This window comes from Citrifermentans bremense R1 (assembly GCF_000426865.1).
Classification (GTDB): domain Bacteria; phylum Desulfobacterota; class Desulfuromonadia; order Geobacterales; family Geobacteraceae; genus Geomonas; species Geomonas bremensis.
On the sequence record NZ_AUGE01000005.1, the window covers coordinates 113,745 to 169,337 of the forward strand.

Annotated in this window: 58 protein-coding genes and 1 pseudogene (2 of these 59 running past the window's edge); 13 read left to right on the forward strand and 46 right to left on the reverse strand. The window is 61.7% G+C overall.

Annotation, left to right across the window (positions count from 1 at the left end):
• Together K419_RS0105095 and sppA are read right to left on the reverse strand one after the other, a co-directional pair.
• Positions 1-398: the 5' portion of a YceD family protein gene (locus tag K419_RS0105095; RefSeq protein ID WP_026840635.1), read on the reverse strand. Its footprint begins 139 nt before the window's first position; the window shows 398 of its 537 coding nt (coding positions 1-398); the start codon lies at positions 396-398; the stop codon falls past the left edge of the window.
• A gap of 105 nt (positions 399-503) precedes the next feature.
• The gene (gene sppA, locus K419_RS0105100) at positions 504-1,385 is read right to left on the reverse strand and encodes a signal peptide peptidase SppA (protein WP_026840636.1); all 882 of its coding nucleotides are present in this window, start codon (positions 1,383-1,385) and stop codon (positions 504-506) included.
• 228 nt (positions 1,386-1,613) lie between these two features.
• On the opposite strand from sppA, the gene K419_RS0105105 reads away from it, so the two are divergent.
• Positions 1,614-2,078 carry a metallophosphoesterase family protein gene (locus K419_RS0105105; RefSeq protein ID WP_026840637.1) on the forward strand — a complete coding sequence of 155 codons (465 nt, stop codon included), beginning with the start codon at positions 1,614-1,616 and terminating at the stop codon, positions 2,076-2,078.
• Here the strand turns inward: K419_RS0105105 and K419_RS0105110 are convergent.
• The 11 genes from K419_RS0105110 to K419_RS0105165 form a co-directional block, all read right to left on the reverse strand.
• Entirely contained in the window at positions 2,075-2,464 is a 390-nt protein-coding gene (locus K419_RS0105110) for a hypothetical protein (RefSeq protein ID WP_026840638.1), read from the reverse strand. The genes K419_RS0105105 and K419_RS0105110 overlap by 4 nt on opposite strands.
• A gap of 32 nt (positions 2,465-2,496) precedes the next feature.
• Positions 2,497-2,886, reverse strand: coding sequence for a response regulator (locus tag K419_RS0105115; protein WP_026840639.1), 390 nt, complete (start codon positions 2,884-2,886; stop codon positions 2,497-2,499).
• 16 nt (positions 2,887-2,902) lie between these two features.
• The gene (locus K419_RS0105120) at positions 2,903-3,832 is read right to left on the reverse strand and encodes an ABC transporter substrate-binding protein (protein WP_051292878.1); all 930 of its coding nucleotides are present in this window, start codon (positions 3,830-3,832) and stop codon (positions 2,903-2,905) included.
• A 55-nt stretch (positions 3,833-3,887) separates the two neighbouring features.
• Positions 3,888-6,044: a porin family protein gene (locus tag K419_RS0105125; RefSeq protein ID WP_026840641.1), complete on the reverse strand. Its 2,157-nt coding sequence runs from the start codon at positions 6,042-6,044 to the stop codon at positions 3,888-3,890.
• A 15-nt stretch (positions 6,045-6,059) separates the two neighbouring features.
• Complete coding sequence (locus tag K419_RS0105130; RefSeq protein WP_026840642.1) at positions 6,060-7,064, reverse strand: DmsE family decaheme c-type cytochrome; 1,005 nt, start codon at positions 7,062-7,064, stop codon at positions 6,060-6,062.
• The gene (locus K419_RS0105135; RefSeq protein ID WP_026840643.1) at positions 7,065-7,895 is read right to left on the reverse strand and encodes an ABC transporter ATP-binding protein; all 831 of its coding nucleotides are present in this window, start codon (positions 7,893-7,895) and stop codon (positions 7,065-7,067) included.
• 183 nt (positions 7,896-8,078) lie between these two features.
• Positions 8,079-8,507, reverse strand: coding sequence for a hypothetical protein (locus K419_RS0105140; protein ID WP_026840644.1), 429 nt, complete (start codon positions 8,505-8,507; stop codon positions 8,079-8,081).
• Between the two features lie 54 nt (positions 8,508-8,561).
• Positions 8,562-8,966, reverse strand: a complete 405-nt coding sequence (locus K419_RS0105145) for a CoA-binding protein (protein ID WP_026840645.1) — start codon at positions 8,964-8,966, stop codon at positions 8,562-8,564.
• Positions 8,967-9,098: 132 nt separating this feature from the next.
• The gene (locus tag K419_RS0105155; protein ID WP_026840646.1) at positions 9,099-10,040 is read right to left on the reverse strand and encodes a tetratricopeptide repeat protein; all 942 of its coding nucleotides are present in this window, start codon (positions 10,038-10,040) and stop codon (positions 9,099-9,101) included.
• A 13-nt stretch (positions 10,041-10,053) separates the two neighbouring features.
• The gene (locus K419_RS0105160; protein WP_051292880.1) at positions 10,054-10,869 is read right to left on the reverse strand and encodes a hypothetical protein; all 816 of its coding nucleotides are present in this window, start codon (positions 10,867-10,869) and stop codon (positions 10,054-10,056) included.
• The gene (locus tag K419_RS0105165) at positions 10,847-12,004 is read right to left on the reverse strand and encodes an acetoin utilization protein AcuC (protein ID WP_026840648.1); all 1,158 of its coding nucleotides are present in this window, start codon (positions 12,002-12,004) and stop codon (positions 10,847-10,849) included. Before K419_RS0105165 ends, K419_RS0105160 begins: the two co-directional genes overlap by 23 nt.
• 236 nt (positions 12,005-12,240) lie before the next feature.
• On the opposite strand from K419_RS0105165, the gene K419_RS0105170 reads away from it, so the two are divergent.
• The 3 genes from K419_RS0105170 (at position 12,241) to K419_RS0105180 (ending at position 15,121) form a co-directional block, all read left to right on the forward strand.
• Entirely contained in the window at positions 12,241-13,461 is a 1,221-nt protein-coding gene (locus K419_RS0105170) for an ammonium transporter (RefSeq protein ID WP_026840649.1), read from the forward strand.
• Between the two features lie 133 nt (positions 13,462-13,594).
• Positions 13,595-14,446: a response regulator gene (locus K419_RS0105175; RefSeq protein WP_026840650.1), complete on the forward strand. Its 852-nt coding sequence runs from the start codon at positions 13,595-13,597 to the stop codon at positions 14,444-14,446.
• Positions 14,447-14,848: 402 nt separating this feature from the next.
• Positions 14,849-15,121 carry a PilZ domain-containing protein gene (locus K419_RS0105180; protein WP_026840651.1) on the forward strand — a complete coding sequence of 91 codons (273 nt, stop codon included), beginning with the start codon at positions 14,849-14,851 and terminating at the stop codon, positions 15,119-15,121.
• Between the two features lie 57 nt (positions 15,122-15,178).
• On the opposite strand, the gene hypE is transcribed toward K419_RS0105180, so the two are convergent.
• The 15 genes from hypE to K419_RS0105255 form a co-directional block, all read right to left on the reverse strand.
• Positions 15,179-16,189 (reverse strand): hydrogenase expression/formation protein HypE, encoded by a 1,011-nt coding sequence (hypE, locus tag K419_RS0105185; RefSeq protein WP_026840652.1) that lies wholly within the window; start codon positions 16,187-16,189, stop codon positions 15,179-15,181.
• A gap of 61 nt (positions 16,190-16,250) precedes the next feature.
• On the reverse strand, positions 16,251-17,342 hold the full coding sequence (gene hypD, locus K419_RS0105190) for a hydrogenase formation protein HypD (protein ID WP_026840653.1): 1,092 nt from the start codon (positions 17,340-17,342) through the stop codon (positions 16,251-16,253).
• Entirely contained in the window at positions 17,339-17,569 is a 231-nt protein-coding gene (locus tag K419_RS0105195; protein ID WP_026840654.1) for a HypC/HybG/HupF family hydrogenase formation chaperone, read from the reverse strand. The genes hypD and K419_RS0105195 overlap by 4 nt, the downstream gene beginning before the upstream one ends.
• Positions 17,570-17,666: 97 nt before the next feature.
• The gene (gene hypF, locus K419_RS0105200; RefSeq protein WP_026840655.1) at positions 17,667-19,943 is read right to left on the reverse strand and encodes a carbamoyltransferase HypF; all 2,277 of its coding nucleotides are present in this window, start codon (positions 19,941-19,943) and stop codon (positions 17,667-17,669) included.
• 7 nt (positions 19,944-19,950) lie between these two features.
• On the reverse strand, positions 19,951-20,802 hold the full coding sequence (hypB, locus tag K419_RS21625) for a hydrogenase nickel incorporation protein HypB (protein WP_035496909.1): 852 nt from the start codon (positions 20,800-20,802) through the stop codon (positions 19,951-19,953).
• 103 nt (positions 20,803-20,905) lie between these two features.
• Positions 20,906-21,073 (reverse strand): twin-arginine translocase TatA/TatE family subunit, encoded by a 168-nt coding sequence (locus K419_RS0105210; protein ID WP_012531569.1) that lies wholly within the window; start codon positions 21,071-21,073, stop codon positions 20,906-20,908.
• A gap of 17 nt (positions 21,074-21,090) precedes the next feature.
• Positions 21,091-21,570 (reverse strand): HyaD/HybD family hydrogenase maturation endopeptidase, encoded by a 480-nt coding sequence (locus K419_RS0105215; protein WP_012531570.1) that lies wholly within the window; start codon positions 21,568-21,570, stop codon positions 21,091-21,093.
• A 77-nt stretch (positions 21,571-21,647) separates the two neighbouring features.
• Positions 21,648-23,327, reverse strand: a complete 1,680-nt coding sequence (locus tag K419_RS0105220) for a nickel-dependent hydrogenase large subunit (protein WP_026840656.1) — start codon at positions 23,325-23,327, stop codon at positions 21,648-21,650.
• Positions 23,328-23,363: 36 nt separating this feature from the next.
• Positions 23,364-24,704, reverse strand: a complete 1,341-nt coding sequence (gene hybB, locus K419_RS0105225; protein WP_026840657.1) for a Ni/Fe-hydrogenase cytochrome b subunit — start codon at positions 24,702-24,704, stop codon at positions 23,364-23,366.
• Positions 24,704-25,633 carry a hydrogenase 2 operon protein HybA gene (gene hybA / locus K419_RS0105230; RefSeq protein WP_026840658.1) on the reverse strand — a complete coding sequence of 310 codons (930 nt, stop codon included), beginning with the start codon at positions 25,631-25,633 and terminating at the stop codon, positions 24,704-24,706. Before hybA ends, hybB begins: the two co-directional genes overlap by 1 nt.
• Entirely contained in the window at positions 25,617-26,723 is a 1,107-nt protein-coding gene (locus K419_RS0105235; protein WP_026840659.1) for a hydrogenase small subunit, read from the reverse strand. Before K419_RS0105235 ends, hybA begins: the two co-directional genes overlap by 17 nt.
• 227 nt (positions 26,724-26,950) lie before the next feature.
• Complete coding sequence (gene hypA / locus K419_RS0105240; protein WP_026840660.1) at positions 26,951-27,283, reverse strand: hydrogenase maturation nickel metallochaperone HypA; 333 nt, start codon at positions 27,281-27,283, stop codon at positions 26,951-26,953.
• A gap of 65 nt (positions 27,284-27,348) precedes the next feature.
• The gene (locus K419_RS0105245; RefSeq protein WP_226377626.1) at positions 27,349-28,224 is read right to left on the reverse strand and encodes a sensor histidine kinase; all 876 of its coding nucleotides are present in this window, start codon (positions 28,222-28,224) and stop codon (positions 27,349-27,351) included.
• A 408-nt stretch (positions 28,225-28,632) separates the two neighbouring features.
• Positions 28,633-30,009: a sigma-54-dependent transcriptional regulator gene (locus K419_RS0105250; protein WP_026840662.1), complete on the reverse strand. Its 1,377-nt coding sequence runs from the start codon at positions 30,007-30,009 to the stop codon at positions 28,633-28,635.
• Between the two features lie 18 nt (positions 30,010-30,027).
• Positions 30,028-31,872 (reverse strand): MEDS domain-containing protein, encoded by a 1,845-nt coding sequence (locus K419_RS0105255; RefSeq protein WP_026840663.1) that lies wholly within the window; start codon positions 31,870-31,872, stop codon positions 30,028-30,030.
• 228 nt (positions 31,873-32,100) lie between these two features.
• Here K419_RS0105255 and K419_RS0105260 point away from each other — a divergent pair, with 228 nt between their 5' ends.
• Positions 32,101-32,403 (forward strand): hypothetical protein, encoded by a 303-nt coding sequence (locus K419_RS0105260; RefSeq protein ID WP_026840664.1) that lies wholly within the window; start codon positions 32,101-32,103, stop codon positions 32,401-32,403.
• Positions 32,404-32,493: 90 nt separating this feature from the next.
• On the opposite strand, the gene K419_RS0105265 is transcribed toward K419_RS0105260, so the two are convergent.
• Together K419_RS0105265 and rsgA are read right to left on the reverse strand one after the other, a co-directional pair.
• Positions 32,494-33,198 carry a spermidine synthase gene (locus K419_RS0105265; protein ID WP_026840665.1) on the reverse strand — a complete coding sequence of 235 codons (705 nt, stop codon included), beginning with the start codon at positions 33,196-33,198 and terminating at the stop codon, positions 32,494-32,496.
• Between the two features lie 15 nt (positions 33,199-33,213).
• Positions 33,214-34,137 (reverse strand): ribosome small subunit-dependent GTPase A, encoded by a 924-nt coding sequence (gene rsgA / locus K419_RS0105270; RefSeq protein ID WP_026840666.1) that lies wholly within the window; start codon positions 34,135-34,137, stop codon positions 33,214-33,216.
• Positions 34,138-34,447: 310 nt separating this feature from the next.
• Between rsgA and K419_RS0105275 the strand changes: the two genes are divergently transcribed.
• Positions 34,448-34,885 (forward strand): GSU0071 family protein, encoded by a 438-nt coding sequence (locus tag K419_RS0105275; protein WP_012531582.1) that lies wholly within the window; start codon positions 34,448-34,450, stop codon positions 34,883-34,885.
• A 9-nt stretch (positions 34,886-34,894) separates the two neighbouring features.
• On the opposite strand, the gene K419_RS0105280 is transcribed toward K419_RS0105275, so the two are convergent.
• The 5 genes and pseudogenes from K419_RS0105280 to buk form a co-directional block, all read right to left on the reverse strand.
• Complete coding sequence (locus tag K419_RS0105280; RefSeq protein WP_012531583.1) at positions 34,895-35,509, reverse strand: HAD family hydrolase; 615 nt, start codon at positions 35,507-35,509, stop codon at positions 34,895-34,897.
• 8 nt (positions 35,510-35,517) lie between these two features.
• A complete protein-coding gene (locus tag K419_RS0105285; RefSeq protein WP_026840668.1) occupies positions 35,518-37,728 on the reverse strand; it encodes an alpha/beta fold hydrolase in 2,211 nt (736 codons plus the stop codon).
• Positions 37,725-38,477 (reverse strand): glycerophosphodiester phosphodiesterase, encoded by a 753-nt coding sequence (locus K419_RS0105290; protein ID WP_226377627.1) that lies wholly within the window; start codon positions 38,475-38,477, stop codon positions 37,725-37,727. Before K419_RS0105290 ends, K419_RS0105285 begins: the two co-directional genes overlap by 4 nt.
• Positions 38,478-38,539: 62 nt before the next feature.
• A complete protein-coding gene (locus K419_RS0105295) occupies positions 38,540-40,051 on the reverse strand; it encodes a phosphate acyltransferase (RefSeq protein ID WP_026840670.1) in 1,512 nt (503 codons plus the stop codon).
• Positions 40,048-41,120, reverse strand: a pseudogene (gene buk, locus K419_RS21630) (butyrate kinase). The gene K419_RS0105295 and the pseudogene buk overlap by 4 nt, the downstream one beginning before the upstream one ends.
• 461 nt (positions 41,121-41,581) lie before the next feature.
• On the opposite strand from buk, the gene K419_RS23460 reads away from it, so the two are divergent.
• Positions 41,582-41,728: a hypothetical protein gene (locus K419_RS23460; RefSeq protein ID WP_156912176.1), complete on the forward strand. Its 147-nt coding sequence runs from the start codon at positions 41,582-41,584 to the stop codon at positions 41,726-41,728.
• Between the two features lie 165 nt (positions 41,729-41,893).
• Here K419_RS23460 and K419_RS0105310 read toward each other — a convergent pair whose 3' ends face one another.
• Positions 41,894-42,358, reverse strand: coding sequence for a pyridoxamine 5'-phosphate oxidase family protein (locus K419_RS0105310; protein ID WP_026840671.1), 465 nt, complete (start codon positions 42,356-42,358; stop codon positions 41,894-41,896).
• Positions 42,359-42,558: 200 nt separating this feature from the next.
• Here K419_RS0105310 and K419_RS0105315 point away from each other — a divergent pair, with 200 nt between their 5' ends.
• On the forward strand, positions 42,559-43,053 hold the full coding sequence (locus tag K419_RS0105315) for a chemotaxis protein CheW (protein WP_026840672.1): 495 nt from the start codon (positions 42,559-42,561) through the stop codon (positions 43,051-43,053).
• 94 nt (positions 43,054-43,147) lie between these two features.
• Here K419_RS0105315 and K419_RS0105320 read toward each other — a convergent pair whose 3' ends face one another.
• The 6 genes from K419_RS0105320 to K419_RS0105345 form a co-directional block, all read right to left on the reverse strand.
• On the reverse strand, positions 43,148-43,750 hold the full coding sequence (locus K419_RS0105320) for a LuxR C-terminal-related transcriptional regulator (RefSeq protein ID WP_226377642.1): 603 nt from the start codon (positions 43,748-43,750) through the stop codon (positions 43,148-43,150).
• 150 nt (positions 43,751-43,900) lie between these two features.
• Entirely contained in the window at positions 43,901-44,551 is a 651-nt protein-coding gene (locus K419_RS0105325) for a response regulator (protein WP_026840674.1), read from the reverse strand.
• Between the two features lie 70 nt (positions 44,552-44,621).
• Entirely contained in the window at positions 44,622-45,500 is an 879-nt protein-coding gene (locus K419_RS0105330) for a Rossmann-like and DUF2520 domain-containing protein (protein ID WP_026840675.1), read from the reverse strand.
• Between the two features lie 150 nt (positions 45,501-45,650).
• Positions 45,651-45,878, reverse strand: coding sequence for a hypothetical protein (locus K419_RS0105335; RefSeq protein ID WP_026840676.1), 228 nt, complete (start codon positions 45,876-45,878; stop codon positions 45,651-45,653).
• A gap of 162 nt (positions 45,879-46,040) precedes the next feature.
• Positions 46,041-46,295 carry a DUF3553 domain-containing protein gene (locus tag K419_RS0105340; protein ID WP_012531593.1) on the reverse strand — a complete coding sequence of 85 codons (255 nt, stop codon included), beginning with the start codon at positions 46,293-46,295 and terminating at the stop codon, positions 46,041-46,043.
• 250 nt (positions 46,296-46,545) lie between these two features.
• Complete coding sequence (locus K419_RS0105345; protein ID WP_026840677.1) at positions 46,546-47,406, reverse strand: L,D-transpeptidase; 861 nt, start codon at positions 47,404-47,406, stop codon at positions 46,546-46,548.
• A gap of 209 nt (positions 47,407-47,615) precedes the next feature.
• Between K419_RS0105345 and mobA the strand changes: the two genes are divergently transcribed.
• Entirely contained in the window at positions 47,616-48,233 is a 618-nt protein-coding gene (gene mobA, locus K419_RS0105350; RefSeq protein WP_026840678.1) for a molybdenum cofactor guanylyltransferase, read from the forward strand.
• A gap of 101 nt (positions 48,234-48,334) precedes the next feature.
• On the opposite strand, the gene K419_RS0105355 is transcribed toward mobA, so the two are convergent.
• Entirely contained in the window at positions 48,335-49,234 is a 900-nt protein-coding gene (locus K419_RS0105355; RefSeq protein WP_318842527.1) for a PLP-dependent cysteine synthase family protein, read from the reverse strand.
• A 228-nt stretch (positions 49,235-49,462) separates the two neighbouring features.
• Between K419_RS0105355 and K419_RS0105360 the strand changes: the two genes are divergently transcribed.
• The 3 genes from K419_RS0105360 to K419_RS0105370 all read left to right on the forward strand — a co-directional run bounded on the left by K419_RS0105360 (position 49,463) and on the right by K419_RS0105370 (position 51,840).
• Positions 49,463-49,960, forward strand: coding sequence for a nucleoside 2-deoxyribosyltransferase (locus K419_RS0105360; protein WP_026840680.1), 498 nt, complete (start codon positions 49,463-49,465; stop codon positions 49,958-49,960).
• Between the two features lie 105 nt (positions 49,961-50,065).
• A complete protein-coding gene (locus K419_RS0105365; protein ID WP_026840681.1) occupies positions 50,066-50,497 on the forward strand; it encodes a hypothetical protein in 432 nt (143 codons plus the stop codon).
• Between the two features lie 122 nt (positions 50,498-50,619).
• Positions 50,620-51,840 carry an MFS transporter gene (locus K419_RS0105370; protein WP_026840682.1) on the forward strand — a complete coding sequence of 407 codons (1,221 nt, stop codon included), beginning with the start codon at positions 50,620-50,622 and terminating at the stop codon, positions 51,838-51,840.
• A 146-nt stretch (positions 51,841-51,986) separates the two neighbouring features.
• Here the strand turns inward: K419_RS0105370 and K419_RS0105375 are convergent, their stop codons facing one another.
• Both K419_RS0105375 and K419_RS0105380 read right to left on the reverse strand, forming a co-directional pair.
• Positions 51,987-52,700 (reverse strand): class I SAM-dependent methyltransferase, encoded by a 714-nt coding sequence (locus K419_RS0105375; RefSeq protein ID WP_026840683.1) that lies wholly within the window; start codon positions 52,698-52,700, stop codon positions 51,987-51,989.
• A 34-nt stretch (positions 52,701-52,734) separates the two neighbouring features.
• Positions 52,735-53,241, reverse strand: a complete 507-nt coding sequence (locus K419_RS0105380) for a zinc ribbon domain-containing protein (RefSeq protein ID WP_026840684.1) — start codon at positions 53,239-53,241, stop codon at positions 52,735-52,737.
• 289 nt (positions 53,242-53,530) lie between these two features.
• Between K419_RS0105380 and K419_RS21635 the strand changes: the two genes are divergently transcribed.
• Entirely contained in the window at positions 53,531-54,073 is a 543-nt protein-coding gene (locus K419_RS21635; protein ID WP_226377628.1) for a hypothetical protein, read from the forward strand.
• Between the two features lie 56 nt (positions 54,074-54,129).
• On the opposite strand, the gene K419_RS0105390 is transcribed toward K419_RS21635, so the two are convergent.
• On the reverse strand, positions 54,130-55,593 hold the final stretch of the coding sequence (locus tag K419_RS0105390) for a translocation/assembly module TamB domain-containing protein (protein ID WP_026840685.1). It continues 3,003 nt past the right edge of the window; the window shows 1,464 of its 4,467 coding nt (coding positions 3,004-4,467); its start codon lies off the right edge, out of view; its stop codon occupies positions 54,130-54,132.

The window sequence follows — 55,593 nt, forward strand, 5'->3', positions numbered from 1 at the left end:
TATGGTATCTCCAGCATGACCTGTTCCGCGATCTCGGGTGCCAGGTCGATCTCGTCGCCGCTGTAGCTGGCGGAGATCAGTTCCTCGTCGGAGAGTTCAACTTCCTCGTCGAGTTCCTCACCTTTGGCTTCCGTATAGAAGATGGTGAACTCCGAGGAGACGGAGGACTCGTACTCGGCAAGGCAGCGCGAGCAGGTAAGCCTGACTGCCGTTTCCACCTTGCCGGCCGCCCTCACGTGGTCGTATTCCCAGACCGCCGAAACTTGGGCTGTAACCGGTGCGGTGAAGCTGCACTCGCCTGCTTTTTCCATCTCCATCAGGGCGGGAAAGTGGGAGGCTGGCTCCGCTTCGGAGAGGTCGACCTGCTTCTTCTTAACCTTCTCGATCTCTATCTTCAAGACGGTCTCCCCCTTTTTCAAAGTTTCTCAGTATATAGATGGCGACTTTTTTGTCAAGGCAAATCTGAGGAACGGCACGCCTATCACAGCCCCATTGTCAGGGCTTTACCAACCCAACCTGTAGTCGAGACTGACACCACTGTCTGAGCCGGAAAACTGTTCCAGTTGCTGCTCGGCCCGCTCACTCAGAGCGCCGAAAATCCTGCTCTTCTTCTTGGGAGGACGTATCAACTCGGGCTCCCCCTTGATACCCCCCAGCCGCCCGGCTTCCTCGACTGCGTCCTGCAGGGTGCCGATCCGGTCCACGAGCTTTGCAGCCAGCGCCTGCTCTCCGGAAAAGATCCTGCCGTCGGCGATGGCGCGCACCTGTTCGACCGGAAGCTTTCTTCCCTCGGCGACCGCCTTTATGAACTGCTGGTGCGTGCTGTCGATCACCCCCTGCAGCATCCCCCTCTCCTCGTCGCTCATGGTGCGGACCGGGGAGCCTACGTCCTTGAACTTGCCGGTCTTGATGGTGAAGGCCTTCAGCCCCACCTTGTCCATCAGCCCCTCGATGTTGGAGAACTTCATCAGGACGCCGATGCTCCCGGTGATGGTGCCTGGGTTGGCGTAGATGAGGGTAGCAGGCGCAGCCGCGTAGTACCCACCCGAAGCGGCGACGCTCCCCATGGAGACCACCACCTTCTTCACCTTCGCCACCCCCTTCACTGCGGCGTAGATCTCCTGGGAGGGGCCGACGACTCCGCCCGGCGAGTCGATGCGCAAGACCACCGCCTTCACCCGCTCGTCCTTTTTCAGCTCGCGCAGCTGCCGCACCGTCTCCTGCCCGTCGACGATCAGCCCCTTCAGTTCGACCAGGCCGACCCCGTCGCCCTTCAAGCTATCCCCGTCGTTCAATAACGCTTTGACGACGCCGACACAGAAAAGGAAAAGAAGCAACACCCCTGCTATGAACAAGGAGCCATAGAGCATGCATCCCTTTTTCATTCTTCCTCCTAAAGCTTTACCTGCAGCTGGCGAACACAATAAGGCAGCTGCTTTGCTGTAAACTCAATCCCGCAGTTTTTTCCTTGTCATAGGCGCGGCCGTTATCCTATATCTGTAATGGGCGCATGACAAAGGCAGACGGCACGGCGCCAACAACTCTACACTATGAGCGGTCACGCGCAAAAACAAAATAAGCGGCGCGCATCCGCAGCAACGAGAAGAGGAGCTATGAGACTACTTGTCATCTCAGACAGCCACGGCAATTACGCACATGCCTTCAGGGCGCATCAGATGGCCGGCGATGTCGACGGGATAATCCATTTGGGAGACGGCTCCGAGGACGCACGCATGCTGGAAGAAGTACTGGGAGTGACGGTACACAAGGTGGCGGGGAACTGCGACTTCGACCGCGGCCTCCCGGCGGAGCTCACCTTGGAACTGGGCGAGTGCCGCATCCTGGCGACGCACGGCAACAGGGAGCGGGTGAAAAGCGGGTTGAAGGAGCTGATCGGCAAGGGGATCGAAGCGAAAGCTTCCGTGGTGCTCTACGGCCACACGCACCTACCCGCGGTCGAGGCGGCGCACGGCATGCTGCTCGTCAACCCGGGACCTTTGAAGGAAGGTTTAGCCGGAAGCTTCGCCATCGTCACCATTCACGGCGCGACGGCGAGCGCCAAGCTGTACCCTATCTAGCAGCCGCAGCCGCAGTTATGGCAGACCTTGCGGTTCTCGCTGTCGGGGGCGACCGTTTCCGGCGCGAACGCGATGCGGTTCACGGCGCGCCTTATGTCTTCGAGCGGGTCGAGGTGGGGGCTCTGGCCGATGACGTGTCCCACGCAGACGTTGCTGATCCCGTCCGAAGGGGAAGCGATCCTCACCGAATTCAAAAGGTCGCCGTAGCTCTTCACCTCGATGACCTCGCCGCAGGCGATTCCCCGCTCCAGCGTGATGCCGAAGCGCTCCAGCTCCTGCGCCAGTTCCGCGAAAAACAGATCGAACGTCACCCCGCCGAAGGGGCTTTCCCACTCCGGCCTGCTTTGCGCCCGCCCGTAGCAGGTGAGCCTCATTTGTTTTGCCATTCTCTATAACCTCTTAAAAACAGGGAGGGGCTCTACCCCCCAGCCCCTGCTTTTCGATGCATGGAGCTGAAGATCATGTCCAGCACCGCCTTTTGCTTGGCCTCATACTTGTTCAATACAGCGAGACAGGTCCCCATCGGGAACTGCTCGTGCAGGTAGTCCGAATCACGCCCCGACAATATCACGATCCTGTTCTTGTCCATCCCTAACGAGACGGCGTAGTTGAGAATCTTGGTCCCATCCAGCATCGGCATTTCCAGGTCGACCAGCAGCAGGTCGATATCCTGCTCCTTGAGTGCGGTGAGCGCCTCCAAGGGGTCGGTACACCCCACCACATCCAAAAGTGGATAGAGGGCCCGTATCTTGTCAGTCAATGCCCCGATGAAAGGTGCATCGTCATCCACAATAAGAATCTTTCCCATCGATACCTCAACCTATCTATTTAAGAACCCGGGTCGCCGCGGTCAGCACCGGGAAGGGGACGTTCAAGTCCAGGGACTTGGCTGCTTTCATGTTGACGATCAGGTCAACGCGTTTGGGGGTCACTACCGGAAGCTGCGCTGGCCTCTTTCCAGCCAGTATGCGAGCTACGTACTCGGCGGCCACTTGCCCCTGCTCAACCGGGTCTGCCTCAAGCGAGATAGTCGCGCCCTTGTGCGCCGCCCCGGGCATCTGCGAGATCACCGGGATTCTCAGGTCGGTGGCGCGGTGCACGATCTTCTCGAAATTGCGGCTGCCCACGGTGCACTCGGTGACGTAAATGCAGTCTACACGGGAAGCGAAAAGCGACGCAAGCGCGGCATCGAACCCTGCCGAGGAAGCGAGGTTCGCCTCGACCACGACCAGTCCTGCTTGCGCGGCTATCCTGCGGGCCTCTTTCAATTGGACCTGGGACCCTTCCTCCCTGCTGGCGCAGACAACGCCCAGCGACCGGATCGGCTTGAGATCCATGGCGGTCTTGACCAGGGTGACCAGGGGGACCTTGGAACTGACCCCGGCGATGTTGCGCCCGCTCGATACCATGCTCTTCGCCACCCCGGTCTCGACCGGCCCGTAGACATCGGCATAGACTATCGGGATATCGTGCGACTCGCGCAGCGCAGCCAAAGCGGCGGAGGTACCGTAGGCGACGATGACGTCGGCGCCGATGGCGTTGAACTTACGGACGCTGTTGGACCAGGAGATGAGATCGGGGTTGGGGGTCTGGGTGATGACTTCGACGTTGCTTTGGTCATACCCCTTGAGCACAAGCGCCTTCACGAAGGCCTTGTGGGCCTCGCGATAGCGCGGGAGATCGCAGGTCAGAAGCGCGGCGACCAGTTTTCCGGCCGCGCGGGAGTCCGACGCCGGTACCAGGGCGCATATCATAATCAGCAGGAATATGAAGCGGATCGATTTCAGGGTACCTGCTCCTTGTCCTTAATCACCACTTGGCCGCGACCACGGCTACTATCGCATGAGCCGATCCGTTGAAGGCGCTGTTTTCTGCTTTCTTGTCTTCGTAATCCCTGAAGGTGTACTCAAGCGAGGTCGACAGCACCTGATTGAAGCGGTACTCCCCCCGCGCCGAAACGGTGCGCTGGACGGTACGGAAGGTGCTTAACTCGCCGATCCCCGCGGTGCTCCCCGGTATGACCACGGTGAAGACAGCAGGGTCGGGGCTGAAGTTCGAGGTCGACTCGCTTTGCTGCAGCGAAAGCGAGAGGTCGAGCTTTTCGGTCGCAGCGTACGCAGCATTGAGGGAATAGACATGGGCCCGATTCATGTACTTGGCCCCTGACTGGCTAGGGACAAAGACCCCGGTAAAGAGCACCGGCTGATCGATCTTGTTGCGCAGGTAGGAATAGTTCGCCCCCAGGGTCAGCCTGTGCACCGGAACTACCCATGCCCCTATGTTAGAGTTTTCGCTGTGCTTGTCCCTGTAGGTGAGGGGAGAGGCGGTGTAGCTGACCGGGTCTGGGTTCGCCGGGTTCAACAGCACCAGGTAGTGCGACACCTCGTCGTTTTTGTCATGCCTGAAAAGGGCGTGGCCCGTCAACCCCCATACGTTGCTGCGCGTGTAGTTCGCCAGGAGCTTAGCTTCCTGCCTTTTCCCGAACGAGGCCCCGTAGGAGGGGTGGTCGGTCTCCGCATAGCTGTAATGGGCGCTGGTGCGCAGCCCCTTGATCGGGCGGTAGTACGCCGAGAGGGATCCGGTGTTGGTGTTGGAATTCTCCGGCAAGGCCCAGGTCGAATCGGAAGGAAAGTCGGATACGTGCTTTCGCTGCAGGAACTCTCCGCGGTACTCACCCAGCAGCGAGAGGTTTAGCCGCGGCTTGTAGGAGACAGAGGCGATGACGACATCCTTCACCGTGTCGACGGGGGGGCGCGACAGCGCTGCGGGAAGAAGCAGGTTTGAGCTTAATACCGCGCCGCGGTTGCCGTGCTCCACCTCCTGGCGCCGGTATCTGATGGAAAAGGTGTACTCGCGGTCGGGCGTATAGACGAAGTCGCCGGCGGCGTTTTGCAGATAGGTCCTGGCGTGCTGTACCCCGACGGTATCGGTCAGTTTGGAAAGATTCTCGCGCTGCTCCACCGAGTAGGAGGCGCCGGTTACGAGTCCGCCGGACATGGAACTGTGCAGCTTTATCGTGTGCGAGTAGAAACGGCTGTCGGGATTTTCGTTGTGCTGCTGCGCCCCTGCCAGGGTGAGAGGATTTCCGGCCAGGTCGGGACGCGCCACGTAGTCGGCGATTGGGGTGGAGAGCTTGTCCTCGAAGCTGCGAAACTTGAAATCGTAGATGACGTCGACCGGCCCCAGATGGGCGTCGAAACCCAGGCGTCCTTCCTGGACCTGCTGATTGACCGGCCTTGCCTGCGCGAACACCCGGTTCACCGTTCCCTCGAAGGCGATGTCGGAGAAAATCTGCTGTACGCTCCCCTCCCTCTGGTAGCGCCAGTAGCCAAGGTTCAGGTGCATTGGGAAGTCGTGCAGACGGTAGCGGAAGTCGGCCCGGTCCTGCACCACGCTGACGCCGTACTTGGCGCCGGCATCGAGCTGCATCGGCTCATAGGTCGCTAAGCCGCCGCTGTTTGACCCTGACTGAAAAGAAGGGGAGAACAGGACTTCGCGGTCCAGGTTGTGGTAGAGCGACTCGGTCCTCAGATGCAGGCGATAATCGCCGCTGTAGTCGAGGATCAGGTCGCCGTGATAGTCGTTTTCGTTAAGGTAGAACCCTTCCAGCTCGAGGTTGCTGTCCTTTTCCATGTGCCGGTAAAAGACGCCGCCGCTGCGGCTGGATTCCAAGAAGCCGTACTCAAGGGCACGCCCGGCGTTTCGATCCCTGAAAAGCCAGTTGTACCCGAGCGAGCCTCCCTTTTGCTCCAGCACCTCGACCTGCCGGTCGTACTCGGCCGGGAGCGGGTTCAGGTCCACCAGCAGCTGCGGCTCCGGCTCAGGGGGCGCCTCCAAAAGGTCTGCGTCCGCCACCGGCACCTCGATGATGCCCCCCTCTGCCGCGCAGACGCTGCCGGCTGCCAGCAGCAGCAAGATAAGAGGCGAGATTACGGTAGATACAAGATCAAGAGGCTTGTTCACCATCCGGCTCCTTTGCGTTTACTGGCGCAGCGTGCCCCTGCCAGTCAGCGCCTGGGAGGGGGTATCGGTGCCGTGCACCTGGGAATGGCAGTCGGTGCAGCGATTGGTGAAAAGGCTCTTCAACCCGGGCGTCTCCATGGCCAGGTGCCCGGTATGGCACTGCAGGCAGAGAAACGGCATGCTCGCGTTAAGCAGGTTGTTGTTCACCGACCCGTGGGGAGTGTGGCAATTGATGCAGTTCTCGGTGACGTCGCCGTGTTCGAAGGCGAACGGCCCCTGCTTCTCCATGTGGCACCTGGTGCAGGTTTCCTTGATGGAGTTTCCCTTGAGCAGGCGCTCCTGCGTCGAGCCGTGCACCTCGTGGCAATCCACGCAGGACATCTTCTTCTCCCGCAGCGGATGGTGCGAGAAAAGCGAGTTCTCCGCCTGCACCTGTGGATGGCAGCTAAAGCACATCTCCGACATCTGGTCGCGGCTTACCTTCTGCTGGGGCCCCTGGTGCAGTTTGTGGCAGTCGAAGCAGCTCACGTCGTTCAAGGCGTGGACGCTGGAGCGCCAGTGGGCGAGGGCCGGGATGGACGCGGCGGAATGGCATTTAAGGCAGATCAGGGACTGGGCCTGCGGGGGGAGATTCATGATGTCCAGGAACTTGGAGGTGTCGCACTTCTTCTTGAGCCGGGTGTTCTCCTCAGTGTCGTCGGAGAGGTGCGCGATGGCAAGGCTGCCGGGGCCGTGGCACGACTCGCAGTTGACCAGGGGAAGCCCGGTCTCGGGCTTGATCTGCTCGCCGTGGATGCTGTGGCCGAAGTCGTCGCTGATCTTGTCGTGGGCGTGGCACTTGGAGACGCAGTTGTTGGTCCCGACGTACTCGGCGTCGAGCCTCCCGACGATCATCTTCTCGTAGTCGCGGGTGGGGAGGAGCGGGTGGCTCTGTTTGAGGTTGGCGCAGGAAATGGAGATGATGGGGACGAGCGCCACGAGGATAAACAACTTGATGCAGCGCAGGGTGCGTGCAGATGCCATCTATTCCCCCCTTATCCCCTTTGTAGTGGTGTAGATGAAGCCGCGCACGATGGGGTTCTCGCTCCGTTTGATCTCGCGCGGGGTCCCGACCTCGACGATGGAGCCGCCGTGCATCATGGCGATGCGGTCGGAGATGTACAGCGCGAAGTTCAGGTCGTGGGTAACGATGACCGTCGTGTTCCGGGTGCTTTCTTTGAGCTTGATGATGGTGTTGGCCAGCTCGTCCGTGGTCACCGGATCGAGTTCGGCGGTAGGCTCGTCGTAGAGGATCAGGTCCGGGTTCATCGCCAGCGACCGCGCGATGGCAACGCGTTTTTTCATCCCGCCGGAGAGTTCGGAGGTGCGGAGCTCTTCCTTGCCGACGAGCCCCACCATCTCCAGCTTCTGCTTGATGATCTCCCGGACCTGCGCTTCCTTGCAGACCCTCTTCTCCCGAAGCCAAAGCCCTACGTTCTCTCCCACGGTCAGCGAGTTGAAAAGCGCCGAGGACTGGAAAACCATGCTGTACCGGTAGTCGCGCGCGAGGGCTCCCTGCCCCTGCGCGAAGATGGGCATGTCGTCGATGAAGATCTCGCCGCTGTCGGGGGTCTCCAGCTTGACGATGTGTTTCAAGAGGACGCTTTTACCGGTACCCGAGGGGCCGATGATGCAGAAGGTCTCGCCGGCGTAGATCTCCAGGTCGATGTCCTTCAGCACGTGGTTCGGCCCGAAGAACTTGTTCAACTGCTCGACCCGGATGCCGACCCCCCTGGTATCTTCCAGATTTACCGGGCGATGGCTATCCTGATGAAAGAAGGAGGCGGACAGGCCGTGTTTTATCTTCTCGAACATCCTTCTCCTTTGAGCGCGCCGCGGGCGGTGCCGGCGGAGGCTTCCCTCACCTTGACAGGAGCTGTGAGCGCCTGACGGCTGGATGAGACGCGCCACATACTAACAGAGATGGACGTTCACTGGCAACAGGAATGTTTGTGATAAGTTACGATTAGGTAACGACGAAACGGCACCGGCAGCGGCCTAAAAAAGATAGGGAGAGCGGTTGTCGAACTGGCGCCTGATACGGAAAAGGTACAGGTTCAACAGCACGACTATGACAGTGGCGAAAAGGGTATTGAAACGGAGGTCGTCCTCAGAGACAGCAACGGCCGCGAGCTTCGCGTATTCCTCGACGGGAATGATGGCGAGGTTGATCCAGGCATTGCAGATGTCGAACAGGTTGTAGGCCATCAGGAGCCAGACGGTCAGCTGCTGCCGTTTCAGCACCCCGATCAGCAGGTAGAGAGAGATGAGCGAGTCCATGAAGGCGAGGGACTTCGCCGCCCCCCCCTCGTAGATGACACCCAGCAACGGGAAGGGGGCGCCGTAGTTGGAAAAGGCCATGAGCATGGAGAAGCCGGCCACCACGGCAAGCGGCAACAGCGCAAAGGGGGTGCGCTCAGCGGGCATCGCCGCCCCCCTTCGTTTCCAGCCGCTTTCGTACCGCGCTCCCGGCGGGAGGGATCATCGATGCAGCGCCTTGGCATGCTCCTTCAGCATGCAGCGGTCCATCACCACCTCAAGCCCCGCGTCCATGGCTCTTTGGGCTGCGGCCTCGTTGATGATCCCTTCCTGCATCCAGATCACCTTGGCCCCCTTGGCGATGGCCTGCTCCACTATCTCCGGCAGGAACTCGGAGCGGCGGAAGACGTCGACGATCTCGACCTCGCCGGGGATCTCTGCGAGGGTGGGATAACAGCGCTCCCCCAGCACCTCCTGGCAGGCGGGGTTGACCGGAATGATCCGGTAACCGGCTTTTTGCAGGTAGTGGGCCACCTCGTGGCTCGGCTTGCCGGCATCGGGGGAGAGCCCGACCACGGCGACGGTGCGGTACCTGGTAAGTATCTGCTTCAGATCCGGGACTGCCATAATGCACCTCCGAAAGGTTGATTTACCTCTTGCGCATGCCGCTTAGCGCGACGAAGAAGAAGATTACCGCCATCACCCCGGCAATGAAGATCCAGTCCGCCGCGGAAAATCCGAACATAAAGCGCCCCCTATTTATTGCTGCAGTTTCTCAAGGAGGCTTTTGGCCTCGGGAAAATCGGGATTGAGCCTCAGGGCCTGGCGCAGATAGACCCGTGCGTCGCCGGCGCCCCCCATGTCCAGACAGCAAAGGGCCAGCAGATAGGGGATTTCCGCCATCGGGAATTCCAGCGCGAACCAGGCGTCCGCCATGACGTCGTTCAAAATGGCTGCCGCCTCCTGGAAGGCCCCCTCTTCCCTGAGCGACATGGAGCAGGCGATCGCCTCCAGGTAATCAACGGCGGGAACCCTCGGCACCTCCCCCTTCTCGATACGCTCCAGCCGCGCGTTCAGTTCCGCCAAAGTCTTCTCTTCCACGCCCGGGAGCAGTTCGCGCCAAAGCGCCGCGGCCTTCTCGTATTTGCCCAGGAGAAAATAGACCTCCGCAAGCGTCGACTTCGCCTTCATCAGATCGGGGGCAAGCCGCAGCGCCTTCTCCAGGTACGCCTCGGCCTTGTACAGGGTCACCGTGGAGAGGTGCAGCGCCGAGAAGCGCAGCCCCTGTTCCAGGAGCGTCGCCCCGATCTCCAGGGGGAAGTTGCCGTCCTGCGGCTCCATGAGGGAGAGCACCTTCAGGAGCTTCACCCGCCGCTCCAGGTAGGGAACCTCGACGTCCTTCTCCCCCAGCATGAGGACGTGGGTGGCCAGTTCGGACACGTAGTGTGGGTACCCCTTGAGCATCTGCGCGTAGCGCTCGCAGTGGCGGCAGCCGGGATCCGAGCGCAGCGCCTGGTAGATGCCGCGCCCCACGGCGTCGTAGCCCGGGGCTTCCCCCGCCAGCTTTTGGTAGTCCTCGTCCAGAAGCGGCAGCGGCTCGGGGCCAAGCGGCAGGACCACCTTGCCGTCAAGGCCGGTGACCTGGCTGCCGGCGGCAGGTTGGTAATAGATAATCCCGGGAATGGGTGTGGTCTCTTCCATATCTGTCTCCTTCTTAAAGTACCTGGGGCTCTTCGGTGGTGAAGGTGTTCACCCCGGCATGGACGCCGATGCTCTTGTAGATCCTGACCCCGTCCCACGGTTCGTCCATGATCCCGTCGTGGATGGCCCAGCTGCGCCCCATGACGCTCTTTTCCATCCCCGGCCTGCGGAAGGGGGTGGAGCCGTCCAGGCGCCGGAACAGCGCGCCGCCGGGCTTAAAGCCGGCGTCTATCTCCTGCATCAGCCTTTTCCCCACCAGGTAGTCGAAGCCGTATTTCTCGTAGCGGATCGCGTTGTCGTAGGTGAGCGGCTCGGCCATGATCAGGTCCATGCCGAGCCTCGCGGTGAACAGCTCCAATAGCGGCAGGAACTCACCGAACATCCTCAAGCCACGGCGGGTCTGGTTGGGAAAGAGCCCCGCCTCCATGGCCCTTTGCTCCTCGGTGAGGTTTCTCCCGAGGGTGGCGAAGAGGTTGTTGCGCCCCTGCGGGTCGAGATCGACGTCGAAGCGGGGGGCGGCCGGGTCGGCTATGACGCAGAAGGAAAGTTCCATCTGCCCGTGATGGGTGTCGCAAAGCTCAAGAAAGAAGACCGGATCGGGGTCGCCCGGGGCCCTGCGGGCCTGCAGGCGCACAAAGCGCAGCCCCTGCGGGGCGATGACCTCCACCGTACCTCCCCCCTGCCGCAGCATCTGCTTCAGGCGCGCAGGGAGAAGCGACCGGTAGATCTCCTCCTTCTCGGGAGGGTCCAGCCGGTTGATGTCGTACAGGGAGAAAAGCTGATTCTCCCCGACCTCCAGCTTAAGCTCAGGTGCTCCGTTTAGTGCCATAGTCGCCGATGAGAACCGGGAAGATCTGGGCCCGCAGGTAAGCGATGCTCTTCTCCACCGCGTCCAGCGCCCGGTTGCGGTCGTCCTCCTGGGCCCAATGCATGGCGTCCAGGAGCATGCGGTGCGGGTACCCAAGGTCCGAGATCAGTTTGACGAAGGACGCGGGAAGCCGGGGCGAGAGCACCCGGTCGTTCATCACCCCCCAGGCGATGGTCCAGGCGCGGGCCACGTTCATCATGTCGTACCCCCCTCCCCCCACCGCCACCCAGGGGATCTGCAGGGCGCGCAGCTTGCGCAGTATATAAGAATAGGCGTGGGTGGTGACTTCGAGCCTGGTGAGCGGATCGGTCCTGAAGGTGTCGGCGCCAAGCTGGGTGAAGAGCACGTCCGGGTCGAACGCCGCGATCAGCGGGAAGGCCACCTCGTCGAACGCCTTCATGAAGAGCGCGTCGTCGGCGTGGGCCAAAAGCGGCAGGTTCACCGAGTAGCCCCGCCCCGCCCCTTCGCCCGACTCCCGCTCGAAGCCGGTGCCGGGAAAGAAATAGACGCCGCTTTCATGCAGCGAGATGCTCAAGACCCGGTCGCTTTGGTAGAAGGCGTTTTGCACCCCGTCGCCGTGGTGGGCGTCGAGGTCCAGGTAAACCACCCGCTTCCCCTGCTGCACCAGGCGGTTTATGGCCACCACCGCGTCGTTCAGATAAGAAAACCCGGAAGCGCGGCTTCTTTGGGCGTGATGGTAGCCGCCGAAGGGGTTGAAGGCGGCGGCAAACCCTTCTTCCGTCACCAGGCGCGCCGCCTCCACGGTACCGGAGACCCCGAGGCAGGCCCAGTCGTAAACGCCTGGGAAGACGGGATTCTCCAGGTCGCCAAGGCCGAAGCGGAAATCCGCCCTGGGTTCAGCCGAAGCGCTGAACTCCCGCAGCCGGTCCAGGTACTCGCGGCTGTGCGCCGTCAACAGTTCCGCCTCGCCGACCGGCCGCGGCCGCACCAGCTCCATCCCCGGCAGCTCCAAGAGGCCGTAAGCCTCCATGAGGTCGTGGGCCAGCCGGTAGCGCTGAACCTTGAACGGGTGGTGGTCACCGTAGCTGTACCCTGCCAGATCGGCACAGGCGATGAGAGCGGTTTTGCGGGACAAAGCTACCTCCGGCCGAATAGGCGACAAATCTACCTGCTCGCTTCCGGCAGGTCAACCACTAATTCCTGCTTACCGCTTAGGCAGCTTCGCCCATTTTACAGGCAATATACGCCTGCCTCCTCATTAGGGGGGAAAGGAGAAGCCACTGTTTCCGCGGAGATACCGGATTGGCAAAGAGCTTGCTATCTTTGAGCGCTTCCCCAACGAAGGGGCGCATTACCAACGGAGGTAGCTAAATGAACGGGATGTCAGCGACGACAGCGCTCGGCAGCAGCAGCGACGTACTATTCCTCATGCTCGGAGCGGTGATGGTTTTCGCCATGCACGCCGGGTTTGCCTTTCTTGAAGTGGGGACGGTACGCCGGAAAAACCAGGTCAACGCCTTCGTCAAGATCCTCACCGACTGGTCCGTGTCGACCGTGGTCTACTTCCTGATCGGCTTCCCCATCGCCTACGGCATCAGCTTTCTGAAGCCGGTGAAGGAAATTCTCGGCGACAACCAGGGCTACGACATAACCCACTACTTCTTCCTGCTCTGCTTCGCGGCCTGCATCCCCGCCATCATCTCCGGCGGCATAGCCGAGCGCGCCAAGTTCTGGCCGCAGGTGACCGCCGGCGCCATCTTCGCCGGGATCACCTATCCCGTCTTCGAGTCCCTGATCTGGGGGCAGAGCAGCGCCGGGCTCCAGGCGTTTTTCAAGCGGGTAGGCGGCGCCGAGTTCCACGACTACGCCGGATCGGTGGTGGTGCACTCGATCGGGGGATGGCTCGCGCTCCCCGCGATCATCATCCTCGGCCCGCGCATGGGGCGCTACCTCAAGGGGAAGTCGCACCCGATCCCGATCAGCAACATCCCCTTCCTGGCCCTGGGTTCCTGGATCCTCGCCATCGGCTGGTTCGGCTTCAACGTGATGAGCGCCGGGCACCTGGAGAAGATCTCCGGCATCGTCGCCGTCAACTCGCTGATGGCCATGGTGGGGGGCGTGCTGGCAGCGCTCATCGCCGGGAAGAACGACCCGGGCTTCGTGCACAACGGCGCGCTCGCCGGCCTCATCGCCGTCTGCGCAGGCTCCGACCTGATGCACCCGCTCTGCGCCTTTGTCACCGGCGCCATCGCCTCCGTCATCTTCGTCTACGGCTTCCACCTCGAGCAGGAGAAGCTCAAGATCGACGACGTGCTCGGCGTCTGGCCGCTGCACGGGGTCATCGGCTCCTGGGGCGGTATTGCGGCCGGCATCTTCGGCCAGGAAGCGCTGGGCGGCATGGGCGGGGTCAGCTTCGTTTCCCAGACCCTCGGGAGCCTCACCGCCATCGTCTTCGCGCTCTGCAACGGCTTTTTGATCTACGGCATCCTCTCCAAGACGGTCGGCATAAGGCTGGAGCAGGAGGACGAGTTCAGGGGGGCAGATCTCTCCATTCACAGCATCGGGGCCTATCCCGAGGAGCATATCCGGTAGTCGCCCGGCATAATTGGCAAAAAAAAGGGGTTCCGGTATCGGAACCCCTTTTTTTATTTTGAAATTTGCAGGGAAGAATGTATTATCTCCGATGTTAACGACTTCTAATAACATTTATAAGGCGTACTCTATCATGAAGATACCCTTGGGACAGATCCTGGTACAGTCCGGCATCATCACGGTAAAGACACTGGAGCGTGCCCTGACCCGGCAAGAGGGGTCGGGCAAGCGGCTGGGGGCCATTCTCGAGGAGATGGGGGTGATCACCCCGGAAGAACTGGTCGAGGCCCTGGCCCAGCAGTCGGGGATGGAGATGGTGAAGAGGATCACGGTGCAAAACGTTCCCGGCGAGCTCCTAGAGCTGGTTCCCGGCGAAATCGCCATCAGCAAGCTGGTCTTTCCGCTGAACCGGCAGGGGGGGGTCCTCGCCATCGCCGTCAGCGACCCCATCGACAGCGAAACACTCGACCTCTTGGAAAAGCATAGCTGCAACAAGATCGTGCAGGTACTGGCCGCCCGCGAGGAGATCCTGGGCGCGATCAAGCAGCACTACCTTCGTAACGAGGCAGCGGATAACGTTTCCTTGAAGATCCTCCTGGTCGACGATAGCGCCGGCATGAGCTGCGACGTCGAGGGAGCCCTGAAAAACGAAGGATACCAAGTCTATACTGCCAGGGACGGGGTCGAAGGGCTGAAGATAGCCTTCTCTCAGCGGCCGGACCTGATCCTTTGCGACGCGGGGGCGCCCAAGATGGACGGGTACGCCCTGATGCGCGCCATCAAGGCAAACCCTGCCAGCGCCGGGACCCCCATGATACTTTTGACCTCGAAAGCCTCGCCTGAAGAGGAGCACCGCGCGCTCAAAGCCGGCTTTCACGACTTCATAGCCAAGCCCATGATGACTATCCGCGTAGTCTCGCGCGTGAAACGCGCGTTCCAGATTTTGGACAAGGGGAAAGAGCAGCAGGCAGTTGCTACGCTGTGACCTCTCCCCACGGTGCCTCGGCTCTTGCCGCTACGCAGCCGAGTGCCGGACGCCTTGCCGCTTCCGCTTCCCTTTCCAGCCGCACCAGCTAAATTTTGGCGATGTCCGCGTTCACCACCAGTGCCGAGAAGAGAGCCGTTTTTCTTCTCGACCGCAGTGAGAAATCCCCCCTCATCCGCCGCTCGCCGAGGGGGCCTTTTGCACCCCGCATAGAACTCCCATTAGATTGGTTTCCCATGAGAATGAGAAAGTGCTCCGAAGCGACAGCGCACGGGTTGGTCCTGCTACCTTAATTTACAGAACTTTTCCGAGCCTTTCTTGCATTCAAAAAAGATTAAAGTAAACTAACAAACACATAAACGACAGGGTCATAATAAATTAATTAGAAAAAAGGGAGGGGCGATGTACACTGAGAAAAGAAACTTCGCCAGATTGGCCTTACACGCAAAAGCCAACATCCATCAGAGTGATCTGACCATCGAGGGGGAAGTGGAGAACCTCAGCATGAAGGGGGTTTTCGTTACCGTGGCAAAGAAGCTGGACCTGAACGATTCGGTCTCGGTCACCATCTACCACACGCTTACGCCGCAGGTACTTTGCGACCTTAAGGCTAAGGTGGTCAGGATAACCGACAATGGGATGGGGCTGCAGTTTGAGAAAACCCTGCTCGATTGAGTGGGATCCTGGCCAGTCACCGAAACGGGGAGTGGCGCGGATCCGCCGGGCGCTACCTCAGCAGATGCGGGGTAGTTGCTCGCCGGCGAGCATCTCCACTCCCCGAACTCCTCCCACCATAGTCTCCATCACCACCCGGCCGGCTGAACTCTCGGTCACCTCGCCGATGACAGCGGCATCCTTGCCAAGCGGGTGGCGCCGCATGATTGCCAGCGCCTCCCCGGCCCTCTCCGGCGCCACCAGGGCCAGCAGCTTCCCCTCGTTAGCCACGTAAAGCGGATCCAGCCCCAGTATCGAACAGACCCCCTTCACCCCCGCGTTCACCGGCAGATTTTCCTCGCTGAGCTGGACGGTAACCCCCGATTGCAGCGCGATCTCCTTGAGCGTCGTCGCCACCCCTCCGCGGGTCGGGTCGCGCAGCACATGCAGCGCGTCCCCCAACGGGAGGAGCTCGGTCACGAGGCCGTTGAGAGCAGCCGAGTCACTCTTGATGCCGCTGTCTATCTCCAGCCCTTCGCGGGCGGAGAGGACCGCGATGCCGTGGTCGCCGATGCAGCCGTTGACGATGACCTTGTCGCCCACGCGCGCCGCGGCGCCGTTGATGGAAAGGCTGTGCTCAAGGGCTCCGATGCCTGAGGTGTTGATGAAGATACGGTCCCCTTTCCCCCTGGGTACCACCTTGGTGTCGCCGGTGACGATGGCGACGCCGGCAGCGTCGGCGGCCTCCCGCATGGAGGTGACGATGCGGGCCAATTCGCTCTTGAGAAACCCCTCCTCAAGGATGAAGCCGACGCTCAGGCAGAGCGGGCGCGCCCCCATCATGGCCAGGTCGTTAACCGTCCCGTTCACCGCGAGATCGCCGATGTTCCCCCCCGGGAAGAAGATGGGGTCGACCACGTACGAGTCGGTGGTGAAGGCGAGCTTGACGCCGCCGATGTTGAGCAGGGCCGCGTCGTTTTGTCCCGCTGCCGGGACCCCGGAGAGGTTCGGTATGATCAGCTCGTCCAGAAGCTGGTGGGAAAGCTTCCCCCCGCTGCCGTGTCCCAAGAGGATGAGGTCGTCGTTCAATGCATGCTCCTTTTTTGTCTGACCTGTCTGACCTGTCTGACCCGGTTGAAGGCCCGTTTCTTTAACGTCCGTACTTGAAGGCGGCGGCGCAGGTCCCCTCGCTGGAGACCATGCAGGCGCCGACCGGCGATTCCGGGGTGCACTTGCCGCCGAAGAGCGGGCAGTCGCCGGGTGCGACCTTCCCCTTCAGAATCTCGCCGCAAAGGCAACCCTGATGTTCCTTCAGCTCCTCCACCTGCACCGGGAGGGCAAGCTCGGCGTCGAATTCGCCGTAGGCGTCGGCAATCCTGAGGCCGCTGCCGGGCAAGACGCCGATGCCGCGCCACGGCGCGTCGAAGGGGGTGAAGACCTCGGCCAGCACGCCCTGCGCCTTGGCATTTCCCTCCCACCTGACCACCCGCGAATACTGAATCTCCACCCGGCTCTCCCCTTGCTGTGCCTGGCGCGCCAGCATCTCCACCCCCTGCATCACGTCGGTCGGCTCAAACCCCGTCACCACGCAGGGGACCTGGTATTCGGTGCACAGGAACCGATAGGCGTCGGCCCCGATGATGGCGCTGACGTGGGCCGGGCAGATGTAGCCGTCGACCGAGAGATCCGGGTCGGCCGACAGGATCGCCATCGGCTGCGGCATGGTCTTATGCGAGGCGAGCACGAAGTAGTTGGAGAGCCCCTGCGCCTTGGCGGCCAGGATGCTCCCCGCCACGGTGGGCGCAGTAGTCTCGAAACCGACGCCGAGAAAGACCACCCGTTTCGCCGGATTGGCAGCGGCGATCCGCACCGCGTCCAGCGGCGAGTAGACGACGCGGATGTCGGCTCCCTTGGCGCGCTCCTCCATCAGCGAGGAACTGGAGCCGGGGACCCGGAGCATGTCCCCGAAGGTGGTGATGGTGAGGTCTGGGAGCCGGCTCAGGGCGATGGCCCGGTCCAGGTAGCCGTTGGGGGTGACACAGACGGGGCAGCCGGGCCCGGAGATGAGCTTAACCTCCGGCGGCAGCAGGCTCCTCAACCCGTACTGGTAGATCGCCATGGTGTGCGTGCCGCAGACCTCCATGAACACCAGCGGCTTCTTCCTCCCGCGGGTCAGCTCGGCGATGCGTCGCGCCAGCCCCTGCACCAGCTCCTTGTCGCGAAAACTGTCCTGGTAGTTCATCCCATAAGCTCCGGTTCGAAAGCCTCCCGCATCAGCTCCAGAGTGGCCTTGGCGTCCTCCTCGTCCAGCTTGGAGATGGCGAAGCCGGCATGGATGATTACGAAATCGCCCACCTTGACCTCGTGGTCCAGCAGCATGAGGCTCGCCTCGCGCTTGACCCCGTCGACCTCGGTGAGCGCCTGATCGCCTTCGATACTGATCACCTGCATGGGTACACCGACACACATATAAAGCTCCTTCGCTGCGCTCAGTCGCAGATAAAGATTAAGATTAAGATTCAGCAAAACCTGTGGGTTGCCCCCCCTCTTGCGCTGCGCTCAGTCGCTAACCCCGAGCCTGCATCGCCCCTGCTATCGCCGCCTGCCCCAAGGCGAGCCCGCCGTCGTTTGGTGGGACCAACCGGTGGCAGTATACCTGGAACGCGTCGCCTGCCAGCAACTCCGCCACCTCCTCGGTCAGGAGCCGGTTCTGGAATACCCCCCCGGAGAGCACCACCCTCACGTAGCAGGTCTCCTCACGCAGCCTGCGGCAGACGTCAAGAACGCCGCGGGCTACGGTGCGGTGGAAAGCGCGCGCGATATTGGCGCGGCTTCTCCCCTGGGCAAGGTCGGCACAGATGGCGGCGATGGCGGGAGCGAAATCCAAAACGTGCCCCCACTCTTCCCGCACCTGGCACGGGTAGGGATCCACCTCCCCCCCCTGTTCGGCCAAGGCCTCCAGCTCAATGGCCGCCTGCCCCTCGTAGCTGATGCGGCTGCGCACGCCGATCAAGGCGGACACCGCATCGAAGATCCGGCCGCAACTCGAAGTGAGCGGGGAGTTGATCCCTTTTTTCAGCATTTTCAAAAAGAGCGGCCGGTCGGCCTGCGCCACTTCGGAAAGAACCGCCAGCGGCTGATCGAAAAGCCGATCGCCGTGCAGGGAGTAGAGCGCCGAGAGCGCCATGCGGTACGGCTCCTTAACGGCGGCATCCCCCCCAGGCAGCCTCAACTGAGCAAAGTGCGCGCGCCTTTCGAAGCGGCTGTAGCCGCCCACCAGGAACTCGCCCCCCCAGATGGTGCCGTCGGTCCCGTAGCCGGTGCCGTCCAGGATGACTCCTATGACTTCGCCCTCCAGCCCGTTCTCCGCCATGCAGGAGGCCATGTGGGCGTGGTGGTGCTGCACCCACACGGCCGGAAGCCCCAAAGCGGTCGCGTAATGGGTGGAGAGATAGTCCGGGTGCAGGTCATGCGCCACCAGCGCAGGTGTTATCTCCAAAAGGCTCTGCAGGTCCGACGCGCTCTGTTCCAGGGACGCCAGCGTCGCCGCGTTCTTGAGATCGCCGATATGCTGGCTCATGAAAGCCCGGTCCCCGCGGGTGAGACAAAGGGTCGCCTTCAGTTCGCCCCCGACGGCGAGAACGCTTGCCTGTTCTGCCGGCAGTTGCACGGCGCGCGGCACGTAACCGCGGGAGCGGCGCAGGAAAAGCGGCTCCCCTCGGTAGAGGCGGAGCACCGAATCGTCGGTGCGCGTATGGATCTCCCGGTCGTGGGTGAGGAAAAGGTCGGCGATGCCGGAAAGCATCTCCAGCGCCTCGGCATCCCGGTAGGCGATCGGCTCGTCGGAGAGATTGCCGCTGGTCATGACCAGGGGGGCGTTTGCGCCTCTGGCCAGCAGATGCTGCAGCGGGTTTCCCGGCAGCATGAACCCGAACCACCCGTTGCCGGGAGCGACCAGATCGCTGATGGAGGAGCCGGCAAGCTTCCTCGTCAGCACGATGGGGCGCTCAACCCCGAGCAGCAGCCGTCCCTCCAGCTCGGAACAGTGTGCGTGACGGCGCACCGCTTCGAGGTCGGCGACCAGCATGGCAAAGGGCTTCTCATCGCGCCTTTTGCGCTGCCGCAGCCGCTCCAGCGCAGCCTGGTTGCCGGCGTCAACCGCCAGGTGGTACCCTCCTACCCCCTTCACCGCTACGATCTTCCCTTGGGAGAGCGCCTCCAGCGCCAGCTTGAGCGCGTCGCCGCAGACCGGGGCGCCGCTTGGCTCCAAAAGGGACAAATGCGGACCGCAGACCGGGCAGGCGTTTGGTTGCGCGTGGAAGCGCCGGTTGCCGGGATCGTGGTATTCGGCGAGGCAGTCGTCGCACATGGCGAAGCCTGCCATGGTGGTGGCGGGTCGGTCGTAGGGGATGCCGGTGATGATGGAATAGCGCGGGCCGCAGTTGGTGCAGTTGATGAATGGGTAGCCGTGGCGGCGGTTATCGGGGTCGAAGAGTTCGGCGAGGCAGTCGTCGCAGACGTCGCAATCGGGGGAGACCTCGCCGCCGGCGGCGCTCCTGGCGCTCTCGACGATGGCGAAGCCGGTTGCCCCTGCCGCTGGAATCGGCTGCGCGCGCAGCTGGCAGATCACCGCCAAAGGAGGCGCCTCGTCGCGCACGGCACGGCGAAATTCTTCTATGGCGGCGGCATCCCCCTCAACCTCGATCTGCACGCCTTCCCCGGTGTTGCGGACCCAGCCGGAGAGGCCGAGGCGATTGGCGAGCCGGTAGACGAAGGGGCGGAAACCCACCCCCTGCACTATGCCGCCGATCTCGATGGCGGCACGCTCCGGCGCGCCCTGCATGGCCGCATCACGCTCCAGGGGATCCCCCGGAAGCCTGCTCCATCTGGTCCTTGAGCCAGCCGTACCAGGCGTCCATCCCGGCGCCGCTCTTGCTGGAAACCTCGAAGATCCGGATCTGCGGCGACACCCGCCGCGCCATCTCCTTGCATGCCTCCACGTCGAAATCGAGATAAGGAAGCAGGTCGACCTTGTTGAGGAGCATCACGTCCGCCGCATGGAACATCTGCGGGTACTTGAGCGGCTTGTCCTCACCCTCGGTCACGCTCAACACCACCACCTTGTGGTGCTCGCCCAGGTCGAAGGAAGCGGGGCAGACCAGGTTGCCGACGTTCTCGATCAAGAGCAGGTCCAGGCGGTCCAGGTCGAAGTGCTCCACGGCGTGCAGCACCATGTGCGCGTCCAGGTGGCAGCCGGCCCCGGTGTTCACCTGCTTTACCGGGACGCCGGTAGCGGCAATCCTCACCGCGTCGTTGTCGGTCTGCTGGTCCCCTTCGATCACCGCCGGGTGGCAGGAGCCGGAGAGATCCCTCAGGGTCCGCTCCAGGATGGTGGTCTTGCCGGACCCCGGAGAGCTGACCAGGTTCAGCACGAAGAGCCCCTTGTCGCGAAACAGCGCCCGGTTTCCCTGCGCCATGCGGTTGTTTTTGGCAAGGATGTCCGTTTCTATCAGCACTTTCCTGGCGGGCTGCGCCTGATCGTGGTGCTGGTGATGATGGTGCTTTTGGCCGTGATCATGACTGTGGCCATGCCCGTGATCATGACCGTGGTGGTGACCATCCCCATGGTGGTGGTCGTGCTCATGATCATGGTCATGGGCATGTTTGCCGTCAGACGGGCCGCACCCGCAATCTACACACATATTAGTCGATCCTCCAAGGCTGGCTCATGAGCGTTGATCCCACAGAGCGCCAAGTATACCCGAAAACCGCGGCAAGAGGTGCATAAAGCGCACCCTGTCGCGGTTACCTTTTTTCTTCTACCTTGACGCTATCGTCACTGTTCAGGGCTTTCTTGAATCCCCTGATGCTGCTCCCCAGCGCCTGGCCGAACTGCGGCAGCTTGGAGGGTCCTGCGACCACCAGCAGTATCGCCGCCACGACGCAGAGTTCCGGTAAACCGATTCCGAACATATCCTTCTCCTTTGGCGCTATTTGCGCTCGAGGTCGATTCCGACCTTATTCAGCTCTTCGACCACCAGCTTGGCTACCTTCTCCAGCCCCGCCTTGAGCGGCGGGGTGAGCTGGTCTCCCGGTTCGAGCGAGCCCGCTACGATACCGAAGAAGGTGAGATCCGGCTTCGGCGCGTCGCGCATCTCGGAGATCAGCAGCATCTCCTGGAGCCCTATCTGGTGCGGGGACATCTTCACCGGGATGTTCTTAAGCATGATGTCCTCGCGCTCGTAGCGGAAGATATCTCCCGGCTCTCCCTTGGCCTGGACCACGTCCACCAGGATGACCCGGTCGGCCTCCTCGAATTTGAAGTGCACCATGATCCCCAGGGTGCCGCCGTCGTAGAGCTCGACGTTCTCCGGTATCCGGTACACCTCTTCCATATGTCTGACGAAATGGACGCCGAAACCCTCATCGGAAAGGATGAGGTTCCCGGCGCCGTAGATAAGGACCTGCATGGTAACTCCTTGAACGGCTAAAGGCGGGGCTAGGGGGTGGCCGTTCTTTGCCAGCTCCTAGTCCCTAGCCCCTGGTTTTACAGCACTTTCACCTTGGTGATTTCCTTTCCTTCGGGGTCGACCGTGTGCACGGCGCAGGCGATGCAGGGGTCGAAGGAGTGGATGGTCCTCAAGACCTCCAGCGGCTTGCTGCTGTCGGCGATGGGGTTCCCGACGAGCGACGCCTCGTAGGGGCCGAGTTCTCCCTTGTCATTTCTGGGAGCGGCGTTCCAAGTGGAGGGAACGACGGCCTGGTAGTTCTCGATCTTCTTGTCCTTGATGACGATCCAGTGGCTCAGGGTGCCGCGCGGCGCCTCGTGGAAGCCCACCCCGCGGTACTCCCCTTTGGGGATCTCGGTGTGGTTCGCGTAGGTTTGGTCGCCGGTGGCGATGTTGGCGATCAGCTTGTCCAGGTTTTCCAGCGCGATGTCGGCCATGATGTGGGCGCGCGCGCCGCGGCAGTACAGGCGCCCCATGGTGGAGTGGATGTCCTTCATCGAGAGGCCGAGGGTGGAGACGGCGCCGTCGACGAGCTTTTTCACCTTCGGGTTTCCTGCGGCGTAGGCGGCCATGATCTGCGCCGGAGGACCTACCTGCACCGGCTTTCCGTCCAGGGTCGGCGCCTTGCACCAGGAGTACTTGCCGTTTTCCTTGAAGTCGGTGTAGTCGGGCTTGGTCTCCCCTTCCCAGGGGTGCAGCGTGCCGTTCCCCTCGTACCAGGCGTGGGTGACGTTCTCCTTGATGTTCTTGATCAGGTATTCATCGCGATGGTCCTTGACCGGCCTGATGCCGGCGATGTTACCCGCCATGACCACGCCGCCCGGAAGGGAGAACTTGCCGTTTTTGGTGTCTTCCGGGAACTCGGGGACCGCCATGTAGTTGGTGACCCCTGCCCCGTACTTGAACCAGTCCTTGTAAGAACCGGCAATGGCTAGGAGGTCCGGGTAGTACACCTTCTGCACGAAGTCGCGGGTCTCCTCCATCAGGGTCCTCAGGTAGATGAGGCGCTCGATGTTGAGGGTGGCGATGTTCTCGGTGTTGATCGCGGTGGCGACGCCCCCCACCACCAGGTTCTGGATGTGCGGGTTCTTCCCTCCCAGGATGGCAGTCGCCTGGGACGCCTTTCTCTGGTAGTCGAGCGCCTTCAGGTAGTGGGCCACCGCCATCAGGTTCACCTCGGGGGAGAGCTTCATGGCCGGGTGCCCCCAGTAGCCGGAGGCGAAGATGCCGAGTTTGCCGCCGGCGACGAACGCCTTCAGCTTGTCCTGGACCGCCTTGAACTCCTTCTCGGAGTTACCCGGCCAGTCGGAGATGCTCTGGGCGATCTGGGCGGTCTTCTTCGGGTCGGCTTTGAGCGCCGAGACTATGTCGACCCAGTCCAGCGCCGAGAGGTGGTAGAAGTGGACGATGTGGTCCTGCACCGAGTGCTGGGCGATCATGATGTTGCGGATGTACTGGGCGTTGAGCGGCACCTCGACGTTCAGGGCGTGCTCTACGGCGCGGATCGAGGAGATGGCGTGCACCGTGGTGCAGACGCCGCAAAAGCGCTGCACGAAGCTCCAGGCGTCCTCGGGGGCGCGCCCCTTGAGGATGACCTCGATGCCGCGCCACATCTGGGCCGAGGACCAGGCGTTGGTGACCTTGCCGCCGTTGGCTTCGACGTCTATCCTGAGGTGCCCTTCGATGCGGGTGATGGGATCAAGCGTGATTCTAGACATTTATTTCCTCCAAAAGCTGAATTGAATTAATTGGGTTCAGTGCGCCTCGACCGGCGCGTGCGGGACGTCCAGCGCAGCTTTCTTGCCATGCTTGGCCGCCGCCTTTTTCGCGGGGGCGTGCCCGCCGCCATGGGCGGAGGTGTTGGGAAGCACGGGGAAGAGGGCTACGAACACCTTGTACCCCAGCACCTCCAGCGCCACGATTCCGACGGTGACCATCACCTCGGCGAAGGAGGGGAAGTACCTCCACCCCTGCCCCGGGTTGAAGCCGATCAGGTAGACGTTGAAACGGTAAAGGGCGCCGCCTAAGACGATCAGCGAGGCGCTGGTGAAGAGCCAGCGCGGCGATCTCCTGAGTTTCTTGAAGAAAAGGAGCAGGGAGCCGCTCGCCACCAGCAGGAACTCGGTCAGGAACCAGCCGGAGTAGAAGTCCCCCTTGAGGGCGGCGCCAATCTGGCCGCGGTACGCCAGGTCCCCGATCACGACGCAGAGCCAGATCACGGTGACGAACGGAATCAGCGCGGCCAAGCCCGAAAGCTCCTCGGTCTCGAAGGGCCTCTTGAAGGAGTAGCTGGAGATGATGGACTCCAGGATCGCTATGGCGTAGCCGATGAAGACGCAGTTCAAGAGGAACAACAGCGGCAGGAACCCGGTGTGCCAGAGCGGGTGCAGCTTGGTCGAGGCGATGAGGAGCAGACTCCCCAATGACGACTGATGCATGGTCGGAAGCGTAATGCCGAGGACGATGAAGAAGATGAGGACCTTGTTCAGGCGCGGCTTGAGCCATACGGCCCCCAGGCGTACCATCTCCAGCTTGTCCTGCATGCTCTTCTGGTCCGGGGCTATTTTCGGGTGCAGCCAGTTCCTGACCGCGTTCATCCGATCCCACTTGCTCTGCTCGATGGAGGTCAGGATGGCCGGGAGGAACTCGAGGATGAGAACCGTGGAATAGGCCATGACGCAAAGAGCGACCTCGAACATGGCGGAGTTCGCCTGCCACTTGCTCGGGATGAAGAAGTTGTAGGCGTTCCAGGGGCGACCCAAGTCGACCATGACCGAGAAGCCGGCCAGGCCGTAGCCGAACATGGAGGTGAGGATCGCCGAGCGGATCATCGGGTGGTACTGCATCCGGTTCCGGATGTAGACCAGGATGGCGACCGCGTAGCCGCCGCAGGCGATGGCGGTTCCGGTGGCGACGTCGTAGGTGATCCAGATCCCCCAGGGGTAGCCGTCGCTCATGTTGGAGACCGCGCCGATACCCTTGACGTAGCGCACCCCCACGAAGTAGAAGCCGAGCAGCACCACCGACAGGAGGATGAAGAATGACTTGGTAAAGATCTTACCTTCCAGCTTCTGGTATTCTTCATGATTTCCCATTACTTATCCTCCTGCTTCTGGTCGTGGCCGTCGTGCCCCTTGTGCTTCTTCATGTTCTTCACCGCTATGAAGCAAAGGGTGCTGTAAAGCGCGACCGGGGCGATAAAGCCCTTGTAGATGGTGTGCTGGATCTTCTCGGAGAACTCGGCCGGCGCCTCGGGCTTGATGTCGGGAAGCCCCAGCTTGTTGAACGGCATCGAGGCCAGGTAGAGGTGGTTCGTCCCCCCTCCCTCGTGCTCGCCGTAGACGTGCGGCACGTACCGGTCCGGAGCATCCTTGAGCCTTTGGTGCGCCTCGGAAAGGAGGTCCTTTCTCTTGCCGAACTTGATGGCACCGACTGGGCAGACCTCGGCGCAGGCGGAAATCCCCTTCTCGCGCAGGTTGGTCGCCTTGCAGAGATCGCATTTGACGATCTGCGGCAGCGCCTTTTCCCACTGGAACTTCGGGATGTTGTAGGGGCAGGCGATCTGGCAGTAACGGCAGCCGATGCAGGTGTTCTTGTTGTAGTCGACGATGCCGGAGACCTTCTCCTTGGTCATGGCGGAAACCGGGCAGACCGAGACGCAGGAAGGCTTCTGGCAGTGCATGCAGGAGTACTTGACGTAGCTCCAGCGCTGCTCGCTCTCCTTGAAGAGCTTGATCAGCGTCCGGGTGGAACCGGAGAGGTCGCTCGGGGCGTCCCAGAGCCCGTCGCTATCGAACTTGGCCTTTTCGTAGGAGAGGGAGCCGTAGTCGCTGTTCACCCTCTTGCAGGAGGCCATGCACGCCTTGCAGCCGACGCACTTGGTGGCGTCGTAGAGCATCCCCAGTTCCTCGTTGTTGATCTGGGTCCCCTCGTTGGCGAGCGCGCTCCCGGCGCGTGAGGCTAAGAGCCCCGCCCCGGTCGCTCCCGCCAGTTTCAGGAAATCGCGTCTACTCGGATTTTTCATCGCCGCCCTCCTGCGTGTTGCCCGGGAGCTTCTTGGCGAGCATGGCGCCTGCGCCAAGGGCGGCGCCGGCGGCAAGGCCCACGAAGCCCGTGGTGAGCGGGTCGGGCCCCTTACCCTTTTCCTTTAAGTCGACCGGCGCGTAGCTGTCGAACGGGGTGGGCTCGTGGATCTGCACCTTCTCGGCGATCGCCGTCTTGAAGAGGATATCCGGTTCGGTGCAGCCGATGCAGGGGTGCCCGATGGAGACCGGCCATGCCCCCACGTCGTTGAAGCGCTGCACGGAGCAGTTGGCGCTGGTCGCGGGCCCCTTGCATCCCAGCTTGTAGAGGCAGTACCCCTGGGCATGGGTCGGGTCGCCGTAGGCCTTGGCGAAGCGGCCGGCGTCGAAGTGCGGACGCCTTTCGCAATGCTCGTGGATCTTCCTGCCGTAGGCGAACTTCGGGCGCCCCAGGTTGTCAAGCTCGGGAAGCTTCTTGAAGGTCAGGTAGTAAAGCACGGTGGAAAGGAAGTTGTAGGGGTTGGGAGGGCAGCCCGGGATGTTGATGATCGGCTTGTCCTTCACGATGTCCCTGACCCCTACGGCGCCGGTGGGGTTCGGGGCCACGGACTGGATGCCGCCGTAGGAGGCGCAGGTCCCGATGCTGATGATGGCGGCAGCCCCTTTGGCCGCTTCCTGCAGCGACTCCATGGCGGTCTTGCCGGAAACCTTGCAGAAGATCCCGTTCTGCTTGGTCGGGATCGCCCCCTCGACCACCAGGATGTACTTCCCCTGGTTCGCCTTCATCGAGTCGTGCAGCGACTTCTCGGCCTGGTGCCCGGCACCTACCATCAGCGTCTCGTGATAGTCCAGCGAAATCATGTCCAGGATCAGCGTGGAAATGGTCGGATGGCTCGAACGCAGAAGCGACTCGGAACAGCCGGTGCACTCCTGGAAATGGAGCCAGATCACCGCTGGGTTGCCGTTTTTCTCGATCGCCTCGGCAACCTGCGTATGCATGGCGAAGGGAAGCCCCATCATGGCCGTCGCGGTGACGCAGGCCTTCATGAAACTCCTCCGGGTTACCCCCTCGCAGAACATCTCTTCTTTCATAACAACCCTCCCTCGGAATAAAGAACAAAAACCGCACGTATACGGCAACACCCGTGCCAATTTCGTAAACAAATCCCAAAGACGAAAGATGCTGATTTTACAGGAACAAAAAAAGCGGCTGCGGTGGGGTGATCCCGCCGGTGCCGCTTTTGTCCCAATTTGCCTGGGTACTTCTGTCCCGCGATTGTATCATTTTGTCCCACCCAAATGGGGGGGGGAACGCGTCCTCATTCCAGCTCCAGCTCCTTGACCCGCAACTCCTCTCCGGCTACGACGCTCAGGCCAAAGGCGCCGCAACCGGGACAGGGCTGGTACAGGGTGGAGATGGGGAACTCGCCCTGGCAGGCGGGGCAGCTGCCGACGCCCGGGACCAGTTCCAGTTTCAGGCGCGCTCCCTCCAGGAGGGTTCCCTTGCTGCACGCCTCGAAGCAGAATTCCACGCTCTCGGGGACCACCCCCGAAAGCTCTCCGATCAGGAGCACCACCTCGGTCACCTTGCGCCCCGCGGCGTGCCCCTCGCAAATATCCACCACGCTTTGTGTTATCGACATCTCGTGCATCTTCCGCCTCCTTGCAGCTCGAAGGCGGATGATAGCAGATAACCGGCCGCCGCAAAAGCTCTCATTCACGCGGTGATGCAGGACTGCAGGGTGAAGTAGAAGATCGCTCCTTTGTCCACCTCGCCTTCGGCCCAGATCCTTCCGCCGTGGCGGTTGATGATGCGCTGCACCGTGGTGAGGCCGATGCCGTTGCCGGGGAACTCGCTGCTCGGATGCAGGCGCTGGAAGGCATGGAACATCTTGTCGGCGTTTGCCATGTCGAAGCCGATCCCGTTGTCCTTGACGAAGCAGGTCTTGTCCGCTGCCACCTCGCGGGTGCCGAATTCGATACAGGCCACCTCCCGCATCTGGGTAAATTTCCAGGCGTTTCTCAAGAGGTTCTTTATGGCGATTTCCAGGAGGCTCGCGTCGCCGAAGGTACGGATACGCGGCTGGATGATGAAGTCAGCTTTGCGGTCCGGGGCGCTCTGCTTCAGGTCGTTGGCAGTCTCGCTCACGATCTCGGAGAGGTCGACCACCTCCCGCTTCAGGTTCAGGTAGGAGAGCTGGGAGAGCTGCAAGAGCGCCTCGATCAGGTCGTTCATATGCTGCGAGGACTTGAAGATCCGCTCCAGGTAATCCATCCCTTCCAGGTCGAGCCTTCCGGCATACTGCTCCTGCAGGGCTCGGGTGAAGCCGCAGATCCTTCTCAGCGGCGCGCAGAGATCGTGGGCTACCGAGTAGTTGAATGCCTCCAGGTCGCGGTTGATCGATTCCAGCCGCTCGGTCTGTTCGGTCAAAAGGCGCTCGACCTGCTGGGTCAGGAGGCTGATCTCCTCGTTGTTGGGCCTTTCCAGCAGCATGTTCCTGATGGTTTCCAACGAGCTGTGCACCGCGGACTTCAGGTCCACCGCGTAGGAGGCGTTCAGCATGCTTGATGCCACTTCCTTGTCTATGTTCAAATACCTGCCCTCCCCGTTCGTCTTCCTTTGCCTGAACATGCCGGTCATTGGGCACCCCCTTTTATGACCTTGCTCGCCCCGTACTTCTCCTCCTTCCAGGAGCTTACTTCAAGAGGAACGTCTCCCCCTGCTACCTCCCGCATGGGGCGTGATCGCCCGGGGTCCCCCGGAGCCGGGCCGCCACTACACCCGCTCACTGCCTGCATTTACTACAGCAGTAAACATGCCCACCCTTGCCAGGTTCGTTTTTCACAATGATTCAGGAAACTTGTTCCACAACAGGGGAGCTGGATGGCGCCGCGGGGACCGCAACAAATCTGTCTTTTTCCGGCTTGGGGGCGCGGACCGTTGCGGGGGGCGGGTTTAGGTCGAACAACATTTGTGGCAGTTGCAACGTTTGTTGCCGGTTCAGGGGAAACCCGCCTTTCTCCTGAGCCGGTTGTTGAGGGCCTGCCGGGAAATGCCCAGCAGCGAGGCGGCTTCTCCCTGATTGCCGTTGGACATGCGGAGCGCCTCGCTGATCAGAAGCGTCTGGGCCTCCCTCATGCTGGGAAAGCCGTGGAAGGTGACGGTGACGCTTTCTTGTTCCGCGACCAGACGGGAATCCCCGGAGGCCGATTCGATCCTCCTTCTGAAGCTGGAGAGCGGCATGCCCCCTTTCTCGTGCAGAGCCACGGCGTCATAGACCAGTGCCTGCAGTTCGCGCACGTTGCCGGGAAAGTGGTAGTGCTCCAGCAAGCGCAGCAGCTCAGGCGGATACGACGGCTTGGCCTTACCCATCCGGCGCGCCGCCTGGCTTACGAAGTGGTCCAGAAGAAGCGGAATGTCCCCCCTGCGCTCCCGAAGCGGAGGGACATGGATCTGGTGGCAGCAAAGCCGGTAATACAGGTCTTCGCGCAGCCGACCCTGTTCCAGCAGCATTTTGAGGTCGCGGTTGGTGGCGACAACGATACCGGCGTCGCTTAAGGCAGGCGTGTCGGAGCCCAGCGGCAGGTACTCGTGCTCCTGGATCAGCCTTAGGAGCTTGATCTGGGAAATCTCCCGCAATTCGCCGATCTCGTCCAAAAAGAGCGTTCCGCCGGAGGCCCTTCTGATCAGGCCGTCCCGGTTCTGCTGGGCCCCGGTAAAAGCACCCTTGCGATGCCCGAAAAGGGTGTCCGAGAAGACGGCATCATCCAGCCCCGCGACGTTCACCGTGACGAACTCCCCCTGGCTCCCGCCGTAGCGGTGTACCGCCTCCGCGAAGAGCTCCTTGCCGACCCCGGTTTCGCCGGTTACCAGCACCGGCTGCCCTGAACGCGACACGGCTTTCGTCCGTCGCAAAAGGGCCAACATCTGCCGGTCCTCGGTGACGATCTCGTGAGACGCCGTATCCCTCTCCCAGTGGTGCGCCGGCCCGCGTGCAAGCCCAAGCGCCCGGTCGATTGCCGCCAGAAAAACCAGGTTGTCGATGGGCTTGATGAGATAGTCGCAGGCGCCTGACCGCATGCAGGATACGGCCTGTCCCACCTCGGCGATCCTGGTGCTTATCAATACCGGCAGCTGCGGAAACTCCTCCACCACCTTTTCCAGGAGCTCCTTGCCGCTGACCGTGGAAAGCGACAGATCCAGAATCACGGCCGCCGCCTCGTTGCGCCTCAAAAACGGGAGCAATTGAGCCGCGTCATCAAAAGCCATCACCGGCCCGATGCCGCGCCCCTTCAGGAGCATGGCGTACAGCATGAGCATCCCTTCGTCGTCGTCGACGAGCACGACTGGGAGCGGCGTTGTGCGACCACTTTTCATGATAGTGCCTCTTCTCCGCTAAAACTGGAAGTACAGGGTACCTCCCCTGCCCGTTTGATCGGCGCACCAGAAACGTCCGCGGTGCAGGTTGATGATCCTTTGTACCGTGGCAAGTCCGATGCCGCTGGAGATGCGCTCCTGCCCCTCTGCTTTGCCGACTATTCCCTTGCCCGGCTGCTCGCCGGGCCTGGGGCCGTTGTCGGAAACGTAGAAGCTCCGCTCCCCCTTCACCTGCGCGGTACCGAACTTGATCACCGGGTGCTTTACGCCCACAGTGCAGTTGAAGGCATTCTCCAGCAGTTGTTCCATGGCCAAACGGAGCATCTCCCGGTCGCCGGTTACAGTGACCCCGTCCTCGATCCTGAAGGTGACCGGGCGGGCCACCGTATCCGATAGCTTCTCGGCTATCTCCGAGGCCATGGCGCTCAAGTCCACCTCTTCAGGCTGCAGGCCTGCAGCCGCCAGCGCGGTCAGCCGCTGCAGAGCGGCGATGGGGCCGGCCAGCTCCAGCGCCGCGACGCCTACCTTTTGCAGCAGCTCCCGGCAGGGTGTCGAGAGGTCGCTGCCGTAGAGCTTTTGCATTTCGCGGCAGTCCTCGCCGATCCGGGCCAGCCGTCCGCTAAGGTCATGGGAGACGGCCTTGCCGAACGCCTCCAGCTCGGCGTTTCTCGCCTCCAACTCGTCGTGCAGCCCCTTGAGGGCGTTCTCCGCATGGAGTTTGGCGGACACGTCCAGTCCCACGATCCAGTTGCTCCACCCCCTGATCGGGACATAGCGGGAGATATTGGACCAGGCGACGGTCTTCACCGAGCCGTCTCTGCAGCGCAGGCTCCACTCCCTCCCCCGGTAGTCCCCCCCATCCCGCGGGTGCGCCGAGACCACCTCTTCGCGCTGCTCCCCTTCCACGTGGAGCAGCTCCAGCATTGGCTTGCCGATAACCTCTTCCACCCTGAAGCCCGTGACCCGTTCGAACTCGTGATTGCAGGCGGCAAGCCTGTCGCCGCTGTCGAACGCCATCAGCATGGCCGGTATATGCTGCAGGATGGTCTGCAGTTTCCTCTTATGTTCCAAAAGAGCCTCGTCCTTCTCCTGCATCTCCTTCTCGTTGGCCCTAAGCGAGTCCTCCTCCTGCCAATTCTCATAAATCTTACGGGCCAGCGCGCCATAGGCCTGTTCCAGTTCCTGCTTGAGACGGTCGCTCTCGGCCAAAAGCGTCGTCATTCTCTGCGCGGTGGCCATAAAAACGTCCAGTTCGCAGCGCGCCCCCCTGATGCGACGATCCGAGGCCGCCGGGAAATAGAAAGGGTTGCTGCAGGTTCTACCGCCGACGATCACCTGCGGGTGCAGCTTCGCCAGCTCCAGGATGGTTTCATCCGGGAAAAGCTCCCGGTTGTACAGGCAAAGGAGCGTCACGTCGTTTTGTGAAGCGAATGCGGTCAACTCCCTCTCAATACGCTGCAGCAGTTCCTGGCGCTTAGGCTCTAAGGCGGCCCATCCCATGTCACAGATGACCCTGGTGCCGCTAAAGCCGTCATCAATGGCGGCAGCGCAGAGCTTGTGCAAGAGTTTCAGCACCCGTTCCTGCTTGAACACGCCATCCTTGTGCCAGAAATCCTCAAGCGGGAACAGTATCAGAGCGCCTGAGTCCTCCTGTTGTGAGGAGACTGCATTCTGCAGCAAACGCTCCAGCCGGTCCTCCGACCCATACAGATAGATGCAGCGCTCCCCGATGGCCACCCCCTTCTGAATGAAGGGAAACACCGGATGGTAGATCTCCCCCTCTCCATGGTAGATGAGGCAGATGTGGTCGTGACAGTTGACTGTCCCTATGTCCGCGAATTCCAGTTCTTTCGTATCTTCCATCAGACCCTCTCCTCAGTAATGGGACTGGGTTAAAAAATCCTAAGACAATATACTGGAATAAATTTCCATTGCAATTCAAGTGCGGGGTGAATTTGAAGTCGGCAACAGAGCGCTGGAAGAGGAAAAAAGGCTTTCCATCGGGGAATTATTGACGCAGATCAAGGCACGGACACCGCGGAAAAGGTACCTTTCCCGCCAGGCCAAGAGGCTATCGAAAAGGAGGATAAGATGTGTGACTGCGGATCTGGTAGTTCAAGGGGGGGAGGTCCCTACGCGACGGGGAGGGAACTGGTGGAGTTCGTGCTGGCGGCCCATGGGGGACAGGTGGCTGTCTCGCCGCTGCCCGGCGGCGCTTTGCAGGTGAGCTGCCAGGAATGCGGCAAGGGATTCGAGCTGAAGACCTTCGTCCAGGGATGCCCCGCCTGCGGCGGGGTGCACGCCGTTTCGCCCCCCAGGGCAAGCGACCCCTGCGCGGTGCAGTACGCCGGAGCCGCCTTCGGGGCGCTCGCCAGGGAAGCCGGGCGGAAATAGAACCGGCTGTCCGTCATCCCGGTGCCGGCATAAAAAAGCCCGCCGAGGAGGCGGGCCCGGAGATGCTTGGCCGAGAAGCGCTGGTTGAGATCAGCGCTTCCCCTGCCGTCCAGGTTCCGACCGCTGCTGCACCCGCGCGAGGTAGACCACGTGGCGCAGCCCGCCGCGGCCGGGACGGTCGCAGGTGACTGAAAAGCCTGCGGCGCGCAGCCGCTTGTCGAATCCCTGGTCGTAGTTTTCGCCCCACACGGCGAAGACCCCACCCGGCTTCAGCGCGGCACGGGTCATCTCGATGGCGATGGCGCCGTAGAGAGGATCCTCGATCTTGTGCGTCTTCGCGTGCGGCCCGGTGTACAGGTCGAGCACGATGGCGTCGAAGCGCGACCTAGCCATGGCGTTTTTCCTGATGGCGTCGGCCACGTCGGTTATCTCCACGGTCACCCGCGGGTCGCTGGCAGCCTGGTTCGTCACCGCAGAGAGCGGTCCCCGGCACCACTCAAGCACCACCGGGTTCAGCTCCGCCACCACGACCGTGGCCTTGGGCGGGAGGTTGTCCAGGACCGCCCTCAGGGTGATCCCCATCCCCAGCCCCCCAACCAGCACCCGCGGCGTCTCCTGCTGTTTCAGGTGGCCGCAGGCGAGTTCCCCCAGCGCCACTTCGGAGCGATGCAGCGAGCTGTTCATCAGCACCAGCCCGTTCACGGTGATCAGGAAATCGCTCTCGCCGCGCTGTCTCAGTTCCAGCACGCCGTCGGCGGTCTTTACGCTTTGCAATACTTGCCAGGGCTGGGCCATGGTCGGTAACTCTCCTTATTTCTTCCAGTGGCGCCGCTGTGCAGCCTCTTCTATCGCCTCAACCTCGGTGAGGAGGGCGAGATAAGTCTGGTAACGGTCGTTGTTGATCTCGCCGGAGCCGACCCGGTCCCTCACGGCACAGCCGGGCTCCTGACGGTGCCGGCAGTTGTGGAAGCGGCAGGCGTTTTGCTCCAGCGCCTCGAAACCGGGGAAATGGGCCACGAGTTCGGTGGTGGAGATGTCCACCAGCCCGAAATCCCTGAAGCCCGGGGTGTCCACCAGCTCGCCTCCGCCGGGCAGGGCATGCAGCGAGGAAACCGTCGTCGTGTGCCTGCCGGTCCAGTTCTGGTCGTCGCTCAGCTCCCCGACTTTCAGGTTGATGTCGGGACAAAGCGCGTTCAAAAGGGAGCTCTTGCCGACGCCGGTGGTGCCGACGAAGGCGCCGCGGTGCCCCTCGTGCAGGAAGTCGCGCAAGGGATCGAGCCCCTCGCCGGTGACCGCACTCAGGGTGAAGAAGCGCAGGATGCCGGCGTAGATGCCTGAGAGCTCGGCGCTTTGGGCGCGGGCCTCGGGGAGATCGCACTTGTTGAAGACGATAAAGGGGAGGAGCTGCGCGGCACGCGCCGCGACTATGGCCCGGTCGAGGAAGCCGGCCGGCGTCCCCGGCGCGACGACGATCCCCAAAACGTCGAGGTTGGCGGCCACCATGTGGACCCCGCCGCGGGCGTCGCTGCGGCGCAGCTCGGTCCTTCTGGGGAGCCGCTCCAGCACCTCCCCCACGACGCGGACCTGGTCCCCCACCACGTGCCCGGAGTTTCTCTTTACCCGGACCAGGCGGCGTTCCTCGTTTTGGAACAGCACCTCGACCGCCACGCCGAAATGGGAGACGATCACCCCGCTTGCTCCCTGCGCGCTTGTCTGCTGCGACTTTTTAACCATATGCCGTCCGCTCTCCCGTCCTTAGTCGCCCCCGCTTCCGGGCGGCCAGGGATGGAGAGTACGGCAGGAGCGGAAAGTTGTCAACAAAACCCTATTTACGGCGATAAGAGAGGAGTATAGGGACAACTGGAGAGTTGACATGAAGAAGCTTTTGTCTGATAGTTTGCCTTATGCGGCCCCCGCGTTTATTTCATCTGTTGCCAGAATCAGAGCAGCTCGCTTTTAAGAGCATCGGGGCGGATGAGGGAAGAACCTGATAGAGAAGAGTTGCAGGCAAAGGGCGCCGGCGGGCACCCGAAGGATGGCAGCCATGAGCAAAGAGACAGTGGACGAAGCAATCGACATGTATCTCGCGGAACGGATGCAACATGGGAAACAGTTGGCTATCTCGCACTTCCTTGCCTGCCTTTACCTGAAGCAGCAAAGAGACGAGATCGTAGAGTCGATGCGCCGGGTGCGCGGCATGACCCGCTACTACATCGACCTCACCAAGGTGATGCTGAACCCGTTCAAGGGTCCCGAAATCGCCTGGCTCGCCTCCATGCTGAACATCGCCATCTACGGCGCGGTGCTGATCTCGGTCGAGGAGCAGAGGATGCTAGGCATAGCGTTATTGTCCGGAACGCTCGCCAACGGCTTCTACCTGATACGCAGCGTGGCCAGAAAATGGTGCGACCTGCACGTCAGGCTGGCGATCTACGACGAGATCGTGCAGATCACCGACAGCGAGTTGAAGGCGCTCGCCTAAAGCCTTGCCTCACGCCAGCGCCAGTGCCAGTTCGGTCAGGCTCCCGACTGCGATATCGCTCAGTTCGGGCCACCGGAAACTGCGCGCCGGATCGACATGGATGGTACCGGCGCCGGCAGCGCGGCCGGTGAGCAGGTCGAAAGCATAATCACCCACCATTACCAGTGCCGCCGGGGAGACTCCCCAGCGGCACGCTAGTTTCAGGATCCCGTCCGGGTCGGGTTTCGCCAGCGCGTCGTCGCGCCCGAGCACGTCGTCCGCCGCTATAAAGGGCATAAGCCCGATCCTTCCCAGCGTCTTCAGCGCGATCTCCCGCGTGTTGCGGGTCAGCACCCCCAGCCGCGCCCCCCTCAGGTGCAACAGCTGCACCAGCTCCCGGGCCCCTTCCGCGGGTTCGGTCCTTCCCGCCAGCTCCTCCTCGATGCTCACCAAAAGCGCCTTGGCCGCAGCCGCTTCAGGCTCCGGGAGAGCATCCAGGTGCCCAAGGATGTCGCACCCTTCCGGGACGCCTAAAAGCGAGCGGATCTGCGCGAAATCGTGGATGGCGACGGTAAGGGTCCCGTCCAGGTCGAAGACCCAGTGCCGGCTCTGCAAGAGGTTCATTTTCAAAGGTGATTTCTCCATAGGAAGGTTCAGGGGGTCGTCGCCTCGGCGCCGGGGAGCTTGGGGGCTTCCAGGGCCGGATGCGACACGGCCCGCGCCAGGAGCTCCTCCACGAAGGAGCCCAGGGCCGCATGGACCTCGTGCGACCCAGACCCCGCCAGTATGCCGTGGCGCTGCAGGGGGAACATCAGGTATTTCTTCTTCGCGCTCCCCAGCATCTCGAAGAGCCGCTGCGACCCCTGCGGGTCCACCACCGGGTCCCATTCCGCCTGGGCCACCAGCACCGGCACCCCGATCTTCGCCAGCTTCGGCTCGAGCCCCCTCATGAACCGTTCCATGGCACGCAGCCCCGATACCGGAATCCTGGTGTAGTTAAGTTCCGGCCGCTCGGGCACCGACTCGACGAACTCCTTCTTGGCCCACTGGTATTTTATGGCGTCCATGACCCGGTTCCAGACGTTGACTGCCGGCGCGAAGCGCGACGAGATGTCCAAAAGGCGCTGCGGGGGACAGACCGCGAAGACCCCAGCCACCTGCGGGATCCGGGCTGCGCAGTCGAGCGCGACCCCGCCGCCGAAGGAGAATCCCCCCAGCACCACCCGGTCGCAGAGCGCGCTCATCAGCGCATAGCCAAGGTCCACCGATTCCACCCACTCCCGCCCGGTCCGTCGGGCCAGGTCCTCCGGCGAGGTGCCGTGTCCCCTGAGACGCACCAGGTAGACCCAGAACCCGCGCTCCTGCAGGTAGCGCCCAAGTTCCAGCATCTGGGCCGGAACCGAGAGCAGCCCGTGCACGAGGACCACCCCCAATCGGCGCGACCTCCCCTGGAGCAGCAGCGGCGCCCCGACCTCGGGCGGCTTGCTTTCGTTTTCCAGATAGAACTGGGCGTAGTCCTTGGCGAACTCATCCTTCGCCTCCCGCTCCAAAAGCGCCGCGACCCGGTTTTTCACCATGCGGCCGGGAAGCCACGCGGTCAGGTGCACCTCGCGCTGCAAGACGGTGAGCGGCAGCACCTCGTTGGCGATGACCCCAAGCGGGTTGTCGATCCTCGCGCGCTGCAGCTCGAAAGGGGCGGAGAACTTGGCGCGGTCCTTGACCAGTTCGCCGTCCCGCAGGACGACTACTCCCTTTTCCTGTGCGATTTGGATGAACTCGCTGTACTTGTGGTAGCGGTCGTCGGTGAGCAGGGAGACCTGCCCCGTGGTGAGGCTGTGGTGCCTGTGACAGTCGGTGGAGCTCAGGCATTGGGTGGCGAGTAGGAAAACCCGGCGGCGGAAATCGTCCTCGGCTATGGACTTGAAGGGGTAGGCCCGCAGCATCGACGCGAAGAGGTGGTCGTGGTTCACCGTGGTGAGCTGGTAGATGGAGGCCATGCAGCGCTCCATGAGCTTTCCCGACGCCCGTTTCATGTCGTCCAGAGAGGGGAGCCTGTCGTCGAACCCTATCGGCTCTCTGGAGGCGATGTCGGCCTGGATCGCGTTGCCGCGGAGATAAAGCGCCGGATCGATCGCCTCGCCGAAGCGGACGTCTATGTCGACCCCGGAGAGGAGCATGCTCCCTTCGGTCAGGATCTCTTCCCTCAGGCGTAGCGACATCTCCTTCATGAAAAGTCCGGCCAGCGTGCTCAGCGCGTTTTCCCGCGCCCTCAGCGGATAGTAGGTGATGTTCACCGGGACGATCCAGCACTTTCCCTGTACGACCGGCGCCAATTCCGCGATCTGGAAGAGCCCTTTTAGTCTCGCCACCTCTTCCGGCGCGCTATGCTCCAGCTGCGTCAGCCTCTGCCGGTAGAATTCGGTGCGCAGCGCGAGCGTCGCGGCCCCCGAATGGGGGCGCTCGCCTATCGAGGGAAGCAGCCTGCGCTGCCGGAAGAGTTCCTTGTCCTTCACCATCCGCCCTTCGGGGAAGATGATCCAGTTGGCCTCCCCGGTCAGAAGCGTCTTCACCATGACGCGGTCGCGGTCTGGGTTTCTTGTGGAGACGGCCCCCATCATGTCGAGGAAGCGCCCCAATGGCCCGGCGAACAGCGAGGCATGGGCCAGCGACCAGACCGGCACCCCGGTCAACTGGTGGATGTGGTAGGGAAGGAGCATGGTCTCGATGCGGGTGAAGTGGTTCACCGCGAAGATCACGCCCCCCTTCGGGATGTTCTCCTTGCCGTGCACATGCACCCTCAGCTTGGAGAACCCTTCCAAGAGGGCGATCATCCGGCCGGTGGCTAAGTAGGCCTGGCGGTTCATGGCTTGTCCCCCAGCGCATCCCTCAGCCACCCCGGGCGGTTGGTCATGATGGAATCCACCCCCAAGAGCAACAGCCTCCGCGCGGCCCGCGCCCGGTCCACGGTCCAGGCGTGAAGCTCCAGATCCCTTTGCCTCAGCTCCCGCACCAACTCGGAGTCGAGCGCGCCCTTGTCGCTACTCGCCAGTCCATCGGCACCGCTGCCGGCCAGGGTGGCGAGGATCTCCTGGTGCGACGGACGCCATCCGTTTCTATAGCGGTAGTCGGTGAGCCAGCAGGCGCGGTAGGCGGGAAGCTCTTCCTTCACCGCCTTGACGAGCCCGGCGTCGAAGGCGAGAAAACGCACCTGCTCCGCCGGCACCCCGGACGCCGCCAGCTCCTTCCGGAGCTTGGGGACGATCTCCCTGCCGCTTTTCAACTCGATGTAGATCCTCTTTCCTTGCGGCAGGAGGGCAAGTATCTCGCGCAGGGTCGGGATGCGCTCACCGCTCCACTGCGCCCCTTTCCAGCTGCCGAAATCGAGCCGCTCAAGCTCGGGGAGGGACATATCCGCCACGGCAAGGTCCCCGTCCGAGGTGCGGGCGGTGCGCTCGTCATGCAGGCAGACGATCCGGCCGTCGCCGGTCAGGCGGAAATCGGCCTCGATCCCGTCCGCCCCCTGCTCGAAGGCAAGCCGGATCGAGGCGAGCGTGTTCTCGGGGGCGTCGCGCGAGGCGCCACGGTGGCCGATGATGAGCGTGTTGCAAGCCATGCTGTTCCTCACGTTTTGGTCGGCGGAAACGTTCATTAGCATACGCGTGCCCGGAATAGAAATCAACATAACCCCTTCTCACCTTTGCCTTTTCCCCTCAGGAAATGACTGTAGAGGGCGCTGGCGCAGATGGTGAGGAACTTGGTGAGATCGCTGTCGCTGCGCGAGGTGAGTATGATGGGGGCGCTGGCGCCCAGGACCACGTTGGCAACCTCGGCCCCCATGGTGAAGACCCAGCTCTTGTAGAGAAAATTCCCCCCCGAGATGTGCGGCACCACGAGGATGTCGGCGCGCCCGGCCACCGGGTTCCCCACCATCCCCTTCTTGGCCACCGCCTCCGGGTAGAGCGCCAAGTCGTAGGAGAGCGGCCCCGAGACGTCGGCCCCCTCCCATTCCCTTTTCGAGAGCGTCTGCTCCAAAAGCGTCGTCGGGATCTTTTCCGAGGGCACCTCGTTCGCCTCCAAAAGCGCCACCTTCGGGCGCTCCACCCCGAGGGCGCGGGCCACCTCGATGGCGTTGTCTATGATGTCGACGCCCGAAGCCGCCTCGGCGTGGGCAAAGAGCTCGGGATTAATGGCCGGGTCGGTGAGGAAAACAAGCCGCTCCACCCCGGGAAGCTCGAAGATGCTCACGTTGGAAAGCCGCCTGCCGGTCCCTATCCCCTCTTCCTTGGCGAGCGCTGCCTTGATGATGACGGCGGTTTTGAGCCCCCCCTTCATCAACATGTCCCCCGCACCCGAACGGATCAGTTCCACGCCGATGCGCGCCGCCTCCCGCTCGTACTCCCCCCCCGGCTCCAGGTCCACGAACCGGTACTGACCCGGAAAGAGAAGGTCCCGGCCGCAGCTCTCTTCTATGCAGGCGCGGTTCCCCACCAGGTACGCCGTTTCCAGGATTCCTTCCTCTATCCCCTTGTTCACCGCGCGCAGCGAGGTGGCGTCGGGACAGACGAGGACCAGGCTCTGCCCCTGAACCAGCCGGGCCGCCTCGATCACGCTCTTCATGCCGTGCCCCTTGGTGAGCTGCAGCATGGAGGCCCCTTTGTAGATGACCGCGACCAGCCGGCAGCTTTCGCCCAAAGAGGAGAGCGCATGCGGCAGTTGCGAGTCGAAATAAAGCGAATCCCCCGCCTCCAGGCGGAACTCCTCCCCCGCAACCGTCACCTGCAGCTCGCCGCTCAGAAGGAATAAAAACTCCTCCCCGGCATGGCGGCTCACGTCCTCGTTCCCTTGAGCACCGCGATACACCTCCACCACGAAGGGCTCCAGGTGCCTCCCGGCAAAGGCGGAGGCGAGGCTCTCGTAGTGGAGAAAATTTTTCCGGTCCACGCCGACCCGCTCGCCTGCGCCGGTCTTCACCGCCTTTTTCCCGATCTGCTCCGCCCCCCCCAGCAGCTCGGAGATGCCGACACCGAGAAAGGTGGCCAGCCGCAAGAGCTCGGAGATGCCGGGCGAGAGCCGGTCGGCCAGCACCCGGTCCAGCGTGTCCCGATCCCATCCCAGCGCCTCGCGCACGCTCTCCGGTGCTACCCCCCTCGCCTGCAGCACCGCCTGCAGATTACCCCCTATCTTCATGCCGCTCCCCCCGCGTATTCCTTCGCCTGCTCCTCGCCGTTCATCACCCTGAGGGCCGCGGCCAAAAGCGCCTCGATCTCGTGTTCCCCGGGACGCAGGTACAGCGGCGCGATGAAGCGCACCTTGCGCGTCAACTGCTCCACCAGGCTCGCGCTGTAAGCAACCCCGCCGGTCAGGACGATGCCGTCGACCTCCCCGTCTAGCGCCGCCGCCAAGGCGCCGATCTCCTTGGCCACCTGGTAGATCATGGCATCGACGGCCAGCCGGGCCTTGAGATTCCCCTGCGCCGCCATCCGCTCCACCTCGCGCAGGTCGGGGGAACCAAGATAGGAGAAGAGCCCCCCTTGCGCGCCACGATGGCCTTGAGTTCGTCCGGGGTGTGAATCCCCTGCTCGATGAGCTGCAACACGCCGATCACCGGGAGCCCTCCGCTTCGCTCCGGGGAGAAGGGGCCGTCGCCGTTCAGGCCGTTGTTGACGTCGACCACCCTCCCCTTCCGGTGCGCCCCCGCCGTAATCCCGCTCCCCATGTGCACCACGATCAGGTTGACCTCGTCGTAGCCCCGGCCGATCTCCAGGGCCACGTCCCGCGCCACGGCTTTTTGATTCAAGGCGTGGAACATGCTCTTGCGCTCGATCCCCTCAAGGCCGGAGAAGCGGGCCAGCGGCCACATCTCGTCTATGACGGGGGGGTCCACCACGAAAGCGGGAACGCCGTGGAGCTCGGCAAATCCCAGCGCCAGTACCCCCCCCAGGTTCGCCGCATGTTCGCCGCTTACCGCGTCGCGCAGATCCCGCACCAGGGCGTCGTTGACCAGATAGATCCCCCCTGGCACCGGCCGCACCAGCCCGCCGCGTCCCACCACGGCATCGAACCCGCATGCTCCGAAGCCTTCCTGCTCCAGGTACTGCCGGACGACCTGCATGCGGTAGTCGAACTGGTCCATGACGGAGGCGAAGCGGCCGATCTCCGGGCGCGGATGCTCGATCCCCCCCTTGGTGGCGAGCCCGTCCTGATACACGCCGATTTTCGTGGATGTGGACCCGGGATCGATGGCCAGTATTCTCATGTGAACCTCGATGCTCGACAATCGCTCTACGGCAGATCATGGATTGCAGGTGACTATATCTTTGTAATGATGATGCAACAGTTGGCATTATATTGCCGTTAGAATCAGATGCGTTCGATTACTATTACATTATGATTACAAAATATTGTTGACAGTTCATTCCCAGCGCGTCTCTGGATATTGCCAACTTTGTTACGCGATGAATTATCGTTTACATTATAAAGGTTCAACTTTTATTGAAAAAGCTAAATTTTTCCTTGGACTGTCGATAGGTTCAATCACCGAAGACAAAGGTTCTCCGCATCGAGTGCACCTGCTACAGAAACTTACCGCACTCAGCAAAAGGGATAGAACCATGGCAGTTGACACTGTTAAGGAAACCATACTGTATCTGACTTTCAAGCTGGAACAATCTTGTTCCCACTGAATGAAACGAAATAGTTATAGAGGAGACTGCAGCAATGAACTGGTTCTACAACGCTAAGATCGGCACGAAGTTATTGAGCGGTTTCACCGCCGGGCTGGTGCAGGAGATATCCGCCGCGTCGAGGGAGCAGGACTCGGGCGCCGAGCAGATCAACAGGGCCATTCAGCAGTTGGACGCCTGACCCATTCCAGTGCGGTACGACCGACGGTCGACCTGAAGCTGGAGGATGAGGCTTTCGAGAGCTACTAGGACTTCCCCCCCTTCCACCAACAAGCAACGCGGCAGCATCGATACCCGATGCTGCCGCGTTTTTCGTCCGTTATCCGGCCTGCCGCAAACGGCGGTTTCAGTACGTACTCTTGCCGGAGAACTCCTCAATGTCGACCGCGAACACCAGCGTCCTCGCCAGCGAAGCATCCGGGAAGACGAAGTCTCCGGGTGCGTACTGGGCCATGATGATGGAGAGCCCCCGGCGCTTCTCCTCGGGGTCCTCAATAATGCGCACCGCGCCGTAGCCGACCACGCTTTCGTATTTCATGCTGAAGTCACACCCTTTTTCAGCCGCCAGCAGCTCATGGCGGGGGACGACGGTGAAGCAGACACGGCTGCCACACTCTAGAAGATCCTTCTTTCTCCCCTGCATGGCGCAGTGGAAATACATGATCGAGTCACGGTAACCGTAGTTGAGGGTAACCAGGTAAGGCTCTCCACGGTCCACCATCGCCAGATGACAGACGTCGCCCTTTTCCAAGAGTGCAGATGCATGCGCTTCATCCAGTTGCCGCTCTCTTCTTCTCATCTCATGCCGCATCGATCCTCCCTCGGGGTGCTCATAGTCCGGGATAAGCCACCGGTAACAAGACATAGTGCAGGCTTTGGATTATATCTGAATAATGTGGAAAAAACTTCTCAAATTTTCTCTGTATCTGTCGATGGTTTATACAGAAAAGACACCGGTCCGCTAAGGGCCTAAAGTCCTATAGCACCAATCCCTGAGAGAGGAGAACAACTATGGCAGTCGAGACTATCACGGAGACTACACAGTATCTGACGTTCAAGTTGGAGGACGAGCTGTTCGCGCTCGACATCGGGAAGGTGCGCGAGGTGCTCGATTTCACCACCATCACCAAGGTACCCCAGACGCCGGACTACATGCGCGGTGTCATCAACCTGCGCGGCAGCGTGGTGCCGGTAGTGGATCTGCGCTTGAAGTTCGGGATGGTGACGGCGGAGCAGACGGTGAACACCTGCGTCATCATCGTCGAAGTCGAGCTGGAAGGGGAGCGTGTGGTGATGGGCGCCATGGCCGATGCTGTCCAGGAAGTGCTAGATCTTGAGCCGGACCAGATCGAGCCGCCGCCGCGCATCGGCACGAAGCTCAACACCGACTTCATCAAGGGGATGGGAAAACACAACGACCAGTTCATCATCATCCTGGACATCGACAAGGTGTTCACCTCCAGCGAGCTGGAACTGGTGCGCGAAGTGGAAGGCGCCGCAGCTTAAGCGCCAAGCAGAGCAGCAGAGATCAAAAGGCAGTCGGGTCCTTCACCCGGCTGCCTTTTTTGCATCTACTGCCTCACTCGGAAGAGGGGCGGTGCTAATCGAGGAGAATGAAACCGGCCCGGAGGGCGTACTTGGCAAGGGCTGCCATCCCCGAGAGCCCCAGTTTCTTCATGACATGGGCGCGGTGGGCCTCCACGCTTATCAGCAGCTCGTCGCTGATCGCACGCGAACTCTTCCCCTGAGCCAGGAGCAACATGATGTCGTGCTCCCGCGGAGTCAAGATGACCTGTTGCGGGTGGGCGACCGACCATGTTGAGCCCTTCCTCCTGACCACGGCATGCAGTTCCGGCGGCAGATAGAAGCCGTTGCCGGTTACGGTCTTCACCGCCGACAACAAATCCTCCACAGGGGAGCTCTTCGGGACGAAACCGCTGGCGCCGGCGTTCAAGAGGTCAGCCACACGCTTGGGCTCGACGCGGCCCGACACGATCAGCCCCTTCGCCAAGGAGGAACCGCCGGCCAGGGTGCGAATGGCGTCACTGCTGTCGATGTCGCTGGAATCCGGATCGATGATCACCAGGTCCGGATGCAGCTCAAGGACCTCTTCAAGCGCAGTGGCTGCGAAATCCACCTGGGCGGCCAGGTCGAGCTCCGGCGCATTTTCGAGGATAACCCAAAGGCATTGGCGGACCAGGATCTGGTCCGCTCATGAGGATGGTTTGATCTTAGTTCGGCACTCTAGCAAGAAGCAACGTTTCTGTGTATCAAGCTTTGTAGGAGAGAAAGATAGGTCTTTCCCTTAGACGTTACGGGGCGTGGACGGAAAGATTGGCGGGGGCGGGAGGGGTCAGCTTTCCATGCTGATGAGCCCCTCGCGGATGGCGTATTTGGTCAGCTCGGCTACCGAGCGCATCTTGAGTTTCTTCATGATCTGCTGCCGGTGGGTATCCACCGTCTTCACGTTGATGTTGAGCAGGTACGCCACGTTCTTGGCGTTGCTCCCCTCGGCGATCAGTTGCAGCACTTCCCTTTCCCTCGGGGTAAGCGGTATTTCAGGCTGCATCAGCGATTCGGGAAGGCGCGTGACGTAATCCTCCATCACCACGCCGATGATGCCGTGGCAGACGTACATCTCGCCGGCGGCTACCCGCCGCACCGCCTGCACCAGCTCGGCGGAGGCACACTCCTTGAGTAGATATCCACGGGCTCCGGCACGAAACGCCTGCGAGACGAAGCGCTTGTCCTTGTGCATGGAGAGAATCAGCACGCGGACCTCGGGATAGCCAGCAGAAAGGCGCTGCGTGGCATCTATGCCGTTCATCCCCGGCATGCTCAGATCCATCAGCACCACATGGGGTGCTGCATCGGCCACCAGTTCCAACGCTTTCCTGCCGTTATCGGCCTCAGCCACCACGGTGAGATCAGGGAACTGCTCCAGGAGTATCCGTACCCCCTCCCGGACTATGCTGTGATCGTCAACGACCATGACCTTTATCATCCCTTCTCCTGCTTTTTCGCCCTCTGGTACTGTTCGCGTTCGAGGTTTTCCACTGTTCATATCGTTTTCGTTATTCCTGTACCTTATCCAGCAACCTTGCCAAAGCCTCAAGGCCTGAGTCGCTTGCCTGGCCGCGCCTGCGGGAAAGGTCCAGAGCCACGACGGCAAGGTCGCGGTAGAGCCGCGCCATTTCGCCATCCCAAGCTTCGAGCGCTTCCAGTTGCGCCGACACGACGGCCGCGTCTCCGCGCGCGATGGGGCCGGTCAGCGCCTGCACCGTCCCGGTCCTGAAGACGTTCTCCACCGTGGCGCGCACCAAGGGCTCCATGACCTGGAACGCCTGCTCGCGGGGGACCCCTCCCTTCTGGTAGGCCTTGGCGCCGGCCTCGATCAAAGCGGTGAGGTAGTTGCAGACCAGCACGGAACCGGCGTGGTAGATGGTCTTGAACCTGGGGTCGAGGGTGAAGAGCTCGCCCCCGATGGCGCGGAAGGCGCCACTGAGAAAATCCACCGCCGCCGGATCCCCTTCGATGCCGCACCAGGTGCCGGCGAAGTCCGTGACGCAAAGGCTCGGTTGCGCGAAGCTCTTTACCGGGTGCACGCTGGCGACCGCTGCCCCGAGACGCGCGACCGGCTCCAGTACGGCGCTGGAAAGGGCGCCGCTCAGATGGCAGACGACCGCTCCCGGCTGCACCGCCCCGCTCTCCGCGAGGGCCGTGGCGCAGGCGGCGATGGCATCGTCGGAGGCGGCCACAAGGTACAGGTCGGCCTCGCGCAGTTCCTGCCAGGAAGCCGTCGCCCTCCCCGCCCCGATGAATGCGGCGGCGTCCTTGGCGCTTTGCAGCGAGCGTGTCAGGATATCCCGCGGCTCGAGTACGCCCGCCTCATAAAAAAGGCGGCCGACCGTCTTGCCGACGGCGCCGCAGCCGATGATGCTGAAAGATTTCATGCCTAACCACCTCTTGCCGTGAACAGTTCGGTCAGGGTACAGCAAACCTTCGCGCGGTGTCAACGCTGCCGCAAAAACAAACCCCCACCGGTGAGGAGGGGGTTTCAGGGGAGGATCTATGATACCGCAGCCGAGCGGCGCGGGTTGAGGTTACGGCTTTTTGCCGTCGGGGTTCAGGCTGTAGTCGTCCCCCTCGACGCACTCGCTTTGCGCCTGGAGAAAGGAGTCGACCTGCGGGTCTCTCACGATTTCGGTGACGCCGTGGTTCACCGACCAGGCGGCGCCGCAGATGCTGCACTCGGTGATTCCTTCCTTGAAACCGTCGGAGTGAAAGTCGGTGTTCACCTGCTTATGGTTCCTGCATACCGGGCATTTCATAGCTCTCTCCTCTCATGGAAGCGGCAGACGATGTCCTTTCATGAAAAAGATTATGACGGGAAATCCAGGCTCCGCAACTGTAAAAACAGGCTCCTGTCGCCGCCCTGTTCTCGTTGCCGTCCGTAAGCCTCCCTTTTCGGCCCCGCGTTCGCGCCGCCTGAGCTAAAGGCTCGGTTTCTTTGTCTTCGGGCTCGCCGTCCTCCTCCTCGGCTTTACCGGCGGAACCTCTTTTGCCGCCGGCAGGTAAGAGCTCGGATCGGCCGGCTTCAGACTTCGAAAGTGCGAGGAGACGATTTTCCTGATGATGCCGTCGTTGAAGCGGATGGTCGCCCGGATCTCGTTGACCTCTACGACTTTGCCGACGCCCCATTCTTTGGCAACGGAATGAATAACGACGCTACCACGTTTGACGATCATTGTTATTCCCCTTGGAGGCACTGAAGTAGTTTTCAGACGCGGCTTAGCAACCGGCCTGGAAACAGGTCGAACAGGAAAAGCTGGATGGATATGGATTTTGGTGTAATCAAAAACGGGTGCTGAAGAGATATGACGAACAGCGTGGAGCCGGCCTGCTTCAGCAGGCACGAACGAAACTATACACCGCAAAAACGAAATGAACAGTGGCTGCCGGGATATTAGTTTCGCAGGACGTTCATGAAGGCTGCGGTCACAGCCCAGGAGGCGTTGTCGGCGGAAGCTGCGGGGGAAGCTCGACGGGTTGCAACCGCTCGGGGGGAATCTGCGGTTCGCCCATGATGATCACCACCGGCCCCCGGAATTTCTGCAAGGCTCCGGTGTCTTTGCCGCCCACCACCCAGCGGTAGAGCTTTTTCGCGTCCATGAGTAGCGGCCGGTCGGGCTCGCCGTAGTACTCCGCCTGCATCTCCTCGTCGTAGAGGCCGATGCAGCCGTGGGAGGCGGGGTATCCGGGAAGGTCCCTGCCGTGGATCCAGTAGGAGGTCCAGCCATCCAGCCGCTTGTCGATGTGGAAGCGCAGCCCGTAGTGCATCGGGTAGGCGCGCTCCGTCCCTTCCACCGGGTAGAGGCTCGATTCGTGGACCGGGTCCACCGTGTCGATCTGGTAGCTGCCGTTTTTGAGGCGGTACTCCTCGACCCCCACGGCGACCGGCGCGGAGAATACCAGGCTTCCGTACTCATAGGCGCCGAGGTACATCTCGTTTTGATCGATGAGGATGAGCTGCGGCTGCTTCTCCGCCTCGTAATAAAAGGGAGGCATCGGGTTGAAGCCCCTGATCTCCTCGATCCGCTTGGGTACCTTTATCGACATTCCCGCGATGAAATGGCGCCGGTCCATCCTGTTGAAGCGCAGCCCGTCCTGCCAGAGCTTGCCGAAGATCCGATAGGGAGAGTCCTTTGAGCTCAGTTTTACACAGTCCCACTCATAGAGATAGTCACTGGGATAGTGCAGGTCGCATAGGGATTGGAGTTTTTGGGCTGCAGCAGAGGGGAGAGAGCATATGCCCACTATCATTACAAGAAGGATGCATGTTCGTATCAAGAGTCTCATCACATGCCTCGTCACGAGACAAAGAAACTTGGAGAGTTTCCTATGGCAGATTCATTCTACCAAAGGACCAGATAAAGAGGAAGATAGTTCAGCTTGTTTTCACTTGACCCGCCGAAACTATCCGCCTATATCTTTGCTGGCTTTCTTGGATAGTGCTGACAACAACAGCATGCGGACCTGCCGTCTGCATCGATAAAACCGGAGCGATTGTGTCAGAGGTGGAAAAAGGCGATGTAACAGGTGTCATTCTCGTCGGGGGGAAGAGCCGCCGCATGGGTCGCGACAAGGCCTTTCTTGAGGTCGCCGGGAAGCCTCTTTTCCAGCGCGTCCTGGAGCTCTTCCAGGAGAGCTTTTCGCGCGTGGTCCTGGTGGGGGGCGCGCCGGAGCGTTTCGCCGGCTACGATCTCCCGGTCCTCCCCGACCTCTATCCCGGCTCCCCCCTGGGGGGCATCTATACCGCCTTGAGCCAGGCAGATACCGAGGCCATCTTCGTCTCCTCCTGCGATCTCCCTTTCCCGAACGCGGCAGTGCTCCACTATCTCTGCTCCCTAAGCGACGGCTATGCTGCGGTGGTGCCGGAGACGCCCCAGGGATATGAACCTCTTTTCGCGCTCTACAAGAAGGGGTGCCTGGAGCCGATTCGCTCGCAGCTGGAAAGGGAGGATTTCTGCGCCTACGCCTGGTACCCGGAGGTAAAAGTGCGGCTGGTCTCCCCCGGGGAACTCGCGCCCCTGGACCCGGACGGCACTGCCTTTTGCAACATCAACACGCCCGAGCAGTTCGCGCAACTGGCAGCGGGGACCGGTGGCCGGTGCCCCGCCGACTGAGGAAGTCGGAAACGGGAGGATCAGAGATGGGGGAAGAGGACAAACAAAAAGCCCCGGTGGGATGCCGGGGCTTTCTCGTTTCATCAGTTGGGCAGACAGCGTCAGGGGGGGCACTGCGCGCACATGGACTTGAAGAGGTTGGTGCTGAGGTAGCGATCCCCGCGGTCCGGTACGATGACCACGATCACCCCGAAGGAAAGTTCCGAGGCCAGCTGCAGCGCCCCGAAGACCGCGGCACCGCCGGACATGCCGCAGAAAATCCCCTCGTGGGCCGCGAGAAGCCTGGCCGTTTCGAAGGCGTCGTCGTCTTCCACCACCAGGTTTCGGTGGTATGCGGCACAGTCGTAGATGGGGGGAACGATCGCCTCCTTCATGTTTTTCAGCCCCTGGATCTTGTGCCCCAGGGTCGGTTCGACGCCCACCACCTGGACCGAGGGCTTTACCTCCTTGAAGTAGGAGGCGAGCCCCATGAGCGTGCCGCTCGTGCCCATTCCCGCCACCACATGCGTTACCTCTCCGCCGGTCTGATGCCATATCTCCGGGCCGGTCGTCTTGTAGTGGGCCAGCACGTTGTTGGGATTGGCGTACTGGTTGGGCATGTAGTATTTTGCCGGATCCTCGGCCAGGATCTTGTGGGCCAGCCTGATCGCGCCGTCGGTCGCCTCGCACCCCGGCGAGAGCACGATCTCCGCGCCGTACGCCTCCAGCACGCTGCGCCGCTCCACGCTCACGCACGCGGGCATCACCAGCTTGATCCGGTACCCCCTGGCCGCCGCGATCATCGCCAGGGCTATGCCGGTGTTGCCCGAGGTCGGCTCCAGGATTACCTTGTCCGGCGTCAGTTCGCCGCTCGCCTCGGCGGCCAGTATCATCTGCCGCGCAGGCCGATCCTTTACCGACCCCCCCGGGTTGTTTCCTTCCAGTTTCGCCACTATGCGGACCGAAGGGTTCTTGCACAGGGAGTAGATTTCAGCGACCGGTGTCCCACCGATGGAATCCAATAAACTTTGCCCTCTCACTGTCAGCCTCGCTTCTCTCAGGAGTGGCAACGACAACCATTCCCGATGAGTTATTTCAAACAGACGCAGCATATCACGCATGGGCTGCAGCCAACAATCAAATATTGGCCTTCCCTGTATCGATGTGCCGCCCCTCTGAAACAATCTTTAAAATATTGACAGGTCACCGCGCGGGGGCTAGTTTTGCCAGGATCGAGGGAGGTTTCGCCTATGACAGAAAATTCGCCCGGCATCACGGCAGGAAAAGGGATCAAAGTATATCTGGCCTCGCCTCTGGGCTTCAGCCCGGAGAACGACCATTACCGCGGCAAGGTGAAAGAGCGCCTGAACCAGTTGCATTGCACCGTCTTCGACCCCTGGGACCAGGAGGAGGTCGGGCGGCGCATAGAGGACGCGCTCGGCGCCGCCCTCGGTCCGGTGCGCGCCGGCGCCATCGAGGAAGCCGCCCGATTCGCCGGCCGGGTCAATGCAGAGGGGATACGCGCAGCGGACGTGGTCCTCGCCGTCTTGGACGGAACCGAGCCCGACAGCGGGACCGTCGCGGAAGTGGGATTCGGAGCGGGGATAGGCAAGAGATGCTTCGGGCTGCGGACCGACATCCGCGATTGCGGCGACCTTCCGGGGCTCTCCCTCAACCTGCAGTTGCTCCATTTCATCGAGTACAGCGGCGGCAGGCTTTTCAGAAGCATCGAGGCAATAGAGTTTTAGCGCACTGTCACTGCCACCTTTACCATTGACAAATACGCGGAAAATTACAAGAATGCACTGACTCAGGCTGCGTAGTTACAGTCAACCTACTTCCGGAGGTACGACATGATACGGGCGCTCTCGGCATACAAAGCCATCATGGAAGCATCAGCCATTGATAAGCCGGTTAAAAGAGAGGAGAAGATCCCCTCAGGGTCAGGAACTCCCGCCGCACTGTCGAACGACGGCGCTGAAGCGAGCACCGCTGCTGCAGATCATGACTTCGTCAACATCTCCACCTCCCAGGACGTCTTCAGCGCCGTGGACGACTTCTTCAATCTGGGGAGCTCCAACAGGTTCGACGGCTTCCACAACCTCTCCCGCGAGGACAAGGAAAGCTTCGTGAAGATCGTTGCCGAACTGGCGAAGGCAGGATACATGGGGTATGAGGAGCTCAAGGTCAACAACAAGCTGGAAAGGCACGAGATCGCGCACCAGATCGGCGACCAGCGCCTGCGCGGAGCGAAGGTTTACGACAACGCCAACCGGCGCCGGTAGTTGCCCGCTCACTTAAGAAAATCCCCTACCCGGCAGTTTCCTCCTCGCCGCCCCCCCGGTTCCCCAAAGGGAATAGTTTGTTATTGACACCCCCCGCCCTGCGGCGCTAGTTTTGCCGGATTATGAGCGACTCTGCTACAGACAACCAGCCGCACGAACAACACCAAAACACGGGAGAGCGCCAGGCGGCACAGGTCCTGATCTGCTGCGCGATCGGCTTCGTCTGTTTCCTGGGCGCCTACATGCGGATTCCCGTCCTGCCGCTTCTGGCCAGCGGCATCGGCGCCAGCACCACGCAGATCGGCCTGATCAACGCCGCCTTCATGCTTTCCGCGGGGCTTTTGGCCGTACCCTCCGGGCTGATATCGGACAAGGTCGGCATCACCCCCGTCCTCCTTGCCGGGCTGGCGCTGATGAGCGCGGCGTCGCTGCTCATCCCGCTAAGCGGCAACTGGGTCGCCCTGGGCGCCATCTACCTCGTCTTCGGCGTCGGGCTCGCCGCCTTCACTCCGACCATGATGTCCTCGGTTGCGAGGATCGTCCCGCGCTCGCACGTCGGCCGCGCCTACAGTTGGTACACGACCGCCGTCTACCTCGCCATGACCATCGGCCCGGCGGCCGGCGGCTGGTTCGGGCAGAGGCTCGGGTTCAGGCAGGTCTTCCTGGTTTCCGGCGTGCTGATCGCCGTGGCGCTCATAGCGGTCCTTTGCTTTCTCCCCAAGGAGACCCACGCCACCCACCGCACCCACGGCGAAGGCCAGCATCCGCCAAGCTCCATATTCTCCAACGGGCGGCTCATGGCCGCGCTCGCCGGGACCCTGGGCGGCTGTTTCGGCTTCGGCATGTACCTCTCCTTTCTCCCCCTGCATGCGCGCGCGGCGGGGCTGAGCGTCGACCAGATAGGAGTCGTCTTCGCGGCCCAGGCCTTGGTCAACGTCCTCTTGCGCATCCCGTTCGGGCATTTGAGCGACCGGATCGACCGCGGCGCCATGTCCGGCATAGGCCTCGTCGCCTGCGCCGTCGCCCTCGCCCTGACCGGCGCCAGCCACACACTAGCCGCCCTGATCCTCAGCGCCTGCCTTCTCGGGGCCGGGATGGGGACCAGTTTCACCGCGCTGAGTTCGCTGGTGGCGATCGTGATGCCTGCCGGCCAGCGCGGCCTGGGAATGGGGCTTTACAACAGCTGCGTCTATCTGGGGATGATGCTCAGTTCCGCCACCATGGGGGTGGTGATCAAAAGGGCCGGCTTTGCCACCGGGTTCCTGGCCGCCGGCTGCATCACCTTTGCGGCGACCTTGCTGTTTCTACTCCTGTACCGCGGCAGCACCTCGAAGGAAAAATAAGCCCGGGCACTGGTCCTCACCCTGCTGTTCGTTAACAGCGCCTGCGCGGAACTCGACAGAAAAGGGGACAGGCTACTTTTCGATTCAAAAAAGTAGCCTGTCCCCCTTGCCGCACATTCGGCGTCGGCAGGGGACGCTCGGGCTCGTCACCGCGCTTTATGAGCCAGGATCACCTCGGAAGGAAATAGCATCTGCTGATGGTACTCCCTCACCTCGACCGTGAAACCGTGCTGTTTCAGCTTGTCGGCCAACCGCACCCCGCGGCACCCGCCCATGGTTTTTGGGGATAGCCGGTAAACGAAGTCGTAGAGCCGGCTGGGCAGACTCTCGCCGACCGCCATGTTGACCAGGATGAGCCTGCCGCCGCTTTTGAGAACACGCCGGAACTCTGCCAGTACTCTATCCATGTCAGCGTAAGGAATCAGGTCGAACATGTAATTGTTGACGAGCAAGTCTGCGCACCCCGTTTCTACAGGAAGGTCGAACGCAGTGCCGATAGTGAGGTCGTAATGGACGCCTGAGAGCTTCTTCAAGCGGTTCTTCGCCTTCTCCAGCATGCCGGCGGACAGATCGATTCCGGTGTTGCGGCCGTTTGGGTTTCGCTTCACGATCTCGTTAAAAGCAAGTCCCGTCCCTACCGCTACCTCCACAATTCTTTGGCCATCTTCGATCTCGGCAAGCTCAATCGCCCGATGCCTGGCACGTGACTCGGCAAGATTCCCCCAAATGTCGTAGATGCTCGACAGCCTGTCGTACACGCTTCCGATCTGGTCCTGGGAAATCCTTGCGTCGAGCATCCCTTTGGCATAGGGGGATACCGTGCCACTGCAACAGAAAACACCACAGCATGAGAGCTTCATGGTTTCTCCTTTTGTTCCCCTGGGGAGAGATCCGCTAGTGCATGAAGTTGCTCTGCACCAAGGCCGCGACCAGGGATATCGATACCGTCGCGATCAGGAACAGGAGCAGGTTGGTCATGGTGAAGTATTTGCGCTGAAACTTCTTCCAGGGAGTCAGTAAAACCGCCCTGCAAAAAGGGCAACTCTGCGCAGCTTTGCTTACAGGCGCACTGCATGATGGGCAGTTGGCAAGGTCGGAAGTGATACGGCGCTCACTCCGGGTCCTGTTGCCCACCGCACTGACCGCCTTATTTTGATCTTTAGCCTTACTGGCATAGCTTACCGAGCATGTGATGGTGTGGTACATCCTCTCGATGATGGCCAGCTGCTCGCGAGCCGCCTCTTTGATGCTCGGGTCGATAGAGTTGAATTCCGCCTTGTACTTCCGCACCAGCCGCTCGTACGTCTCTTCAATCAGCTGAGGGGGGTCGCTGATACAGACTCCCAAGGCTTGGTAGCAAAGGCCGGTGTCGAGGATCTCCGGGTTTTGTCCGCCGTACATGATTCGTCTCCTTTAGGCATAAAAGTGCATCATCGACAGGGTAAGAACCCTATCATTCAATAAAGTTCAGCGAATATATCTAAATATTTACAATTAGAAAAGAAAAATATGCGGCTGCACAAGGTTGTTTGCTTCAAGCCGCAACAATGAGGAAATCGTCGAAGCGGTTTTGACTAACCTGCACACGATCATCCCATGTGACTGGATTTGCGTCTCTTTGATGCACCCGATGCCCGATACGCGGCGGGTGGCGGGTAGATTCCCTTCTGCAGCCAGATGGAAAATCTGCATGCTGGCATTAACGGCAATAGCTGTTCTTGGTATCTCGCTGAACTCTTTCTGGCACAAAAACAGCGAGCAGCAGTACCTGACCGATTACGTGATCGCGCTTTATGGCATCCGGTCGGGGCTTGAGCTGAGCGGCAGGGCGCGCAGCGACATCGCCGCCGACTGGCAGAAAGACCTGGATGCAGGCAGGGAGGTATCCAACGACATAAGCCGGAAGGAATCGGAAGACCTGGCGACAGTGAAGCGCGAGATCGACCTGGTTATGAGCAGGCTGAAACCGGCTCCGGAGAAGTTGGGCAGAAGCAGTGCAAAGCTGCAAGAGATGTATGACATCTACCTTGAGGTACACACCCTGGCGAACAGGCCCTTCGGCACGCCAAAGAGCATCATGTCGACGGTCGACAGCCTAAAGACCGTTTTTCGGCTGAAGGTTCGGGAGCTGAAACAGATCATGCCCCCGGAACTCTCAGACGAAATCACCAAGTCCGCCGTGAAATACGATCTGACTTTCCTGGACCAGGAAAACGCAACGGAGGGGAGGTAGTCCTCCGTGTCCAGCGTGGGCCTCAGGGTCTTCAGTGCTCCGCTCCGGTTGCTTCCCTAGTCGAACTCCAGCTTGTAGTAGAGGTCGGCGCCGCTTTCGCTGCCGCTTTGGGTCTCTATCTGCCAACGCCGGTGGATGTCGTAACGGAGCCTGAAGAGGTTTTCCCCGGTAAGTAGCGAGCGCCCGTAGCTCAGGTAAAGCTGCGGGGTCAGGTACTTGCCGACGGTGAACAGGGACTGCCCGCCTGCGGGTTCGGCAGCCGCGGCGCCGCCTGGGGTAGTCGATATCTCTTTGTAACCCATCCTGCCGGCCTTGGAGGTGTCCACCGTCTCCAGCCCGAGCGTGCTCAGCCCCAGCCGATCCTTCACCTGTTCCTGCACGGATTCGGACTTGCCAAAAGAGAAAAGCGAAGCTGCCGCGGTTGCCAGGAGGGCCCCCTGCTCACCGCTCGCGCCGAGCGGGTGGCCTAAAACCATGTAGGCGAGGATGTCGACCTCGGGCATGGGAGGCTCGGAGTACAGCTTCACCACCGGGGTGTTCAGGAATCCCCCCACGGTGACACCGGCCTTGACGTCGCCGACCGTGCGCAACGCGAGGATATCGAGCGTGGGACGGTTTACCGGGTCGTTCACGTAGTAGATGCGTCCGCGCACGATCTCGAGATCCATGCCGTAGGCGCGGTAGCGCCCCTGGACCACGCGGATCTCGCCGGAGCTCTCGATGTTGTCGATCCCCTTCAAGACGAGATCCATGTCGCCTACCAGGCGCGCGTCGATGCCGGAAGCCTCTACCCGGACCTTGTCCCCCAATACCACCTTGACCCGCCCGTCCAGCACCAGCGGGAAGGGCTTTCCCGCGCTTTCGGCCGGCGCCCCCTCCAGGATCACGTCGGAGCTCGCCGTTTCCACCTGGTGCGCCGGCGACCCCAGGATCAGCATCTCGGGTACCCCGATTTCCCCCTCCAGGGTCACCCGCTCCCCTTCCCCCTTGAAGGTGAGCTGCGGCGAGGTCGTCATGCGGAGTTCCGGCAGGTAGACGGTCTGGAACCCTTGTCCGCTCAAGGTGCCGGTGTACCCGGTGATCTCCCTGCCGTTTAGCTGCACCAGCAGATTCCCCACCAGTTCCCCCTCGCCGGAGCGGGCGCGCAGCCTTTCTATGCGTATCTGGTTATGGGTTAGGAGGGCGGAGAGTTCAACGCCGGTGAGGCGGATTCCGGCGCTCGGGAGGTAGGCTCCGGCATCGGCGAGCCTGAGGCTCCCGACCAGCGCGGGGTCGCCCCAGGTGCCGCTCAGGGTGAGGTCGAGATCGAGGGCGCCGTGGGTCTCCTGGACCAGCCCCGGGAAAAGCGAGGTGAGGAAACCGCTTTCCTTCACTTTGCCGGCGAAATTCCCCCGCACCGCGCCTCGCGGGTCCGGCGCCACGGGGAGCCGGGCGGGAATGGGGAGCAGGATGTTCCCCTGAGCCTGCCCGTAGTCGGCAAGGGCCAGCGCCAGGTTGCCGGTGAGCGTCTCGCCGCGCCA

Coding starts and splice junctions, on each gene's coding strand:
- K419_RS0105175 (WP_026840650.1), top strand. CDS start 13,595: ATGAAGATACCCTTGGGACAGATCCTGGTACAGTCCGGCATCATCACG.
- sppA (WP_026840636.1), bottom strand. CDS start 1,385: ATGAAAAAGGGATGCATGCTCTATGGCTCCTTGTTCATAGCAGGGGTG.
- K419_RS0105280 (WP_012531583.1), bottom strand. CDS start 35,509: ATGGAGAAATCACCTTTGAAAATGAACCTCTTGCAGAGCCGGCACTGG.
- K419_RS0105375 (WP_026840683.1), bottom strand. CDS start 52,700: ATGAAGCTCTCATGCTGTGGTGTTTTCTGTTGCAGTGGCACGGTATCC.
- K419_RS0105115 (WP_026840639.1), bottom strand. CDS start 2,886: ATGGGAAAGATTCTTATTGTGGATGACGATGCACCTTTCATCGGGGCA.
- K419_RS0105220 (WP_026840656.1), bottom strand. CDS start 23,327: ATGTCTAGAATCACGCTTGATCCCATCACCCGCATCGAAGGGCACCTC.
- K419_RS21635 (WP_226377628.1), top strand. CDS start 53,531: ATGCTGGCATTAACGGCAATAGCTGTTCTTGGTATCTCGCTGAACTCT.
- K419_RS0105360 (WP_026840680.1), top strand. CDS start 49,463: ATGACAGAAAATTCGCCCGGCATCACGGCAGGAAAAGGGATCAAAGTA.
- hypF (WP_026840655.1), bottom strand. CDS start 19,943: ATGCAGGGCGCGCCGGAGCGTGCCGCCATCGAGATCGGCGGCATAGTG.
- K419_RS0105275 (WP_012531582.1), top strand. CDS start 34,448: ATGAGCAAAGAGACAGTGGACGAAGCAATCGACATGTATCTCGCGGAA.
- K419_RS0105195 (WP_026840654.1), bottom strand. CDS start 17,569: ATGTGTGTCGGTGTACCCATGCAGGTGATCAGTATCGAAGGCGATCAG.
- K419_RS0105135 (WP_026840643.1), bottom strand. CDS start 7,895: ATGTTCGAGAAGATAAAACACGGCCTGTCCGCCTCCTTCTTTCATCAG.
- K419_RS0105110 (WP_026840638.1), bottom strand. CDS start 2,464: ATGGCAAAACAAATGAGGCTCACCTGCTACGGGCGGGCGCAAAGCAGG.
- K419_RS0105140 (WP_026840644.1), bottom strand. CDS start 8,507: ATGCCCGCTGAGCGCACCCCCTTTGCGCTGTTGCCGCTTGCCGTGGTG.
- K419_RS0105105 (WP_026840637.1), top strand. CDS start 1,614: ATGAGACTACTTGTCATCTCAGACAGCCACGGCAATTACGCACATGCC.
- rsgA (WP_026840666.1), bottom strand. CDS start 34,137: ATGGTTAAAAAGTCGCAGCAGACAAGCGCGCAGGGAGCAAGCGGGGTG.
- K419_RS0105215 (WP_012531570.1), bottom strand. CDS start 21,570: ATGCAGGTCCTTATCTACGGCGCCGGGAACCTCATCCTTTCCGATGAG.
- K419_RS0105335 (WP_026840676.1), bottom strand. CDS start 45,878: ATGAAATGCCCGGTATGCAGGAACCATAAGCAGGTGAACACCGACTTT.
- hybB (WP_026840657.1), bottom strand. CDS start 24,704: ATGGGAAATCATGAAGAATACCAGAAGCTGGAAGGTAAGATCTTTACC.
- K419_RS0105130 (WP_026840642.1), bottom strand. CDS start 7,064: ATGGCATCTGCACGCACCCTGCGCTGCATCAAGTTGTTTATCCTCGTG.
- K419_RS0105380 (WP_026840684.1), bottom strand. CDS start 53,241: ATGTACGGCGGACAAAACCCGGAGATCCTCGACACCGGCCTTTGCTAC.
- K419_RS0105285 (WP_026840668.1), bottom strand. CDS start 37,728: ATGAACCGCCAGGCCTACTTAGCCACCGGCCGGATGATCGCCCTCTTG.
- K419_RS0105265 (WP_026840665.1), bottom strand. CDS start 33,198: ATGGCCCAGCCCTGGCAAGTATTGCAAAGCGTAAAGACCGCCGACGGC.
- K419_RS0105255 (WP_026840663.1), bottom strand. CDS start 31,872: ATGGAAGATACGAAAGAACTGGAATTCGCGGACATAGGGACAGTCAAC.
- K419_RS0105235 (WP_026840659.1), bottom strand. CDS start 26,723: ATGAAAGAAGAGATGTTCTGCGAGGGGGTAACCCGGAGGAGTTTCATG.
- K419_RS0105290 (WP_226377627.1), bottom strand. CDS start 38,477: ATGGCTTGCAACACGCTCATCATCGGCCACCGTGGCGCCTCGCGCGAC.
- K419_RS0105210 (WP_012531569.1), bottom strand. CDS start 21,073: ATGTTCGGAATCGGTTTACCGGAACTCTGCGTCGTGGCGGCGATACTG.
- K419_RS0105250 (WP_026840662.1), bottom strand. CDS start 30,009: ATGAAAAGTGGTCGCACAACGCCGCTCCCAGTCGTGCTCGTCGACGAC.
- K419_RS0105125 (WP_026840641.1), bottom strand. CDS start 6,044: ATGGTGAACAAGCCTCTTGATCTTGTATCTACCGTAATCTCGCCTCTT.
- K419_RS0105180 (WP_026840651.1), top strand. CDS start 14,849: ATGTACACTGAGAAAAGAAACTTCGCCAGATTGGCCTTACACGCAAAA.
- K419_RS0105365 (WP_026840681.1), top strand. CDS start 50,066: ATGATACGGGCGCTCTCGGCATACAAAGCCATCATGGAAGCATCAGCC.
- K419_RS0105145 (WP_026840645.1), bottom strand. CDS start 8,966: ATGGCAGTCCCGGATCTGAAGCAGATACTTACCAGGTACCGCACCGTC.
- hypA (WP_026840660.1), bottom strand. CDS start 27,283: ATGCACGAGATGTCGATAACACAAAGCGTGGTGGATATTTGCGAGGGG.
- K419_RS0105370 (WP_026840682.1), top strand. CDS start 50,620: ATGAGCGACTCTGCTACAGACAACCAGCCGCACGAACAACACCAAAAC.
- hybA (WP_026840658.1), bottom strand. CDS start 25,633: ATGAAAAATCCGAGTAGACGCGATTTCCTGAAACTGGCGGGAGCGACC.
- K419_RS0105330 (WP_026840675.1), bottom strand. CDS start 45,500: ATGAAATCTTTCAGCATCATCGGCTGCGGCGCCGTCGGCAAGACGGTC.
- K419_RS0105345 (WP_026840677.1), bottom strand. CDS start 47,406: ATGAGACTCTTGATACGAACATGCATCCTTCTTGTAATGATAGTGGGC.
- hypB (WP_035496909.1), bottom strand. CDS start 20,802: ATGTGTGTAGATTGCGGGTGCGGCCCGTCTGACGGCAAACATGCCCAT.
- K419_RS0105325 (WP_026840674.1), bottom strand. CDS start 44,551: ATGATAAAGGTCATGGTCGTTGACGATCACAGCATAGTCCGGGAGGGG.
- K419_RS0105170 (WP_026840649.1), top strand. CDS start 12,241: ATGAACGGGATGTCAGCGACGACAGCGCTCGGCAGCAGCAGCGACGTA.
- K419_RS23460 (WP_156912176.1), top strand. CDS start 41,582: ATGAACTGGTTCTACAACGCTAAGATCGGCACGAAGTTATTGAGCGGT.
- K419_RS0105315 (WP_026840672.1), top strand. CDS start 42,559: ATGGCAGTCGAGACTATCACGGAGACTACACAGTATCTGACGTTCAAG.
- K419_RS0105340 (WP_012531593.1), bottom strand. CDS start 46,295: ATGATCGTCAAACGTGGTAGCGTCGTTATTCATTCCGTTGCCAAAGAA.
- K419_RS0105120 (WP_051292878.1), bottom strand. CDS start 3,832: ATGATATGCGCCCTGGTACCGGCGTCGGACTCCCGCGCGGCCGGAAAA.
- hypD (WP_026840653.1), bottom strand. CDS start 17,342: ATGAACTACCAGGACAGTTTTCGCGACAAGGAGCTGGTGCAGGGGCTG.
- K419_RS0105310 (WP_026840671.1), bottom strand. CDS start 42,358: ATGCGGCATGAGATGAGAAGAAGAGAGCGGCAACTGGATGAAGCGCAT.
- K419_RS0105155 (WP_026840646.1), bottom strand. CDS start 10,040: ATGGAAGAGACCACACCCATTCCCGGGATTATCTATTACCAACCTGCC.
- K419_RS0105295 (WP_026840670.1), bottom strand. CDS start 40,051: ATGAAGATAGGGGGTAATCTGCAGGCGGTGCTGCAGGCGAGGGGGGTA.
- K419_RS0105160 (WP_051292880.1), bottom strand. CDS start 10,869: ATGGCACTAAACGGAGCACCTGAGCTTAAGCTGGAGGTCGGGGAGAAT.
- K419_RS0105260 (WP_026840664.1), top strand. CDS start 32,101: ATGTGTGACTGCGGATCTGGTAGTTCAAGGGGGGGAGGTCCCTACGCG.